This window comes from Enterobacter sp. SENG-6 (assembly GCF_001605945.1).
Lineage (GTDB): Bacteria > Pseudomonadota > Gammaproteobacteria > Enterobacterales > Enterobacteriaceae > Enterobacter > Enterobacter cloacae.
The window spans coordinates 173,015-229,232 of record NZ_LOMM01000022.1 but is presented as its reverse complement, the minus strand read 5'-3'; the positions used below and the strand labels follow the sequence as shown (position 1 = coordinate 229,232).

Annotated in this window: 55 protein-coding genes, 5 tRNA genes and 1 riboswitch (2 of these 61 cut by a window edge); of the genes, 25 read left to right on the top strand and 35 right to left on the bottom strand. The window is 57.0% G+C overall.

The window, feature by feature from the left end:
* Positions 1–781, top strand: partial view of a fimbrial protein gene (locus AX755_RS12685; RefSeq protein ID WP_028027902.1) — the 3' portion only. It extends 209 nt beyond the left edge of the window; 781 of the gene's 990 nt are visible here — the last part of the coding sequence; its start codon lies off the left edge, out of view; the stop codon is at positions 779–781.
* A gap of 10 nt (positions 782–791) precedes the next feature.
* On the top strand, positions 792–1,292 hold the full coding sequence (locus AX755_RS12680) for a fimbrial protein (protein WP_029882480.1): 501 nt from the start codon (positions 792–794) through the stop codon (positions 1,290–1,292).
* On the opposite strand, the gene dinG is transcribed toward AX755_RS12680, so the two are convergent.
* Both dinG and rhlE read right to left on the bottom strand, forming a co-directional pair.
* Positions 1,279–3,456, bottom strand: coding sequence for an ATP-dependent DNA helicase DinG (gene dinG / locus AX755_RS12675; protein ID WP_062856858.1), 2,178 nt, complete (start codon positions 3,454–3,456; stop codon positions 1,279–1,281). The genes AX755_RS12680 and dinG overlap by 14 nt on opposite strands.
* Before the next feature lie 97 nt (positions 3,457–3,553).
* The gene (gene rhlE, locus AX755_RS12670; RefSeq protein ID WP_038418948.1) at positions 3,554–4,906 is read right to left on the bottom strand and encodes an ATP-dependent RNA helicase RhlE; all 1,353 of its coding nucleotides are present in this window, start codon (positions 4,904–4,906) and stop codon (positions 3,554–3,556) included.
* 205 nt (positions 4,907–5,111) lie between these two features.
* Between rhlE and cecR the strand changes: the two genes are divergently transcribed.
* Genes cecR through AX755_RS12645 form a run of 5 tightly spaced genes read left to right on the top strand, consistent with a single transcriptional unit; the run spans position 5,112 to position 10,752 of the window.
* Positions 5,112–5,789 (top strand): transcriptional regulator CecR, encoded by a 678-nt coding sequence (gene cecR / locus AX755_RS12665; RefSeq protein ID WP_013097480.1) that lies wholly within the window; start codon positions 5,112–5,114, stop codon positions 5,787–5,789.
* On the top strand, positions 5,786–6,781 hold the full coding sequence (gene hlyD / locus AX755_RS12660) for a secretion protein HlyD (RefSeq protein WP_013097481.1): 996 nt from the start codon (positions 5,786–5,788) through the stop codon (positions 6,779–6,781). The genes cecR and hlyD overlap by 4 nt, the downstream gene beginning before the upstream one ends.
* Positions 6,774–8,513: an ATP-binding cassette domain-containing protein gene (locus AX755_RS12655; protein WP_062856857.1), complete on the top strand. Its 1,740-nt coding sequence runs from the start codon at positions 6,774–6,776 to the stop codon at positions 8,511–8,513. The genes hlyD and AX755_RS12655 overlap by 8 nt, the downstream gene beginning before the upstream one ends.
* The gene (locus tag AX755_RS12650; protein ID WP_062856856.1) at positions 8,503–9,636 is read left to right on the top strand and encodes an ABC transporter permease; all 1,134 of its coding nucleotides are present in this window, start codon (positions 8,503–8,505) and stop codon (positions 9,634–9,636) included. The genes AX755_RS12655 and AX755_RS12650 overlap by 11 nt, the downstream gene beginning before the upstream one ends.
* A gap of 9 nt (positions 9,637–9,645) precedes the next feature.
* Complete coding sequence (locus AX755_RS12645; protein WP_014831156.1) at positions 9,646–10,752, top strand: ABC transporter permease; 1,107 nt, start codon at positions 9,646–9,648, stop codon at positions 10,750–10,752.
* Here the strand turns inward: AX755_RS12645 and AX755_RS12640 are convergent.
* On the bottom strand, positions 10,714–11,124 hold the full coding sequence (locus AX755_RS12640) for a YbhQ family protein (RefSeq protein ID WP_014831155.1): 411 nt from the start codon (positions 11,122–11,124) through the stop codon (positions 10,714–10,716). The genes AX755_RS12645 and AX755_RS12640 overlap by 39 nt on opposite strands.
* 133 nt (positions 11,125–11,257) lie before the next feature.
* Between AX755_RS12640 and AX755_RS12635 the strand changes: the two genes are divergently transcribed.
* The 3 genes from AX755_RS12635 to AX755_RS12625 are packed head-to-tail and all read left to right on the top strand — an operon-like array spanning position 11,258 to position 14,216.
* A complete protein-coding gene (locus tag AX755_RS12635; protein WP_013097486.1) occupies positions 11,258–12,019 on the top strand; it encodes an endonuclease/exonuclease/phosphatase family protein in 762 nt (253 codons plus the stop codon).
* The gene (gene clsB / locus AX755_RS12630) at positions 12,016–13,254 is read left to right on the top strand and encodes a cardiolipin synthase ClsB (protein ID WP_038418944.1); all 1,239 of its coding nucleotides are present in this window, start codon (positions 12,016–12,018) and stop codon (positions 13,252–13,254) included. The genes AX755_RS12635 and clsB overlap by 4 nt, the downstream gene beginning before the upstream one ends.
* The gene (locus AX755_RS12625) at positions 13,254–14,216 is read left to right on the top strand and encodes a lysylphosphatidylglycerol synthase transmembrane domain-containing protein (protein WP_062856855.1); all 963 of its coding nucleotides are present in this window, start codon (positions 13,254–13,256) and stop codon (positions 14,214–14,216) included. The genes clsB and AX755_RS12625 overlap by 1 nt, the downstream gene beginning before the upstream one ends.
* Positions 14,217–14,299: 83 nt before the next feature.
* On the opposite strand, the gene AX755_RS12620 is transcribed toward AX755_RS12625, so the two are convergent.
* From AX755_RS12620 to moaA, 6 genes are all read right to left on the bottom strand, one after another.
* A complete protein-coding gene (locus AX755_RS12620; protein ID WP_014831151.1) occupies positions 14,300–15,007 on the bottom strand; it encodes a Bax inhibitor-1/YccA family protein in 708 nt (235 codons plus the stop codon).
* A gap of 58 nt (positions 15,008–15,065) precedes the next feature.
* The gene (gene moaE / locus AX755_RS12615) at positions 15,066–15,518 is read right to left on the bottom strand and encodes a molybdopterin synthase catalytic subunit MoaE (protein WP_062856854.1); all 453 of its coding nucleotides are present in this window, start codon (positions 15,516–15,518) and stop codon (positions 15,066–15,068) included.
* Between the two features lies 1 nt (position 15,519).
* Positions 15,520–15,765 (bottom strand): molybdopterin synthase sulfur carrier subunit, encoded by a 246-nt coding sequence (gene moaD / locus AX755_RS12610; protein ID WP_013097491.1) that lies wholly within the window; start codon positions 15,763–15,765, stop codon positions 15,520–15,522.
* Positions 15,758–16,243, bottom strand: coding sequence for a cyclic pyranopterin monophosphate synthase MoaC (moaC, locus tag AX755_RS12605; RefSeq protein ID WP_020684982.1), 486 nt, complete (start codon positions 16,241–16,243; stop codon positions 15,758–15,760). The genes moaD and moaC overlap by 8 nt, the downstream gene beginning before the upstream one ends.
* Positions 16,244–16,246: 3 nt before the next feature.
* On the bottom strand, positions 16,247–16,759 hold the full coding sequence (moaB, locus tag AX755_RS12600) for a molybdenum cofactor biosynthesis protein B (protein ID WP_062856853.1): 513 nt from the start codon (positions 16,757–16,759) through the stop codon (positions 16,247–16,249).
* Positions 16,760–16,783: 24 nt separating this feature from the next.
* The gene (gene moaA / locus AX755_RS12595) at positions 16,784–17,773 is read right to left on the bottom strand and encodes a GTP 3',8-cyclase MoaA (protein WP_058680904.1); all 990 of its coding nucleotides are present in this window, start codon (positions 17,771–17,773) and stop codon (positions 16,784–16,786) included.
* Positions 17,761–17,895: riboswitch (molybdenum cofactor riboswitch) on the bottom strand. Its footprint overlaps the gene before it by 13 nt.
* A 226-nt stretch (positions 17,896–18,121) precedes the next feature.
* Here moaA and yvcK point away from each other — a divergent pair.
* Positions 18,122–19,030 (top strand): uridine diphosphate-N-acetylglucosamine-binding protein YvcK, encoded by a 909-nt coding sequence (gene yvcK / locus AX755_RS12590; RefSeq protein ID WP_062856852.1) that lies wholly within the window; start codon positions 18,122–18,124, stop codon positions 19,028–19,030.
* A 74-nt stretch (positions 19,031–19,104) separates the two neighbouring features.
* Here the strand turns inward: yvcK and uvrB are convergent, their stop codons facing one another.
* The gene (uvrB, locus tag AX755_RS12585) at positions 19,105–21,120 is read right to left on the bottom strand and encodes an excinuclease ABC subunit UvrB (RefSeq protein WP_013097496.1); all 2,016 of its coding nucleotides are present in this window, start codon (positions 21,118–21,120) and stop codon (positions 19,105–19,107) included.
* Between the two features lie 751 nt (positions 21,121–21,871).
* On the opposite strand from uvrB, the gene AX755_RS12580 reads away from it, so the two are divergent.
* Positions 21,872–22,594: an ABC transporter ATP-binding protein gene (locus tag AX755_RS12580; RefSeq protein WP_013097498.1), complete on the top strand. Its 723-nt coding sequence runs from the start codon at positions 21,872–21,874 to the stop codon at positions 22,592–22,594.
* Here AX755_RS12580 and bioD read toward each other — a convergent pair.
* From bioD to bioB, 4 genes are read right to left on the bottom strand one after another with little or no spacing between them, the layout of a single operon-like run.
* Entirely contained in the window at positions 22,557–23,258 is a 702-nt protein-coding gene (gene bioD, locus AX755_RS12575; protein ID WP_020685271.1) for a dethiobiotin synthase, read from the bottom strand. The two genes, AX755_RS12580 and bioD, sit on opposite strands and share 38 nt — an antisense overlap.
* The gene (bioC, locus tag AX755_RS12570) at positions 23,251–24,006 is read right to left on the bottom strand and encodes a malonyl-ACP O-methyltransferase BioC (protein WP_062856851.1); all 756 of its coding nucleotides are present in this window, start codon (positions 24,004–24,006) and stop codon (positions 23,251–23,253) included. The genes bioD and bioC overlap by 8 nt, the downstream gene beginning before the upstream one ends.
* Positions 23,990–25,147, bottom strand: coding sequence for an 8-amino-7-oxononanoate synthase (gene bioF, locus AX755_RS12565; protein WP_062856850.1), 1,158 nt, complete (start codon positions 25,145–25,147; stop codon positions 23,990–23,992). The genes bioC and bioF overlap by 17 nt, the downstream gene beginning before the upstream one ends.
* Positions 25,144–26,184, bottom strand: a complete 1,041-nt coding sequence (gene bioB, locus AX755_RS12560) for a biotin synthase BioB (protein WP_014831141.1) — start codon at positions 26,182–26,184, stop codon at positions 25,144–25,146. Before bioB ends, bioF begins: the two co-directional genes overlap by 4 nt.
* Before the next feature lie 68 nt (positions 26,185–26,252).
* On the opposite strand from bioB, the gene bioA reads away from it, so the two are divergent.
* Together bioA and AX755_RS12550 are read left to right on the top strand one after the other, a co-directional pair.
* Positions 26,253–27,560, top strand: coding sequence for an adenosylmethionine--8-amino-7-oxononanoate transaminase (bioA, locus tag AX755_RS12555; RefSeq protein WP_058683713.1), 1,308 nt, complete (start codon positions 26,253–26,255; stop codon positions 27,558–27,560).
* A gap of 48 nt (positions 27,561–27,608) precedes the next feature.
* Complete coding sequence (locus AX755_RS12550) at positions 27,609–28,085, top strand: kinase inhibitor (RefSeq protein ID WP_013097504.1); 477 nt, start codon at positions 27,609–27,611, stop codon at positions 28,083–28,085.
* An 86-nt stretch (positions 28,086–28,171) separates the two neighbouring features.
* Here the strand turns inward: AX755_RS12550 and hutH are convergent, their stop codons facing one another.
* From hutH to hutI, 5 genes are all read right to left on the bottom strand, one after another.
* Positions 28,172–29,692: a histidine ammonia-lyase gene (gene hutH, locus AX755_RS12545; RefSeq protein ID WP_062856849.1), complete on the bottom strand. Its 1,521-nt coding sequence runs from the start codon at positions 29,690–29,692 to the stop codon at positions 28,172–28,174.
* On the bottom strand, positions 29,689–31,377 hold the full coding sequence (hutU, locus tag AX755_RS12540; RefSeq protein ID WP_013097506.1) for a urocanate hydratase: 1,689 nt from the start codon (positions 31,375–31,377) through the stop codon (positions 29,689–29,691). The genes hutH and hutU overlap by 4 nt, the downstream gene beginning before the upstream one ends.
* A gap of 127 nt (positions 31,378–31,504) precedes the next feature.
* Positions 31,505–32,239, bottom strand: a complete 735-nt coding sequence (locus tag AX755_RS12535; protein ID WP_013097507.1) for a histidine utilization repressor — start codon at positions 32,237–32,239, stop codon at positions 31,505–31,507.
* Positions 32,240–32,258: 19 nt separating this feature from the next.
* Complete coding sequence (gene hutG, locus AX755_RS12530) at positions 32,259–33,194, bottom strand: formimidoylglutamase (protein ID WP_047024381.1); 936 nt, start codon at positions 33,192–33,194, stop codon at positions 32,259–32,261.
* Positions 33,191–34,411, bottom strand: coding sequence for an imidazolonepropionase (gene hutI, locus AX755_RS12525; protein WP_038418928.1), 1,221 nt, complete (start codon positions 34,409–34,411; stop codon positions 33,191–33,193). The genes hutG and hutI overlap by 4 nt, the downstream gene beginning before the upstream one ends.
* Positions 34,412–34,635: 224 nt before the next feature.
* Here hutI and AX755_RS12520 point away from each other — a divergent pair, with 224 nt between their 5' ends.
* Positions 34,636–35,919: a putative acyl-CoA thioester hydrolase gene (locus AX755_RS12520; RefSeq protein WP_038418926.1), complete on the top strand. Its 1,284-nt coding sequence runs from the start codon at positions 34,636–34,638 to the stop codon at positions 35,917–35,919.
* A 106-nt stretch (positions 35,920–36,025) separates the two neighbouring features.
* On the opposite strand, the gene pgl is transcribed toward AX755_RS12520, so the two are convergent.
* The gene (gene pgl, locus AX755_RS12515; protein WP_013097511.1) at positions 36,026–37,021 is read right to left on the bottom strand and encodes a 6-phosphogluconolactonase; all 996 of its coding nucleotides are present in this window, start codon (positions 37,019–37,021) and stop codon (positions 36,026–36,028) included.
* Between the two features lie 140 nt (positions 37,022–37,161).
* On the opposite strand from pgl, the gene AX755_RS12510 reads away from it, so the two are divergent.
* Entirely contained in the window at positions 37,162–37,980 is an 819-nt protein-coding gene (locus tag AX755_RS12510) for a pyridoxal phosphatase (protein ID WP_062856848.1), read from the top strand.
* Here AX755_RS12510 and modC read toward each other — a convergent pair whose 3' ends face one another.
* The 4 genes from modC to AX755_RS12490 form a co-directional block, all read right to left on the bottom strand.
* Entirely contained in the window at positions 37,981–39,039 is a 1,059-nt protein-coding gene (modC, locus tag AX755_RS12505; RefSeq protein ID WP_029882496.1) for a molybdenum ABC transporter ATP-binding protein ModC, read from the bottom strand.
* A gap of 2 nt (positions 39,040–39,041) precedes the next feature.
* Positions 39,042–39,731, bottom strand: a complete 690-nt coding sequence (gene modB / locus AX755_RS12500; RefSeq protein WP_013097514.1) for a molybdate ABC transporter permease subunit — start codon at positions 39,729–39,731, stop codon at positions 39,042–39,044.
* On the bottom strand, positions 39,728–40,504 hold the full coding sequence (modA, locus tag AX755_RS12495; protein ID WP_013097515.1) for a molybdate ABC transporter substrate-binding protein: 777 nt from the start codon (positions 40,502–40,504) through the stop codon (positions 39,728–39,730). Before modA ends, modB begins: the two co-directional genes overlap by 4 nt.
* Before the next feature lie 178 nt (positions 40,505–40,682).
* Positions 40,683–40,832 carry an AcrZ family multidrug efflux pump-associated protein gene (locus tag AX755_RS12490; protein WP_013097516.1) on the bottom strand — a complete coding sequence of 50 codons (150 nt, stop codon included), beginning with the start codon at positions 40,830–40,832 and terminating at the stop codon, positions 40,683–40,685.
* Between the two features lie 129 nt (positions 40,833–40,961).
* On the opposite strand from AX755_RS12490, the gene modE reads away from it, so the two are divergent.
* The 7 genes from modE to gpmA all read left to right on the top strand — a co-directional run bounded on the left by modE (position 40,962) and on the right by gpmA (position 48,726).
* A complete protein-coding gene (gene modE, locus AX755_RS12485) occupies positions 40,962–41,750 on the top strand; it encodes a molybdenum-dependent transcriptional regulator (RefSeq protein ID WP_013097517.1) in 789 nt (262 codons plus the stop codon).
* Positions 41,751–41,817: 67 nt separating this feature from the next.
* Complete coding sequence (gene modF, locus AX755_RS12480; RefSeq protein ID WP_062856847.1) at positions 41,818–43,290, top strand: molybdate ABC transporter ATP-binding protein ModF; 1,473 nt, start codon at positions 41,818–41,820, stop codon at positions 43,288–43,290.
* Positions 43,291–43,491: 201 nt separating this feature from the next.
* Positions 43,492–44,508, top strand: coding sequence for a UDP-glucose 4-epimerase GalE (galE, locus tag AX755_RS12475; protein ID WP_023622345.1), 1,017 nt, complete (start codon positions 43,492–43,494; stop codon positions 44,506–44,508).
* Between the two features lie 9 nt (positions 44,509–44,517).
* Positions 44,518–45,564: a galactose-1-phosphate uridylyltransferase gene (gene galT / locus AX755_RS12470; RefSeq protein ID WP_013097520.1), complete on the top strand. Its 1,047-nt coding sequence runs from the start codon at positions 44,518–44,520 to the stop codon at positions 45,562–45,564.
* A 3-nt stretch (positions 45,565–45,567) separates the two neighbouring features.
* Positions 45,568–46,716 (top strand): galactokinase, encoded by a 1,149-nt coding sequence (gene galK / locus AX755_RS12465; protein ID WP_013097521.1) that lies wholly within the window; start codon positions 45,568–45,570, stop codon positions 46,714–46,716.
* On the top strand, positions 46,710–47,753 hold the full coding sequence (galM, locus tag AX755_RS12460; protein ID WP_013097522.1) for a galactose-1-epimerase: 1,044 nt from the start codon (positions 46,710–46,712) through the stop codon (positions 47,751–47,753). The genes galK and galM overlap by 7 nt, the downstream gene beginning before the upstream one ends.
* A gap of 220 nt (positions 47,754–47,973) precedes the next feature.
* Positions 47,974–48,726, top strand: a complete 753-nt coding sequence (gene gpmA, locus AX755_RS12455; RefSeq protein ID WP_008501111.1) for a 2,3-diphosphoglycerate-dependent phosphoglycerate mutase — start codon at positions 47,974–47,976, stop codon at positions 48,724–48,726.
* Between the two features lie 61 nt (positions 48,727–48,787).
* Here the strand turns inward: gpmA and aroG are convergent, their stop codons facing one another.
* A complete protein-coding gene (gene aroG, locus AX755_RS12450; protein ID WP_013097523.1) occupies positions 48,788–49,840 on the bottom strand; it encodes a 3-deoxy-7-phosphoheptulonate synthase AroG in 1,053 nt (350 codons plus the stop codon).
* 304 nt (positions 49,841–50,144) lie between these two features.
* Between aroG and AX755_RS12445 the strand changes: the two genes are divergently transcribed.
* Both AX755_RS12445 and zitB read left to right on the top strand, forming a co-directional pair.
* A complete protein-coding gene (locus tag AX755_RS12445) occupies positions 50,145–50,522 on the top strand; it encodes a YbgS-like family protein (protein ID WP_062856846.1) in 378 nt (125 codons plus the stop codon).
* A 106-nt stretch (positions 50,523–50,628) separates the two neighbouring features.
* A complete protein-coding gene (zitB, locus tag AX755_RS12440) occupies positions 50,629–51,561 on the top strand; it encodes a CDF family zinc transporter ZitB (RefSeq protein ID WP_047024389.1) in 933 nt (310 codons plus the stop codon).
* On the opposite strand, the gene pnuC is transcribed toward zitB, so the two are convergent.
* From pnuC to tolB, 10 genes are all read right to left on the bottom strand, one after another.
* Positions 51,558–52,277: a nicotinamide riboside transporter PnuC gene (pnuC, locus tag AX755_RS12435; protein ID WP_062856845.1), complete on the bottom strand. Its 720-nt coding sequence runs from the start codon at positions 52,275–52,277 to the stop codon at positions 51,558–51,560. The two genes, zitB and pnuC, sit on opposite strands and share 4 nt — an antisense overlap.
* Positions 52,278–52,299: 22 nt before the next feature.
* Positions 52,300–53,343: a quinolinate synthase NadA gene (gene nadA, locus AX755_RS12430; RefSeq protein WP_062856844.1), complete on the bottom strand. Its 1,044-nt coding sequence runs from the start codon at positions 53,341–53,343 to the stop codon at positions 52,300–52,302.
* A gap of 191 nt (positions 53,344–53,534) precedes the next feature.
* A tRNA-Lys gene (locus AX755_RS12425) sits at positions 53,535–53,610 on the bottom strand.
* Positions 53,611–53,632: 22 nt separating this feature from the next.
* A tRNA-Lys gene (locus tag AX755_RS12420) sits at positions 53,633–53,708 on the bottom strand.
* Positions 53,709–53,754: 46 nt separating this feature from the next.
* Positions 53,755–53,830, bottom strand: a tRNA-Lys gene (locus AX755_RS12415).
* A gap of 3 nt (positions 53,831–53,833) precedes the next feature.
* Positions 53,834–53,909, bottom strand: a tRNA-Val gene (locus AX755_RS12410).
* 27 nt (positions 53,910–53,936) lie between these two features.
* Positions 53,937–54,012: transfer RNA gene (locus tag AX755_RS12405), tRNA-Lys, on the bottom strand.
* Between the two features lie 161 nt (positions 54,013–54,173).
* Positions 54,174–54,965, bottom strand: coding sequence for a cell division protein CpoB (gene cpoB / locus AX755_RS12400; RefSeq protein WP_062856843.1), 792 nt, complete (start codon positions 54,963–54,965; stop codon positions 54,174–54,176).
* A gap of 9 nt (positions 54,966–54,974) precedes the next feature.
* The gene (gene pal / locus AX755_RS12395; protein WP_006177214.1) at positions 54,975–55,496 is read right to left on the bottom strand and encodes a peptidoglycan-associated lipoprotein Pal; all 522 of its coding nucleotides are present in this window, start codon (positions 55,494–55,496) and stop codon (positions 54,975–54,977) included.
* Between the two features lie 35 nt (positions 55,497–55,531).
* Positions 55,532–56,218, bottom strand: partial view of a Tol-Pal system beta propeller repeat protein TolB gene (gene tolB / locus AX755_RS12390; RefSeq protein ID WP_013097529.1) — the 3' portion only. 606 nt of this gene lie beyond the right edge of the window; the window shows 687 of its 1,293 coding nt (coding positions 607–1,293); the start codon falls outside the window, past its right edge; its stop codon occupies positions 55,532–55,534.

Below are 56,218 nucleotides of genomic sequence, written 5' to 3'. Positions count from 1 at the left end.
CACGATGACGAATCACACCCTTATTTCCTGCTATTACGGAACGGGAACGGAAGTGCCTGGCATGCCGGGCGTGTATACCACCAATGTTGACGGCATCGGCATTGAGCTTCTGAACAGCAGCGGGCAGATCGTTCGCGGCAAAGGGTACTCATGCGATACAACCGCCACGCCCATTGGGACGGTCAGCAGCGACAGCGGACAAACATTTTCTTTCAGCTACACCCAGCGGTTAATCAAAACGGCATCACATATCGGCAGCGGTACCCTTTCGCTCGCGCAGGATCCCTATGGATTCGGGGTTTTTAACTCTGTGGGGATTTCTGGTGCACGTAATACCAGCCACTATTCCGCCACGGTCAGCGAAAGAACGGCGACCTGTTCTATTGATCCGCTAAATCTGACGGTGACCCTCGGCAATTTCCCGGTGTCGCAATTTACCCACGTGGGCAGCTATACGGCCTGGAAGTATTTCAACATCACCGCTACCTGTACCGAAGAGGTCAATCTTACGGCCTCGGTAACCAGCGCAAATGGCATCAACAGCCAGTATGCAGATGTCCTGAACCTGACGCCCGGCAGCGACAGCGCCACGGGCGTGGGGGTGAGAATGCTGCTTGACGGTGTCGATCTTAAATACGACTACCCAATCCCGGTGGGTGGAAGAGCCGAACCAGGCGTTCCGGATGTGATCCCCTTCGCGGTGCAGTATTACCAGACGGATGCCAGCGTCACGGCGGGGAAAGCCAATACGATTGCCACCATCGATCTTGAATACCAGTAACGGAGCGAAGATGAAAACGTTATCCCTTTTGCTCGCTCTGACGAGCCTCTCTGTGGGCGCGACCGACGTGACGCTCAATATCGAAGGGAATATTTACGACACCACCTGCCAGGTAGACAGCGCCAGCCAGAACATGGTGGTGGATCTGGGACAGGCCGTCGCCAGTGATTTTAAGGATATCGGCGACACCGGCCCGTGGAAAAACTTCGATTTAAAGCTCACCAATTGTCCGCCCACCCTGACGGTTGCCACCATTAACGTTGATGGGCCGCGCGATACGGACCACCCCTTTAAATTCGCCAATAGTGGCACCGCCAAAGGGGTGGCATTAGAGCTGGCCGACCGTCTGGATTACATCGTGCTTGCCCCCGAAGCCCGCTTTAGCGTGGTGATTGACGCTGGTACCCACACCGCCGATTTTCCCATGGCGGCACGCTATTACGCTACCGCCCTGCCTGTGACGGCGGGTACCTTCAACAGCGTTGTTCAGGCCACCTTTACTTACCAGTAGGACCGCGCCCCTTAGCACGGATGCTTTTCCGACGCCCGGCAGTCTGTTTTGCCGGGCGTTTTTTTATTTCAGGCACCTCCGGCTGTTCTATCGGGAACACCGGCAGGGCATTCAGCAGGCGCTGACCATAGTTTTTGGTGAGCAGACGCTTGTCATAGATCACCACTTCGCCCCAGCAGCCGTGGCTACGAATCAGACGACCCACCTGCTGAATCAGGTTAAACGACGCCCCCGGAAGACTTTGTACCTCAAACGGATAGCGGTTGAGGCTTTTCAGCCATTCTCCTTCGGTGATCACCACCGGGCTGTCGATGGGCGGGAAGGCAATTTTGTGAATATGCACCTGGGTCAGATAGTCGCCCTTCAGATCCAGACCTTCCGCAAAAGACTGTAACCCCACCAGCACGCTGCGCTCGCCGTTATCGATGCGCTGGCGGTGGAGCTCTACCAGCCGGTAGCGCGGCTGATCGCCCTGCACCAGCAGCAGTAAACGCAGATCGGTAACATGTTCCAGAAAGCGCTGCATGGCGCGTCCGCTGGCAAACAGCACCAGCATGCCAGGGTATTTTTTACTCTCCAGCTGTTCGCGGAAATAGGCGGCCATTTCGGCAATATGCTGCTCTTCGTTATCGATAAGCGGCTCGTAGCGCATGCGCGGGATCACCAGCTTGCCCTGTTCGCAGTGGTTAAACGGCGAGTCCAGCGCCACGAAACGGTCCCCCGCTTTTTCCTTCAGGCCGCTCATCTCCTGCAGCCGCGAGAAGCTGTTCAGGGAACGCAAGGTGGCTGACGTTACCACCACGTGCGGCACGCTGCGCCAGATCAGCTTTTCCAGCTGATCGGCCACGCGGATGCCCACGCAGTGGAAAAAGAGGTGCACCTGCCCGTCTCTCACTTCGCGGGTGGCCCATTTGGTGACCGGCGCGCCGGACGCCTGCGCCATTGAGGCCAGCCGCCAGAGTTTGCTTTGCGCTTCAAACATGCCCAGCGCACGGTTCATTTGCAGCAGAATACGGTGCAAACGCACCACGTCATGGGTGCCGGTCTTTTCACTGAGATCGTTTAAGAACATCTCTGCCAGGCCGCGCAGCTTTTCCAGATGCTTCGCCAGCTGCTGGCAAATCTCCATCACCTCGTCCGGCAGCTCCCCCATGGCAAAACGGTGCTCTGCCTCCTGAGTCGCCGGGAGATACAGATTCAGAATGTTGTTCAGGGATGCGATAAGGCCGTAGACCTCTTCACAGTGTTCACTCAGACGCTCGGGCACCGCCAGCGGCGGCGTGGTTTTAGGACGGAACTGCTCCATGCAGGTGGCCACCAGCTTGCAGAACAGATCGAGCTGCAGGCGGAACCACGGGGCCGTGATTTCAGCACTCATCTCCAGCGCATCCCGGGCTACGTCAGGCAAATGGTGGCCTTCATCAAGCACCAGCAGCAGGTTTTTCGGCTCCGGCAGCACCGCCTCGCTCTCCAGCGCCGCCATCACCAGCGCATGATTGGCGACCACCACTTCCGCTTCCTGGATCTCCCGCCGGGCGACAAAAAACGGGCACTCGCGGTAGTAGTGACAGTTACGGTTGAGGCAACTGGCTTTATCGGTGCTGAGCCTGCGCCATAAATCATCGCCGATGGCCTGGCTGGTGTGATCGCGCAAACCGTCCCACCTGTAGCTGTCGAGATCGGCTTTCAGCTTCGCGCACTGTTCCTGCTCCGCCTTGTTGTTTGGCGTCAGTTCGTCATCAAGAAACGCCAGCAGATCCTGCTGGGTGGGCTCACTGCTGGCGAGCGCCGCCAGGTTACGCGGGCAGACATAACGTCCGCGGCCAAAGGCGGCGGTAAAACGCAGCTCGGGGATAATTTTGCGCAGCAGCGGCAGGTCTTTGCTGAAGATTTGATCCTGTAGCGCCACGTTAGCGGTGCTGACCACCAGCGTCTTTTGTTCTTCCCGCGCAATAGCGATGCCCGGGATTAAATAAGAGAGGGTTTTACCGACCCCGGTTGGCGCTTCAATCGCCAGATGTCGCCCGTCGTCACCGGCGAGCGTTTTTGCCACATCGGCAATCATCTGCCGCTGTGGTGCCCTGGGGATAAAGTCGGGGATCTGCTGCTGGAGTGCCTTATACCAGGCACCAATCTGCGCTTTCAGCGCCGCGGTTAAAGCCATCGGAAAACCTGAAATACTGTATAAACAGCCACTATTGTGGCACTTTATTTTCGTCGCCGCAAAAAGAAAAGCCCGGCTTTACGGCCGGGCTTCCAGATTACTGTGGGTTAGCCGGTTTACGCGGACGGCGACGGCGCTGCCCTTCTCCTGCCGGTTTCCCTTCGCCGTCGCGGCGAGGCGGTTTATTGCCCGACTTCGGCGCGCCGCCTTCGGCACGGCGTGGCTGCTGCTGACCACGGCCGCCGCCCTGACCGCGTCCACCGCCGCCACGCTGCTGGCGACCATTCTGAATTGGCTCCGCTTTAATGGACGGATCCACTTCGTACCCCGGCGTTTCAATACGCGGGATCTCTTTCTTCAGCAGACGTTCGATATCGCGCAGCAGTTTGTGTTCATCCACGCAGACCAGCGAGAGCGCTTCGCCAGTGGCCGCCGCACGACCGGTACGGCCGATACGGTGAACATAATCTTCCGGCACGTTTGGCAGCTCGTAGTTCACCACGTGCGGCAGCTCTTCAATGTCCAGACCACGGGCAGCGATGTCGGTTGCTACCAGCACGCGGATATCACCGGATTTAAAGTCCGCCAGCGCACGGGTACGCGCCCCCTGGCTCTTGTTACCGTGGATAGCCGCACTGCGAATACCGTCTTTGTTCAGCTGTTCCGCCAGGTGGTTTGCACCGTGCTTGGTACGGGTAAAGACCAGCACCTGCTGCCAGTTACCCTGACCAATCATCTGGGAGAGCAGTTCCCGCTTACGCTTTTTATCAACGAAGTGCACGTGCTGGGTCACCTGCTCAGAGGCGGTGTTGCGACGCGCCACTTCAACTTCCAGCGGGTTATGCAGCAGCTTTTCAGCCAGCGCTTTGATCTCGTCGGAGAAGGTCGCGGAGAACAGCAGGTTCTGACGGCGCGGCGGTAGCTTAGCCAGCACGCGGCGAATATCGTGGATAAAGCCCATGTCCAGCATGCGGTCGGCTTCGTCCAGCACCAGAATTTCGACGTTATCTAGCTTCACGGCGTTCTGATGTTCCAGATCCAGCAGACGGCCCGGCGTTGCCACCAGCACGTCCACGCCGCCGCGCAGTTTCATCATCTGTGGGTTAATGCTCACACCGCCGAAAACCACCAGCGAACGAATGTTGAGATAGCGGCTGTAATCACGCACGTTCTCGCCAATCTGCGCCGCCAGCTCGCGGGTTGGGGTGAGGATCAGCGCACGAACCGGGCGACGCCCCTTCGCGTGCGGCTGATTTTTTACCAGCAGCTCTAACAGTGGCAGGGTAAAGCCTGCGGTTTTACCGGTCCCGGTCTGGGCACTGGCCATCAGGTCACGGCCCTGCAGAACGGCAGGGATCGCCTGCTGCTGGATTGGGGTTGGCTCAACGTAGCCCTGCTCTGCGATCGCGCGCAGAATTTCCGGGTTCAGGCCAAGGGAATCAAAAGACATAAAAACTCCGAACCGCCCCGACCATCACAGGTGTAGTTTTCAGGGAGATATAACAATTAGGAGGACAAAAACCACAATGTCGCGAAGGGGCGGAGTGTAGCAGCTTTTGTGACGTGGCGCATAAAATATCCCTCCCCCTTCCCTCGACGATTTCGCTAATCAGGCATAATCTTAATCAATCGATTGATTAATTTTTAATGCCGCTATGAATACAACCCCGACAACTTCTAAAGGCGAACAGGCCAAAAGTCAGCTTATTGCTGCCGCGCTGGCGCAGTTTGGTGAGTATGGCTTACACGCCACCACCCGGGATATCGCGGCGCAGGCCGGGCAAAACATTGCGGCTATCCCCTACTATTTTGGCTCAAAAGAGGATTTATACCTCGCCTGTGCCCAGTGGATCGCCGATTTTATTGGCACGCAGTTTCACCCGCACGTGGAGGAAGCCACCGCGCTGCTCAGCCAGCCGTCGCCCGATCGTGACGCTATCCGCCAGCTGATCCTCAACGCCTGCCACAACATGATCCGCCTGCTGACGCACGACGACACGCTGAACCTGAGTCGATTTATCTCCCGTGAACAGCTCTTCCCCACTGCCGCCTACCAGCTGGTGCATGACCAGGTGATTGCCCCGATGCACACGCACCTGACCCGGCTGATCGCGGCCTATACCGGGCAAGACGCCAACGATACCGCTACGATTTTGCATACCCACGCCCTGCTGGGTGAGATTCTGGCCTTCCGTCTGGGGCGAGAAACGATTCTGTTACGCACCGGCTGGACACAATTTGATGAGGATAAAGCCGCGCAGATTAGCCAGGTTATCACCTGTCATCTGGATCTGATCCTGCAAGGCTTAACGCAAAGGAGCCTGAAGTCATGAAAAAACCTGTCGCCATCATTCTGGTGGTTGTTGTTTTGCTTGCCGCAGGCGTCGGTGGCTGGCTGTGGTATCAAAGCCATCAGGATCGCGGCCTGACGCTGTACGGTAACGTTGATATTCGCACCGTGAATATGAGCTTCCGCGTCGGGGGGCGGCTGGCGTCGCTTAACGTGGATGAGGGCGACACCATCAAAACCGGGCAGACGCTGGGGATGCTTGATAAAGCGCCCTACGAGAACGCGTTAATGCAGGCAAAAGCCGGGGTTTCCGTCGCCCAGGCGCAATATGATCTGATGCTGGCCGGTTATCGTGACGAAGAGATTGCCCAGGCTGCTGCCGCAGTCAAACAGGCGCAGGCAGCCTATGACTATGCGCAGAATTTCTATGCCCGCCAGCAGGGGCTGTGGAAAAGCCGCACTATTTCGGCCAACGATCTGGAAAACGCCCGTTCATCACGCGATCAGGCTCAGGCAACGCTGAAATCCGCGCAGGACAAGCTGAGTCAGTACCACACCGGTAACCGCCCGCAGGATATCGCCCAGGCCAAAGCCAGCCTTGAACAGGCGCAGGCCCAGCTGGCCCAGGCGGAACTCGATCTGCACGACACCACGCTGGTGGCACCGTCTGATGGCACGCTGATGACCCGCGCCGTGGAGCCCGGCAGCATGCTCAACGCCGGAAGCACCGTTTTAACCCTGTCGCTCACCCGTCCGGTATGGGTGCGCGCCTACATTGATGAGCCAAACCTCGGCCAGATGCAGCCGGGTCGCGAACTGTTGCTCTATACCGACGGTCGTCCCGATAAGCCGTATCACGGCAAAGTGGGCTTTGTTTCGCCCACCGCTGAATTCACGCCAAAAACGGTGGAAACGCCGGATCTGCGTACCGACCTGGTGTATCGCCTGCGCATCATCGTCACCGATGCGGACGACGCGCTGCGCCAGGGCATGCCAGTCACCGTAAAAGTGAACAGCGGGGAACGACATGAATGACGCGGTTATCCGGCTCGACAATCTGGTCAAACGCTTCGCGGGCATGGAAAAACCGGCCGTCGCGCCGCTGAACTGTACCATCCAGAAAGGCTATGTGACCGGGCTGGTTGGCCCGGACGGCGCAGGCAAAACCACGTTGATGCGGATGCTGGCAGGCCTGCTTAAGCCCGATGAAGGGGCGGCCAGCGTGCTCGGGCTCGATCCGATTAAGGATGACGGTGCACTCCACGCCATGCTCGGCTATATGCCGCAGAAGTTTGGTCTCTATGAAGACCTGACGGTGATGGAAAACCTTAATCTGTACGCCGATCTGCGTAGCGTGACCGGTGAAACCCGTCAGCAGACTTTCGCCCGTCTGCTGTCCTTCACCTCCCTCGGTCCCTTCACCGATCGTCTGGCGGGCAAGCTCTCCGGCGGGATGAAGCAAAAGCTGGGGCTGGCCTGTACGCTGGTCGGCGAGCCGAAAGTGCTGCTGCTGGATGAGCCCGGCGTGGGCGTGGACCCCATTTCACGCCGCGAGCTGTGGCAGATGGTGCACGAGCTGGCCGGTGACGGAATGCTGATCCTCTGGAGCACCTCCTATCTGGATGAAGCCGAGCAGTGTCGCGATGTGCTGCTGATGAACGAAGGCGAGCTGCTATATCAGGGAGAACCGACGAAGCTGACCCAAAGCATGGCCGGACGCAGTTTCCTGATGCACAGCCCGCAGGAGTCGAACCGCAAACTGCTGCAACGGGTGCTGAAGCTGCCCCAGGTCAGCGACGGGATGATTCAGGGCCGTTCGGTGCGCGTGATCCTGACCAAAGAGGCGACCAAAGCGGATATTCGTCACGCGCCGGGCATGCCTGACATTGAGATGGAAGAGACGGCTCCCCGCTTTGAGGACGCGTTTATCGATCTGCTGGGCGGAGCGGGTACTTCGGAATCGCCGCTCGGGGCGATCCTGCACACGGTGGAAGGTACGCCGGGTGAGACGGTGATCGAAGCCAAATCCCTGACCAAAAAATTCGGTGATTTCGCCGCCACCGATAACGTCAATTTCGTGGTGAAGCGCGGTGAAATTTTTGGCCTGCTCGGGCCAAACGGCGCGGGGAAATCCACCACCTTTAAGATGATGTGTGGCCTGCTGGTGCCTACGTCCGGCAAAGCGCTGGTACTGGATATGGATTTGAAAGTCAGCTCCGGCAAGGCGCGCCAGCATCTGGGGTATATGGCGCAGAAGTTCTCGCTGTACGGCAACCTGACGGTCGAGCAAAACCTGCGCTTTTTCTCCGGCGTTTACGGCCTGCGAGGGCGCGCCCAGGACGAGAAAATCCACCGGATGAGCGAGGCGTTTGGCCTGACAGCTATCGCTTCCCACGCCACGGATGAATTGCCCCTGGGCTTCAAACAGCGGCTGGCGCTGGCCTGCTCGCTGATGCACGAGCCCGATATTCTGTTTCTGGATGAACCCACGTCAGGTGTTGATCCCCTCACCCGCCGCGAGTTCTGGCTGCACATCAACAGTATGGTGGAGAAAGGGGTAACGGTGATGGTAACCACCCACTTTATGGACGAGGCGGAGTATTGCGATCGCATCGGGCTGGTCTATCGCGGCAAGCTGATTGCCCACGGCACGCCGGATGACCTGAAAGCCCAGGCCGCAGACGACGAGGTGCCGGACCCGACCATGGAGCAGGCGTTTATCACCCTCATCCACGACTGGGATAAGGAGAATGCCGATGCGCAATAAGGCGATTTCCTGGCGCCGGGTGCGCGCGCTGTGCATCAAAGAGACGCGTCAGATCGTGCGTGACCCCAGCAGTTGGCTGATTGCGGTGGTTATCCCGCTTCTGCTGCTGTTTATCTTCGGCTATGGGATCAACCTCGACTCCAGCAAGCTGCGGGTCGGGATATTACTGGAGCAGCAGAGCGAAGAGGCGCTGGATTTCACGCACGCCATGACCGGCTCGCCCTACATTGACGCCACCATCAGCGACAACCGGCAAGTGCTTATTCAGAAGATGCAGGCCGGGAAAATCCGCGGTCTGGTGGTGATCCCGGTCGATTTTGCCGCCAACATGGCGCGGGCAGATACCGCTGCGCCGATCCAGGTGATCACTGACGGCAGCGAGCCGAATACCGCCAACTTTGTCCAGGGCTACGTAGAGGGGATCTGGCAGCTCTGGCAGATGCAGCGCGCCGAAGACCGGGGCGAAACGTTCGAACCGCTGATCGACGTACAGATGCGCTACTGGTTTAACCCTGCCGCCATCAGCCAGCATTTTATTATCCCGGGTGCGGTCACCATCATTATGACGGTCATTGGCGCAATCCTGACCTCGCTGGTGATTGCCCGCGAGTGGGAGCGCGGCACCATGGAAGCGCTGCTTTCAACCGAAGTGACGCGCCTTGAGCTGCTGCTGTGTAAGCTTATCCCCTACTACTTCCTCGGCATGCTGGCGATGCTGCTCTGTATGCTGGTCTCGGTGTTTATCCTCGGGGTGCCGTACCGCGGCTCGCTGGTGCTGCTCTTTTTCATTACCAGCCTGTTTCTGCTGAGCACGCTGGGCATGGGGCTGCTCATCTCCACCGTCACCCGCAACCAGTTTAACGCCGCGCAGGTGGCGCTGAACGCCGCCTTTTTACCGTCGATTATGCTGTCCGGGTTTATCTTCCAGATAGACAGCATGCCCGCGGTGATCCGTGCCGTGACCTACATAATTCCGGCGCGCTATTTCGTCAGCACGCTGCAAAGCCTGTTCCTGGCGGGGAATATTCCGGTAGTGCTGATTATCAATACCCTGTTTTTGCTGGCGTCGGCGGCGATGTTTATTGGGCTGACGTGGATGAAAACCAAACGGCGTCTGGATTAAGGAGCGAACATGTTTCACCGTTTATGGACGTTAATACGCAAAGAGCTGCAATCGCTGCTGCGCGAGCCGCAAACCCGCGCCATTCTGGTGTTGCCGGTGCTCATCCAGGTGTTTCTGTTCCCTTTTGCCGCCACGCTTGAGGTGACCAACGCCACCATCGCGATTTACAACGAAGACAACGGTAAACATTCCGTCGAGCTGACCCAGCGCTTTGCCCGGGCGAAGGCTTTTACCCATATCCTGCTGCTGAAAAGCCCACAGGCGATCCAGCCCACCATCGATACCCAGAAAGCGCTGCTGCTGGTGCGTTTTCCGGCTGATTTTTCCCGCAATCTGGATACCTTCCAGCCCGCGCCCATGCAGTTGATCCTCGACGGGCGTAACTCCAACAGCGCGCAGATTGCCGCGAACTATCTGCAACAGGTGGTGAAGGATTATCAGCAGGAGTTGATGGAGGGGAAACCGAAGCCCAACAACAGCGAGCTGGTGGTACGTAACTGGTACAACCCAAACCTGGACTACAAATGGTTTGTGGTGCCGTCGCTGATCGCCATGATCACCACCATTGGGGTGATGATCGTCACCTCCCTGTCCGTCGCCCGCGAACGCGAGCAAGGTACGCTCGATCAGCTGCTGGTCTCCCCGCTGGCGACCTGGCAAATCTTCGTCGGTAAAGCGGTTCCCGCCCTGATAGTTGCCACGTTCCAGGCCACCATCGTGCTGGGCGTGGGGATCTGGGCCTACCAGATCCCGTTCGCCGGGTCACTGGCGCTGTTCTACTTCACGATGGTGATCTACGGGCTGTCGCTGGTCGGGTTTGGCCTGCTGATTTCCGCGCTCTGCTCCACGCAGCAGCAGGCGTTTATTGGCGTGTTTGTCTTTATGATGCCGGCCATCCTGCTCTCCGGGTATGTTTCGCCGGTTGAGAATATGCCGGTGTGGTTACAGGATCTGACGTGGATAAACCCGATTCGTCACTTTACGGATATCACCAAGCAAATTTATCTGAAGGATGCGAGTCTGGATATTATCTGGGGAAGTTTGTGGCCGCTACTGGTCATAGCGGCCACGACGGGGTCAGTGGCGTACGCGATGTTTAGACGCAACATTGCGTAGCTTTTTCTCTTTGGCCAGCAAAGAGACCACCGCAGGCCCTGCAAGGATGGCCAGACCGGCCAGCGCCAGCAGCAGGTTGTTTTGCAGCACGCGGGACAGCAGCCACAGCACAATCATTGCGGCACCAAAGTACCAGGTGGTGGTGAGCTCTTCGAGCACATCACCCACCTCGCGCCAGCGCGCTTCATGATGGCGCTGCAGGAACAACATCGACAGCACGGTGACGCCATAGAGGACGCATAGTCCTAAGCCAACACGCACCAGCGTGCCGCTCATCCAGCCCATCACCAGTACGGCCACGACCAGTAAATGCAACATTATCTGCCAGCAACTTAGACCCGTTGCGACACGAACACGTTGTTGCCACTTCATGGCTTCTCTCCTGAAGGATTTTTCTCTGCTTAATCAGACTACCGCACTTTACGGAAAATTCCGTAACACCGCATCTTTTTGTGACGACGACTACACTTTATTTTCATTGGGATAGTCACTCAGGAAGGAGCTTATGACCAAAAAAATGCAGCATTTCTCGCTTAAAGTGCTGACGATAAACATTCATAAAGGCTTCACAGCATTTAATCGCCGCTTCATTTTACCGGAGCTGCGCGACGCGGTTCGCACCGTCAGCGCGGACATTGTCTGCCTGCAGGAAGTGATGGGCGCGCACGAGGTCCATCCGATGCACTTCGAAAACTGGCCCGACACGCCCCACTATGAATTTCTGGCCGACACCATGTGGAGTGATTACGCTTACGGCCGCAATGCGGTCTATCCTGAAGGGCATCACGGAAATGCGGTGCTGTCGCGTTATCCCATTGAACATTACGAGAACCGGGACGTCTCCGTCGGCGAAAGTGAAAAGCGTGGGCTGCTGTATTGCCGTATCGCCCCGCCGGATCTCGATTTTCCGGTGCACGTTGGCTGTGTGCATCTCGGTCTACGGGAAGCGCATCGCCAGGCACAGCTGCAGATGCTGGCCGAGTGGACTAACGCCCTGCCCGAAGGAGAGCCAGTGGTCATTGCCGGGGATTTCAACGACTGGCGGCAGCGGGCTAACCACCCTCTGAAGGTGGAGGCCGGGCTGGAAGAAATTTTCACCCGCGCGCACGGCAGACCTGCGCGCACGTTTCCGGTGCGCTTCCCGTTGCTGAGGCTTGACCGCATTTATGTGAAAAACGCCCATGCCAGCAGCCCGACCGCGCTGGCGTTGCTTAACTGGCGCCACCTTTCCGACCATGCCCCGCTGAGCGCGGAGATCCACTTATGAAATGTACCTGGCAGGAAGGCAACCGGATCACGCTGCTGGTCAACGGGGACGAATATTACCCCGCCGTTTTTGATGCGATAGACCGCGCGCAGCATAAAGTGATCCTCGAGACCTTTATCTGGTTTGAAGATGATGTGGGCAAACAGTTGCACAGCGTGCTGCTGCGCGCCGCCCAGCGCGGCGTCAAAATTGAAGCGCTGCTGGATGGCTATGGCTCGCCCGATCTTAGCGATGCGTTCGTGAATGAGCTCACTGCCGCAGGCGTTGTGTTCCGCTACTACGATCCCGGCCCTCGCCTGTTCGGCATGCGTACCAATCTCTTTCGACGGATGCACCGCAAAATCGTCGTCATTGATGAGACGGTGGCGTTTGTCGGTGGCATTAACTACTCCGCCGAGCATATGTCTGACTACGGCCCGGAGGCCAAGCAGGATTACGCCATCCGCATCGAAGGGCCTGTGGTTCAGGACATTTTGCTGTTTGAACTGGAAAACTTACCCGGCAAAGAGGCCGCCCGACGCTGGTGGAAGCGCCGCCATCGTCCGGAAGAGAACCGGAAGCCCGGCGAAGCGCAGGCGCTGTTCGTCTGGCGGGATAACGGCGAGCACCGGGACGATATTGAGCGCCACTACCTGAAAATGCTGGCGAATGCCAAACGCGAAGTGATCATCGCCAACGCCTACTTCTTCCCGGGCTACCGGCTGCTGCACGCCATGCGCAGTGCCGCCCGACGCGGCGTCCGCGTGAAGCTGATTGTGCAGGGCGAGCCGGATATGCCCATCGTCAAAGTCGGCGCGCGGCTGCTCTATAACTACCTGCTCAAAGGCGGAGTGCAGATCTACGAATACCGTCGCCGACCGCTGCACGGCAAAGTCGCGCTGATGGACGATCACTGGGCGACCGTCGGCTCCAGTAACCTCGATCCGCTGAGCCTGTCGCTCAACCTGGAAGCGAACCTGATCATTCACGATCGTCAGTTTAACCAGACCCTGCGGGATAACCTGCAGGGTCTGATCGTCAACGACTGCGTGCGCGTGGACGAGTCCATGGTGCCAAAACGCACCTGGTGGAATCTGGGGATCAGCGTAGTGGTGTTCCACTTCCTGCGCCATTTCCCGGCGATGGTGGGCTGGCTGCCGGCGCATACCCCAAAACTTGCGCTGGTGGATCCGCCTGTTCAACCCGAGATGGAAACCCAGGACCGCATTGAGGCGGAAGATGGAGGGAAAACCTGATGTCTAAATCGCATCCACGCTGGCGAATGGCGAAAAAGATCCTGACCTGGCTGTTTTTTATTGCCGTTGCGGTGCTGCTGGTGGTTTACGCGCAAAAGGTGGACTGGGAAGAGGTGTGGAAAGTCATCCGCAACTACAACCGGATGGTGCTGCTGGGAGCGGTTGGGCTGGTGATTGTCAGCTATCTGATGTACGGCTGCTATGACCTGCTGGGCCGCGCCTACTGCGGCCACAAGCTGGCAAAACGCCAGGTTATGCTGGTGTCGTTTATCTGCTACGCCTTTAACCTGACGCTCAGCACCTGGGTCGGGGGGATTGGCATGCGCTATCGCCTGTACTCGCGCCTGGGACTGCCCGGTGGGACCATCACGCGTATATTTTCGCTGAGCATTACCACCAACTGGCTGGGTTATATTCTGCTGGGTGGGGTGATCTTTACCATCGGCGTGGTGCAGTTGCCCGCACACTGGTATATCGATGAAGTCACGCTGCGGATTTTGGGTTTCGCGCTCCTGCTCATTATCGCCCTGTATCTCTGGGCCTGCGCCTTTGCCAGACGCCGCCATATGACCATCAAAGGGCAAAAGCTGGTTTTACCCTCATGGAAATTTGCCGTGCTGCAGATGGCGGTCTCCAGCGCCAACTGGATGGCGATGGGGGCAATTATCTGGCTGCTCATTGGCGAAGATGTGAATTATTTCTTCGTGCTGGGGGTGCTGCTGGTGAGCAGTATTGCCGGGGTGATCGTACATATTCCGGCCGGGATTGGGGTGCTGGAAGCGGTATTTATCGCCCTGCTTGCCGGAGAACATGTTTCTCATGGGACGATTATCGCCGCCCTGCTCGCCTACCGCATGCTCTATTACTTCCTGCCGCTGGCGCTGGCCACGGTCTGTTATCTGATGCTTGAGAGCCGGGCGAAGAAGCTGAGAGCGAAGAACGAGAAGGCGATGGCAAAATAGGCGCAGCGGTCTGATGCCCTCACCCCGGCCCTCTCCCACAGGGAGAGGGAGAAAAACCGCACCGTTAGGGTGAGGGGCAGTATTTAACGACGGTTGCCGAAAATACGCAGCAGCATCAGGAACAGGTTGATGAAGTCCAGATACAGCGTCAGGGCGCCCAGAATTGAGTATTTACGCAGGTTGGAACTGTCACGCACGTCAATCTGCTCGCCGATATTTTTCAGCTTCTGGGTGTCGTAGGCGGTTAAGCCAACGAAAATCACCACCCCGATATAGGTCACCGCCCACATCAGCGCGTCGCTCTTCAGCCACAGGTTCACCAGCGACGCCAGCACAATCCCGATCAGCCCCATGAACAGCATGTTGCCAAGACCGCTGAGGTCACGTTTGGTGGTGTAACCGTACAGGCTCATCACACCAAACATCCCGCCGGTGACCACAAAGGTGCTGGCAATAGAGGAGTAGGTATAGACGATGAAAATGCTGGAAAGCGTCAGCCCCGTCAGTGCCGAATAGAGCATAAACAGGGTGGTCGCCATCCCGGCACTCAGCTTTTGTACCAGACCGGAGAGCACAAACACCAGTGCCAGTTGCGCAATGATCAGCCCAAAGAAGGTGATTTTGCTGGAAAAGATAAACATCATCAGTTCAGGGGTATTGGCCGCATACCACGCGATAAATGCGGTAAGCAGTAAGCCTACCGTCATCCAGCCATAAACCTGAGCCATATACGTCTGCAGGCCACTACGGGTCTGCTGTACTATCGAATCGGAACGCGGAAATCGGTCCATGATTCACTCCTGATTAAGTAGACACACACGTTAAGACTAACACATCCACATAAACCTGTTACCAACGGCTGGCGGCCTGTTTGTCGCTGTCGCGCGATTCAACCCACCGCTCCCCCTCTGGCGTCGCTTCACGTTTCCAGAACGGGGCTTTGGTTTTCAGGTAATCCATGATGAACTCCCCGGCGGCAAACGCGCTGCCGCGATGGACGCTGGTCACCCCCACGAAAACGATCTCCTCGCCCGGCCACATCTCACCGATGCGGTGGATAACCGTCACACGCCCGAGCGACCAGCGGCCTCGCGCCTCTTCGACGATCGCAGCCAGAGATTTCTCGGTCATGCCCGGATAGTGTTCCAGCGTCAGCGCTTTTACGCTGTCGCCAAGGTTGTGGTTACGCACTTTACCGGTGAAGGTCACAACAGCACCGTCTTCATCGCGCTCTGCCAGCCAGTGATATTCCGTACCGACATTAAAGCGCTCAGGGCTAACCAGAATTCGCGTATCAACCATCTTAACCCCCCGTCACCGGTGGGAAGAAGGCCACTTCATCACCTGCCGCCAGCGGATGGGTAAACTCCACCAGCGTCTGGTTGACGGCGGCCAGCAGCTTCCCTTCATCCAGAGCCAGCGCCCAACGGTCGCTTTGCGCCGCCAGATGCGCACGCAGTGCGGCAACGTCTTTAAACGTCGCTTCCAGCGTCAGGCTGTCGGTATTCACCAGTTCACGCACCTGGGCAAAAAAGAGCACCTTAATCATGGCTGTCCACCTTAAAATCACCGGATTTGCCGCCGCTTTTCGCCAGCAGACGAACCGGGCCAATCACCATATCTTTCTGCACCGCTTTGCACATATCGTAGATAGTCAGCGCGGCAACGGACGCCGCCGTCAGCGCTTCCATCTCCACGCCCGTTTTACCGGTTAAACGACACAGCGATTCGATGCGCACGCGGTTGTGCTCTGGCTGGGCCTGAAGATTGACCTCCACCTTGCTGAGCATCAGCGGGTGGCAGAGCGGAATTAAGTCCCAGGTGCGTTTCGCCGCCTGGATCCCGGCGATGCGGGCAGTGGCAAAGACATCACCCTTATGGTGGCTGCCGTCGATAATCATCGCCAGGGTGCCTGGCAGCATGGTAACGAACGCTTCGGCACGCGCCTCACGGACCGTTTCGGCCTTGGCAGAAACGTCCACCATATGCGCTTCGCCAGCGGCGTTAATGTGGGTCAGTTGCGACATAGCTTATTTCTTTAAATGGGGATGAAAATTACACGGACGGGTACGGGCATCCAGCTGCGGGGCGATAATGTTGTCCCACGCGGTGCGGCAGGCTTTGGTCGAGCCCGGCATGGCGAATATCAGTGTGTTGTTCGCCATGCCCGCCACCGCTCGTGACTGCAGCGTCGAGGTACCTATCTCTTCAAACGACAGCATGCGGAACACTTCGCCGAAGCCTTCTACCTCGCGGTCAAACAGCGGGATAAGCGCCTCTGGCGCCTGGTCGCCTGCGGTAAAACCGGTGCCGCCGGTGATCAACACCACCTGCACTTCATCGCTGGCAATCCACTGGGAGACCTGCGCGCGTATGGCATAGCGGTTCTCTTTGACGATCGCTTTATTGACGATCTTATGCCCGGCGTCATGGGCGGCTTCGCGCAGCCAGTGGCCGGAGGTGTCATCCTCTTCGCCACGACGGTCGGAAACGGTAAGGATGGCAATACGTGTCGGGATAAATTCCGCGCTGACCTGACTCATCTTCTGGTTCCTTCTTAAGCCTGATTACCCGCCAATGTATGACAGGTTCTGAGTAATGCCGGTGTTGCCCTGATGCAGGAAGTGGGTCTGTTTTTTATGCGTCAGCGCCTCAGAAATACGCGCTTCCAGCGCGGCCTGTTGCGCATCGTCTTCCAGCAGATCGCGAAGGTTAACGCCGCCATCCCCGAACAGACACAGATGCAGTTTGCCCACCGAGGAGACGCGCAGGCGGTTACAGCTGGCGCAGAAATCTTTCTCGTAAGGCATGATAAGTCCAATCTCCCCTTCGTAATCCGGGTGACAAAAGACCTGCGCCGGGCCGTCGCTGCGCTGGCGGATCTGGTGGATCCAGCCGCGTTTAAGCAGCTCATCGCGCAACACCATGCCGGAGATATGGTGGCGGCGGAACAGCTCGCTGCCCTCGCCCGTCTCCATGAGTTCAATAAACCGCAGTTGAATGGGGCGGGATTTGATCCACGCCAGGAAGGTGTCCAGCTGATGATGGTTTACATCACGCATCAGTACGGTGTTGACTTTGACCTTATCGAACCCGGCGGTAAACGCAGCATCAATACCGTCCATCACCTGCTGGAATTTATCCTGGCCGGTAATGGCATGAAACTGACGGGCATCCAGGCTGTCCACGCTGACGTTAATGGCCGTTAAGCCCGCATCACGCCAGGTTGCGACATCGCGCGCCATGCGGTAGCCATTGGTGGTCACCGCAATCTGACGGATGCGTTCGTTTTCACGCACGGCGGCAATAATGTCGGGGAAGTCACGGCGCAGCGAAGGTTCTCCGCCGGTCAGACGCACTTTTTCCGTGCCGAGTGCCGAGAACGCGCGCGTAACGCGGCGAACTTCATCCACGGAGAGAAAGCCGTTATTGGTGACGCTGCCCGGTTTGTAGCCGTCGGGCAGACAGTAGGTGCAACGGAAGTTGCACACATCGGTAATCGACAGACGTAAGTAGTAAAACTTACGCGCGAAAGCATCAGTAAGTTGTGAAGCCATGTACACCTTTCCAGATACGGGAGGCACAGTCATTTCTTTCTGTACCCTGGTGGCATAGTTGCCACGGCCAGGGCGCCATATCTTTCGACACAGGCACCAGGGCTAGAGTGTATGTTTTCAAATTTGAAAACGTGGTTATGGCGATAGTAGCGCGTAAATCACCCTTTCGCCATTACCGCTTAACGCTATATAAACATGTATATAGCGACCTGATTGTGCATTTTCGTTACAGAATACGCCAAAACAGCAGATTCGCATTGATATACGTCATTTTGCCCTGGCTGAGGCATCGTCTTTTAGGGGTAGTTAGGTTACTGTTACGCAGATCGAACGTGATAAGGAATAGGTATGCGCAATCGCACTTTTGCGGATCTTGACCGGGTGGTGGCACTGGGTGGAGGCCATGGTCTGGGCCGGATGATGTCCTCTTTGTCATCCCTTGGCTCAAGACTGACAGGGATAGTAACAACAACGGATAACGGCGGATCGACGGGGCGGATCCGACGCGCAGAAGGCGGCATTGCCTGGGGCGATATGCGTAACTGCCTGAACCAGTTAATTACCGAACCGAGCGTCGCCTCGGCGATGTTTGAGTACCGTTTTGGCGGTAACGGGGAACTTTCCGGGCATAACCTTGGAAATTTGATGCTTAAAGCGCTGGATCACCTGAGCGTGCGCCCGCTGGAAGCGATCAATCTCATCCGCAATCTGCTCAAAGTGGATGCGTTCCTGATCCCGATGTCTGAACAACCGGTCGATTTGATGGCCATCGACGTGGAAGGCCATGAAGTGTACGGCGAAGTGAATATTGATCAGCTTACGCTGCCGCCGAAAGAGCTGATGACTTACCCGGCCGTTCCCGCCACGCGCGAAGCAGTTGAGGCCATCGCCGAGGCGGATTTGATCCTGATTGGCCCGGGCAGTTTTTACACCAGCCTGATGCCGATTTTACTGGTGAAAGAGCTGGCGCAGGCCCTGCGCAGAACGCCCGCCCCGATGGTGTACATCGGTAATTTAGGCCGCGAATTGAGTCCGGCAGCGGCCAGCCTGTCCCTGGCGGATAAACTGGAGCTGATGGAGCAGTACGTCGGTAAAAAAATCATCGACGGTGTTGTGGTCGGGCCGAAAGTGGATGTGTCGGGTATTGGCGATCGCGTGGTGGTGCAGGAGCCGCTGGAGGCCAGCGATATCAAATACCGTCATGACCGTCACTTGTTGCGTGACGCGCTGGAGAAGGCGATTCAGGAGTTGGGTTAGGCTCGTTTTGTGCGGCCTGATGCCCTCATCCTGGCCCTCTCCCACAGGGAGAGGGCGAAAACACGCTGCTTTACCTAAGATGCGGCGATGAAAAGATCCCGCAGCTGATGCAGCTGGTCGCGAATTTGCGCTGCCTCTTCGAACTCCAGGTTCTGGGCATGCTGCATCATCTGCGCTTCCAGCTCGTGGATTTTCTGCTGCAGCGCTTTCGGAGTCAGCGCGACGGTATCTTCCTCCACCACGGAACGCGCCTTGCCGCGTCCTTTCGCTTTGGTCTTCGCAATGTTCTGACCCAGGGCCAGAATATCCACCACCTTCTTGTTCAGACCCTGCGGCGTAATGCCATGCTCTTCGTTGTAGCGCTGCTGTTTCTCGCGACGGCGTTCCGTTTCGCCAATCGCTTTCGCCATCGACGGGGTGATTTTATCGCCGTAGAGAATCGCTTTACCGTTGACGTTACGCGCGGCGCGGCCAATGGTCTGGATCAGCGAGCGCTCTGAACGCAGGAAGCCCTCTTTGTCGGCGTCGAGGATTGCCACCAGCGAGACTTCCGGCATATCCAGACCTTCTCGCAACAGGTTGATCCCCACCAGCACGTCAAACTCGCCCAGGCGCAGGTCGCGGATAATTTCCATACGCTCCACGGTATCGATATCCGAGTGCAGATAACGCACCTTCTCGCCGTGTTCTTCCAGATATTCGGTCAGGTCTTCCGCCATACGTTTGGTCAACGTGGTGACCAGCACGCGCTCGTTGATTGCCGAACGGGCGCGGATCTCGGAGAGCAGATCGTCCACCTGAGTCGCAACCGGACGGACTTCGATCACCGGATCCAGCAGCCCTGTCGGACGAACCACCTGGTCAACCACCTCATCGCCCGATTTCTCCAGCTCGTAGTTGCCCGGCGTCGCCGAAACGTAAATGGTTTGCGGTGCCAGCGCTTCAAACTCTTCAAACTTCATCGGACGGTTGTCCAGCGCCGACGGCAGACGGAAGCCGTACTCAACCAGCGTCTCTTTACGCGCGCGGTCACCGCGATACATCCCGCCGATCTGCGGGATCGTGACGTGGGATTCGTCGATCACCAGTAACCCGTCCGCCGGAAGGTAGTCAAACAACGTCGGCGGCGGCTCGCCCGGCCCACGGCCAGAGAGGAAACGGGAGTAGTTTTCGATGCCGGAGCAGTAGCCTAGCTCGTTCATCATCTCCAGATCGAACTGGGTACGCTGGCTCAGGCGTTGCTCTTCCAGCAGCTTATTGTTCGCCAGCAGCACCTTACGGCGTTCCGCCAGCTCCTCTTTGATCTCTTCCATCGCCTGCACAATACGCTCGCGTGGCGTTACGTAGTGCGTTTTCGGGTAGATGGTGTAACGCTGAATAACGGACTCGACGTGGCCGGTGAGCGGGTCGAACAGCGACAGGCGTTCCACCTCTTCGTCAAACAGCTCAACGCGCAGGGCAATGTCGTCCGATTCCGCCGGGAAGATGTCGATAACCTCGCCGCGCACGCGGAACGTACCGCGCTGGAACGCCTGGTCGTTACGGGTGTACTGCAGCTCCGCCAGTCGGCGCAAAATCGCACGCTGATCGATGATCATCCCCTGCGTCAGGTGCAGCATCATCTTGAGGTAGAGATCCGGGTCGCCCAGACCGTAGATGGCAGACACCGACGCGACCACCACCACATCACGACGTTCCAGCAGCGCCTTCGTCGCCGAGAGACGCATCTGCTCAATGTGTTCGTTCACCGAGGCATCTTTCTCGATGAAGGTGTCAGAGCTCGGCACATAGGCTTCTGGCTGGTAGTAATCGTAATACGAGACGAAATACTCGACGGCATTCTCCGGGAAGAACTCTTTCATCTCGCCATACAGCTGCGCCGCCAGCGTTTTGTTGGGCGCCAGCACCATGGTGGGGCGTTGCAGATCCGCAATGACGTTGGCGATGGTGAAGGTTTTACCCGAACCGGTCACCCCCAGCAGCGTCTGGTGTGCCAGCCCATCTTCCAGCCCCTCTTCAAGACGACGGATCGCCTCAGGCTGGTCGCCAGAAGGACGGAAAGCAGAATTCAGTTTGAACGGTTTACTCATGGGCGACAACCTGGTGATGTAAAAAGCGGCAGGTGAGTAATTTTACTCGTTGTGGCCAGGAATGCCAGTAAAAAACACTGGATGTAAAAACAGTAGCGTGTCACGATATTTAGCATAGCACCCGAAGGATTAGCGTATTCCCGGTCAAAATTTCGACTGAGACGACATAAAACACCAGCCCTACCCGGTTATCCCCAGAACATTTTCATTTTTAACATTTGTCAAGCCAGGTAATGGTAGTTTTATGGCAACCGGTGACACTTTTATGACGGCAATTGATTTTATCTAACCAGTTAAATCTTAAAGGATATTTTCCAGAGCCGCGTTTCGCGTCAATTTGGGCGTAACCCGCGTCTTCTCTCGCTTATCGCGTGTTTTCTAACTCTAATGCACATGGTTATCCACAGGAATAGTGGATAACTGCGTCCAGCCCATACAGACTGCCGCTCAGCAAATTCCCGGTTTTTCCCACGAGGCGGTGACAAAAAATTTTTATCGCTAATTTTTGCCAATCAACCGTTGCGTTATTCATAACCAACCAATGAGATCTTGCTCACAATTCAGCCATTTCAGTCCCTGCACCACCGCTAACAGTTCTGGCACTGAGACAGTGCAATCCGCTTATCGATCCGTCGTTTTGCGACGGCATTATCCTAAAAAAGCCTCTTTTTTAATCAGTTCAACGGTTCTGGCAGGAGATTTGCAGATTCATTAACGAGCCTCACCCACATACATTTTTAAGGAGAGAAAGATGTTGAGTCTGCGTGCAGTCAATCAGTTTTACGGAAACCAACATACGCTATGGAATGTCGATTTGGATTTACCGCAGGGCTTATGCACAGGGGTGATTGGCCTGCCCGGCATGGGAAAAACCACCCTCATCAACTGCATCACCGGCGCGTTACCGGTGCAGAGCGGAACCATCGTCTGGCACGAAGCCGGTGCCCCGCCCTGTGATTTACTGCGTCAGGCACCGGATCAACGCGCGCTGCCGGGGATTGGCTACGTGCCACAGGACCGACGGATTTTTTCGCAACTGACTATTGAGGAAAACTTGCACATCGCCATGCGGGCGACAGGGGCAACGGACACGCGCGCAAAAAGCGATGTTTATGACCTGTTCCCGCAGCTATGGGCGCTGCGACAGATTCGGGCGAACGGGCTCTCCCCGGACGATCAGTATCAGCTGGCGCTGGCTAACGCGCTGGTCAACCGACCGCGGGTATTGATTCTGGATGAGCCGCTGCAGGGCGCAGGGTACAGCTTTGCTCAGAAGCTGGGCCATCTGCTGGCGAGGCTTAATCGTGAGCTGGGGATGACGGTGTTATTAGCCGAGCAGCAGCTGTCGTTTATCCGCCGGGTAGTGGATCGCTTCTGTATGCTGTATCGCGGGCGTAACGTGGCCCAGGGCCACGTTACCGAGCTGGATGACGAGCTTATTGCCCACTGGATGTCGCGGGAAGCAAGGCACTGAGGTCGAGGTAATGTCCGGTGTCGGCGTGCTCAGCACCGTCCGCAAGCCATGGGATCTCCCCAAGGAACGGCGCGGGAAGCACTCGCCTGAGCGTGGCCAGATACTCCTGATGACGCTTACCGGGTGCGACCACGTCGTTGGCTATCCAGCCCGCCAGACGCAGCCCGGCCTGCTGAACGGCCTGTGCCGTTAACATGGCGTGGTTGATACAGCCGAGCTTCACCCCGACCACGAGGATCACCGGAAGCTGCTCGCGCTGGACCCAGTCCGCAAACGTCAGTTCGTCCGACAGCGGCGTAAACCAGCCCCCTGCGCCTTCCACCAGTACCCAGTCAGCCTGGCGTTCCAGTGCGCGCAGGCCGTCCGAGAGCACGGAAAACGCGATGGGGCGGCCTTCGTCGGCGCTGATAATGTGCGGCGACGTCGGCTCGGCAAAGGTATAGGGATTCACCGCCGCATAGTCCAGCGGCAGCGTGCTGTTACGCTGCAGCGCCAGCGCGTCGGTGTTGCGTAACCCCTGTGCCGTCATCTCACTTCCGGAGGCGACGGGCTTGTACCCGGCGGTGGTTTTGCCCTGCAGACGAGCCGCCTGCAACAGCGCGGAACTGGCCACCGTTTTACCCACTTCGGTATCCGTCCCGGTGACAAAATAACGTTCAGTCACGTTCGATAATCCCATGAAAGAGTTGATAAGAGAGCGGGAAAGTGCCCCGCCGCTGCGGCCAGGCCAGCTCCAGGCGCTGCAACTGCCCGCGCGTGAGCGGTTTTCTCTCGCGCCCGGCATGCAGATGCGTAGCGCCAATGCCCTTCAGCGAGCGCATGGCGCTGAACGCATCGCTAAAGTTCAGCGTGATGGTCTGCACCTGGCTGCGAAAGCGCCAGCCCGTCAGCGCGTCCGTCACCTGGTCATACGCTAAAAAGCGGTTGGCGTGCGGCTGTTCGTCTACCGCTTTCCATGCCTGATTCAGCTCGGGCAGCGAGCTTTCCAGCAGGGTGGTAAAGGCCACCTTTCCGCCCGGACGCGCCACGCGATACAGCTCGTTTAACGCCTGCGAAAGGCTACTGCACCACTGTACCGCCAGGTGACTCCACACCAGATCGAACTGCGCATCCGGCAGCGGAAGCGACTCAATATCGCCAGTCAGATAGCGGTCAGCCGCCTGTTGCTGTCGCGCCTCGTCCAGCATCTGCTCAGAGAGATCGAGTGCGGTGACGTGGCTTCCGGCGTCGCGCCAGTAGCGGCTGTTACCGCCGGGGCCGCATCCGGCATCCAGTACGTACCGGAAACGACGCGCACCGAGTAGCTCAAGCAGCCCCTGAGCGCTCTGACGCTGAAGCTCATCATGCTGCGAATAACTGCGTGCAGCCCGGCCAAACGCCGCCGCAATGGCCTGTTTATTGACTGGCGACATGGAGAGCCTCCAGCAGCGCATCGATATCTTCTGCTTTGTGCGCCGCCGTCATCGTCAAACGCAGACGCGCCGTACCCGGCGGCACGGTGGGCGGACGGATGGCCGTGACCCACATTCCCCGTTCGCGCAGCGTCTGTGCCAGCGCGAGCGCGCGGTTGTTTTCCCCCACGATAACGGGCTGGATGGCGCTCTGCGAATCGGTGCTTTGGAAAGGAAGCCGATCCAGACCCTGACGGTAACGCTGAATATGTTCTGCCAGACGCGCGCGCCGTTCAGCCCCCTCTTCACCGCGGATCACCTCCAGCGAGGCAGAGAGCGCCACCGCCTGCGCAGGCGGCATACTGGTGCTGTAAATCAGATGTCGGGCGAACTGCAGCAGATAATCGGCGACGGACTCGCTGCACAGCACGGCGGCCCCGCTCACGCCAACGCCTTTGCCAAAGGTGACGATCAGCAGTTCCGGCTTCACGCCCTGCTGACTGGCGCTACCGCGACCGTCTTCACCCATCACGCCAATACCGTGGGCATCATCCACCAGCAGCCAGGCGTTTTGCTGTTTCGCAACGTCAGACAGCGCACGAAGCGGCGCGCTGTCGCCATCCATGCTAAACACCCCTTCCGTCACCACCAGCTGTTGTCCGGCACAGGGTTTATCCAGCAGCGTGGCGAGCGAAAGCGCATCGTTGTGGGCAAAGCGCCGCAGCTGTGCCGGGCTGAGACTCGCCGCCTCCAGCAAAGAGGCGTGGCTTAAGCGGTCCGCGGCGATACGATCGTCCTTGCCCATCAGCGCGGCAATCACCGCCTGATTGGCGGCAAAGCCGGAGATGAACAGCAGCGCGCGCGGATAGCCCAGCCAGTCGGCAAGCGTCTCTTCCAGCCCCTGATGCGCTGTTGTATAGCCGCTGACGTGCCCCGACCCCCCGCTGCCCACGCCGTAGTGTTCCGCCCCCTGCTGCCAGGCGCGGACAATCGCCGGATGGTGGCTCAGGCCGAGATAATCATTGCTGGAAAAATTACAGTACTGCCGCCGGGCGTGGGTCAGAAAACGGCCTGCACCGTTTTCCACTACCCTGCGAACGCGAAAAGCATCCCGCGCCCGGCGCTCTTCCAGCGCGGATTGAATACGAGCCTGCCAGGTCATACGGATGCCGCGTTGTAGAACTGTTCGGTATCGGCGTTGAAAATCTGCTGCTCCAGCTGCTGCTGTTGCTCGTTATCTCCCGCCAGCACCTCGGTCTGATGCGGGTTCAGCCCCAGCTTGCGGAACAGCTGGACGTCTTTGTCCTCTTCCGGGTTCGGCGTGGTCAGCAGCTTGCAGCCGTAGAAGATGGAGTTAGCGCCAGCCATAAAGCACATCGCCTGCGTCTGCTCGTTCATCTGTTCGCGACCGGCAGAAAGGCGGACGTATGAGGTTGGCATCATGATGCGCGCGACCGCGATGGTGCGGATAAAATCAAACGCATCGACATCCTCGTTATCCGCCAGCGGCGTGCCTTTGACCTTCACCAGCATGTTGATTGGCACGCTTTCCGGCGGGGTCGGCAGGTTCGCCAGTTGCAGCAGCAGACCGGCGCGATCTTTCACCGTTTCACCCAGCCCCACAATCCCGCCCGAGCACACTTTGATGCCCGCTTCGCGCACTTTGTCCAGCGTATCCAGACGCTCCTGATAGGTACGGGTGGTGATGATGTTGCCGTAAAACTCTGGCGAGGTGTCGAGGTTGTGGTTGTAATAATCCAGCCCTGCAGCAGACAGGCGCTGCGCCTGCTCTTCGTTCAGCGTGCCGAGGGTCATGCAGGCTTCCAGCCCCATCTCTTTGACCCCTTTCACCATCTGCTCCAGATACGGCATGTCACGATCGTGTGGGTTTTTCCATGCCGCCCCCATGCAGAAACGGGTAGAGCCCGCGTTTTTCGCCTTACGCGCGGAGTCGAGCACCTGCTCCACTTCCATCAGACGTTCGGATTCCAGCCCGGTTTTATAGCGCGCGCTCTGCGGGCAATATTTGCAATCTTCCGGGCAGGCACCGGTCTTGATCGACAGCAGCGTACTGACCTGAACATGGCGCGGATCGAAGTGCTGACGATGCACCTGTTGGGCTTCGAACATCAGCTCCAGGAAAGGTTTATTGAATAATTCAGTGACTTGCGACATCGTCCAGCGTGCGTGGTGAGCCATGGGGCTTCTCCAAAGGGTTTTGTTAATTTTCGGTTCGGTTTATACTCGTAAACCTAAAACTTTTCAAAATGGTTTACAAGTCGATTATGACCCAGGACGATCTCGCCTTCGACCAGCAGCATATCTGGCACCCTTACACCTCCATGACCCGCCCGCTTCCGGTCTACCCGGTGGCCTCGGCCCACGGCTGCGAACTGCACCTTGCCAGCGGCGAGCCGCTTGTTGACGGTATGTCATCCTGGTGGGCGGCCATTCACGGGTACAACCACCCGCGTCTGAATGCCGCGATGAAAGCGCAGATTGAGCAGATGTCGCACGTGATGTTTGGCGGCATTACCCATCAACCGGCGGTTGATCTCTGCCGTCGTCTGGTGGCAATGACGCCCGATGCGCTGGAGTGCGTGTTCCTTGCCGACTCCGGCTCGGTGGCGGTGGAAGTGGCGATGAAAATGGCGCTGCAGTACTGGCATGCCAGGGGGGAATCCCGTCAGCGATTCCTGACCTTCCGCAACGGCTACCACGGCGATACCTTTGGCGCGATGTCGGTGTGCGATCCGGATAACTCCATGCACAGCCTGTGGAAGGGGTACCTGCCGGAAAACCTGTTTGCCCCGGCCCCGCAGAGCCGTTTTGACGGCGAGTGGAATGAAATGGACATGGTCGGCTTTGCGCGGCTGATGGCTGCCCACCGCCATGAGATTGCCGCCGTGATCCTCGAACCGATTGTTCAGGGTGCTGGTGGGATGCGCATGTACCATCCCGAGTGGTTAAAACGCATTCGTAAAATGTGTGACCGCGAGGGCATCCTGCTGATTGCCGATGAGATCGCCACCGGATTTGGCCGCACGGGTAAGCTGTTTGCCTGCGAACATGCGGATATCACACCGGATATCCTGTGCCTGGGGAAAGCGCTGACCGGCGGCACCATGACGCTCTCCGCCACCCTCACTACCCGTCAGGTGGCCGACACCATCAGCGACGGCGAAGCGGGCTGCTTTATGCATGGCCCGACCTTTATGGGCAATCCGCTGGCCTGCGCGGTGGCAAACGAAAGTCTCGCGATCCTGCAAAACGGCGAGTGGCAAACGCAGGTTGCGGCGATTGAGGCGCAACTGAAAGAAGAGCTCAGTGCCGCCTCGGGGGCGAATTTCGTGGCGGACGTGCGCGTGCTGGGTGCCATCGGCGTGATTGAGACCACCCATCCGGTGAATATGGCGGCATTGCAGCGCTTCTTTGTAGAGCGGGGGGTCTGGGTGCGGCCTTTCGGCAAACTTATCTACCTGATGCCACCGTATATCATCACGGCTGAACAGCTACGCTCGTTAACCGCCGCGGTAGTAGAAGCCGTTAACATTCCGGCGCATTTCACGATTTGACCCTATGCGTTACACTTCCTGAACGAGTGAATAACGAGGGCAAACCGTATGAAAATCATCAGTAAAGATCTGCGCGACGGCGAAAAACTGCCTGAACGCCACGTCTTCAACGGGATGGGGTATCAGGGAGATAATATCTCTCCGCACCTGGCATGGGACGATGTGCCGGCGGGCACCAAAAGCTTTGTGGTCACCTGCTACGACCCGGATGCGCCAACCGGCTCCGGCTGGTGGCACTGGGTTGTGGCCAACCTGCCCGCCGATACGCGCGTTCTGCCGCAGGGTTCCGGCTCCGACCTGGTCGCCCTGCCGGAAGGCGCCATTCAGACGCGCACCGATTTTGGGAAAGCCGGTTACGGTGGCGCGGCGCCGCCAAAAGGGGAAACGCACCGCTATATCTTCACGGTGCACGCGCTGGATGTAGAGAAGATTGAGGTCGACGAAGGGGCGAGCGGCGCGATGGTAGGGTTTAATGTGCATTTCCATTCGCTGGAGAGCGCGTCGATTACGGCGATGTATTCGTAAAAAAAAGCCGGGTGGCGGCTACGCCTTACCCGGCCTACATTTCGGATTCGTAGGCCCGGTAAGCGCAGCGCCACCGGGCAAAAAAATCACAGCACCGAAGGCAGCAACCCCACCAGACGCCCCTCTTCCAGAAGCTGCATCGCCTTATCAATATCCGGCGCAAAGAAGCGGTCATCATCGTAATGCGATACGTGCTCACGCAGCGCATGACGTGCCTGCTCCAGCAGCGGGCTGGACTTCAGCCCTTCACGCAGATCGATCCCCTGACACGCCGCCAGCCATTCCACTGCCAGCACGCCACGGGTATTGGCGGCCATCTCCCACAGACGACGTCCGGCTGCCGGAGCCATTGAGACGTGGTCTTCCTGGTTGGCAGAGGTTGGCAGGCTGTCCACGCTGTGCGGATGCGACAGCGCTTTGTTTTCGCTCGCCAGCGCTGCGGCCGTCACCTGGGCAATCATAAAGCCTGAATTCACCCCGCCGTTGCGCACCAGGAACGGTGGCAGCTGGGACATATGCTTATCCATCATCAGCGCAATTCGCCGCTCGGACAAGGCGCCCACTTCGGCAATCGCCAGCGCGATGTTATCCGCCGCCATCGCCACGGGCTCGGCGTGGAAGTTACCGCCGGAGACCACCTCGTTTTCCTGGGCGAACACCAGCGGGTTATCGGACACCGCGTTGGCTTCCACCAGCAGCACTTCTGCGGCCTGGCGCAGCTGCGTCAGACACGCGCCCATCACCTGCGGCTGACAGCGCAGCGAGTACGGATCCTGTACCTTGTCACAGTTATGGTGCGAATCAGCAATCTCACTGGTCTCCGTCAGCAGATGGCGATACATTGCGGCAGCGTCAATTTGCCCGCGCTGGCCACGTACGTCATGAATACGCGCGTCAAACGGACGACGCGAGCCCAGCACCGCCTCCGTGGTCAGCGCACCGCACACCACGGCCGAGGCGAACAGATCTTCGGCTTCAAACAGACCGCGCAGCGCAAAGGCCGTGGAGGCCTGCGTGCCGTTAAGCAGCGCCAGCCCCTCTTTTGCCGCAAGGGTGATTGGCGCTAATCCGGCCTTTTTCAGCGCCTCTTGTGCCGGGAGCCACTCTCCCTGCCAGCGCGCCTGACCTTCCCCCAACAACAGCAGCGACATATGCGCCAGCGGGGCGAGATCGCCGGAGGCGCCAACGGAGCCTTTGGCGGGGATCCACGGATAGACTTCCGCGTTCACCAGCGCTATCAGGGCCTGGATCACGCTCAGACGAATGCCGGAAAAGCCGCGCGCCAGACTGTTAATTTTGAGCACCATCATCAGACGGACAATCTCGTCGTCCAGTGGCTGGCCAACGCCTGCGGCATGGGAAAGCACCAGCGAACGCTGGAGATTTTCCAGATCGTGCGTGGCAATGCGCGTCTGCGCCAGCAGACCAAAACCGGTGTTGATACCGTAGGCGGTACGCCCTTCGGCAATAATGGCTTCAACGCAGGCCACGCTGTCGTTAATGGCGGCATGGGCGCTTTCATCCAGCGAAAGCGTGACCGGCTGACGCCAGACGTGACGCAGCTGTTTGAGCGTGAGCGAGCCGGGAGTGAGTGTTAACGCGTTCATTCATGCTTTCCTTGTGTGGCAGGGATCATCGGCAGGTTAAGTCCCTGCTCTGTGGCACATTCAATAGCAATCTCGTAACCCGCATCTGCGTGACGCATCACGCCGGTTGCCGGGTCGTTGTGCAGCACGCGTGCGATACGCGCGGCGGCTTCATCCGTTCCGTCACAGACGATAACCATCCCGGAATGCTGGGAGAAGCCCATCCCCACGCCGCCACCGTGGTGCAGCGATACCCAGGTCGCGCCGCTGGCGGTGTTGAGTAAGGCATTCAGCAGCGGCCAGTCGGAGACCGCGTCTGAGCCGTCGCGCATGGCTTCGGTTTCACGGTTCGGGCTGGCGACGGAGCCAGAATCCAGATGGTCGCGACCAATCACAATCGGGGCAGACACTTCGCCGCTGCGCACCATTTCGTTAAAAGCCAGACCCAGCTTTTGCCGCCACGCCAGCCCAACCCAGCAGATACGCGCCGGCAAGCCCTGGAAGTTAATGCGCTCGCGGGCCATATCCAGCCAGTGGTGCAGGTGTTCATCGTCCGCGACAATTTCCTTCACTTTGGCATCGGTTTTGTAGATATCTTCCGGGTCGCCGGACAGGGCCACCCAGCGGAACGGACCGATACCGCGACAGAACAGCGGACGAATATAGGCTGGGACAAATCCCGGGAAATCAAAGGCGTTGCTGACGCCCATCTCTTTTGCCATCTGGCGGATGTTGTTGCCGTAATCGAAGGTCGGAATGCCCATCTCGCTGAACGCCAGCATGGCGGAGACGTGTTCTGCCATCGAACGCTTAGCGGCCAGTACCGTGCCTTCAGGATCGGTTTCTGCTTTTTGCTGGTAGGCTTCCCACGTCCAGCCTTTTGGCAGATAACCGTGCAGCGGATCGTGGGCGCTGGTCTGGTCGGTAACGAGGTCAGGGCGAACGCCACGGGCCACGAGTTCCGGCAGGATCTCTGCCGCGTTGCCGCACAACGCTATCGATACCGCTTTGCCTTCCGCGGTGTATTTTTTGATACGCGCCAGCGCGTCATCGAGGCTGTCGGCCTGTTCGTCAACATAGCGGGTACGCAGACGGAAATCGATGCGGCTCTGCTGGCACTCAATGTTCAGCGAGCAGGCGCCAGCCAGCGTCGCGGCCAGCGGCTGTGCACCGCCCATGCCACCCAGACCCGCGGTCAGTACCCAGCGGCCTTTCAGCGAGCCGTTGTAGTGTTGACGACCGGCTTCGACGAAGGTTTCATAGGTGCCCTGCACAATCCCCTGGCTGCCAATGTAGATCCAGCTACCCGCGGTCATCTGGCCATACATCGCCAGCCCTTTGGCATCCAGTTCGTTAAAGTGTTCCCAGGTCGCCCAGTGCGGGACCAGGTTAGAGTTGGCAATCAAAACGCGCGGCGCGTTTTTGTGGGTTTTAAACACGCCGACCGGCTTGCCGGATTGCACCAGCAGGGTTTCGTCGTGTTCCAGTTCGGTCAGGGCCTTAACAATGGCGTCATAGCATTCCCAGTTGCGCGCGGCGCGGCCAATGCCGCCGTACACCACCAGCTCGTGGGGGTTTTCCGCAACCTCAGGATCAAGGTTGTTCATCAACATGCGCAGTGGTGCTTCGGTGAGCCAGCTTTTGGCGGTAAGGGTGGTGCCGCGCGCGGCGCGGACATCCTGCTGACGGTATTTACCTGACGACATTGTGTGCTCCTCATACGGGACAGATGATGCATTTAGATATACTTGTATAGACAAGCACACACAAGGTCAGATTTAACAAAAAAGATACAATTTTGTTATATTGCGTTAGCTATCACGCTTTTAAAACTTATGACATAAAGTGGCCCTGCAACCGATAGCGGCTACCGGGGAACAGCAGTCTTGCATGCGACACAATCTGCGCGGATGACCAGGTGCGGCGGCGGATCAGCAGGCAGGGATCGTGCTCTTTGATACGCAGCAACTCGCACTCCTGCGGCGTCGCGCGCACCGCTTCCACAATGTGCTCCCCTTCCGTCAGCGGTGCGACAAGCGAGAGAAAGGCATGCGGCGTGGTTTGAGTGTAATCCTGGTCCAGATAGTCCGGTATCCGTTCGGCGTTTACGCAGCGATCCTCAATCTGCACCGGCACGTCATTTTCGAAATGCACCATTACGGAATGGAAGATCCGGGTTCCCTCCTTGACGTTCAGTACCGCAGCCTGCTCGGCGCTGGCCTGCGTCTCTTCAAGCACCAGCACTTCGCAGTGGTGCTGATGGTTTCGCGACGCTATCTCGTCCGCAATGCTGCGGATTTCAAACAGCGCCGATTGTCCTTTTGGCTCCGCCACAAACGTCCCGACCCCCTGCAGGCGCACCAGCAGGCCTTCGTCGGTTAGCTCGCGTAACGCCCGGTTGATGGTCATCCGGCTAAAACCAAACTGCGCCACCAGATCGGCTTCAGAGGGAATGCGGTCATGCGGCCGCCAGACGCCGGTGGCGATTTTTTCGCTGATCGTCTGCTTCACCTTTTCGTAGAAAGGCGCGGGAGAGCCGGACGGCGGCTGAGGTGAGCGTGAGAACATCGTGACTCCTTAAATGTTGTTATGCCCACCAGTGAGCAATTTGCCAGGCCAGACGGGCGGCAAGCTTCGCCCCTTGTCCGTCCCGATCGTAGTGAGGGTTAAATTCTACCAGATCGGCGGCCTGCAGTTTTCCGCTACGGCAAATGCGCTCGATCGCGGGCAGGAGATCCCGCGCAGGCACGCCTAACGCCGCGGGGGCTGACACGGCGGGCATCTCGGCTGCAGGCAGAACGTCCAGATCAATGGTGAGGTAAACACGATCGGCCTGCGCCAGCACCTGTTCCAGCGCTGGTAGCGCATCCCGGTGGAAATGCAGATCGTCCACCAGCGTGGCGTTAAGCCGTTCAGCCTCGTCAAACAGCGCCTGGGTGTTCGCCGCGCGGCTGACGCCAAAACAGGCGTACTGAAATTCCCGCGCGTGGTCAGCACAGTAGTTCGCCAGCTGACGAAACGGGGTGCCGGAGGTGGCCCGTTCGGCCTTGCGCAAATCAAGATGCGCATCCAGGTTGATGACCGCCACGCGCTCATTCGGGAACGCCTCAAGGATACCACGGCCGTGGGCCCAGGCGGTCTCGTGTCCGCCGCCCAACACCAGCGTACGCATGCCAGCCTGCTGACAGGTGACCACGGCATCGCTCAGTGCCTGTTGTCCCTCTTCAAGTTGGTCATCCTCAACGTAAACCGACCCCATGTCCACCAGCCGTTCGTGGCCGGAATGCGTTGCCATGTTCGCCAGCGCCTTACGCAGCACGTCGGGAGCCTGCGCCGCCCCCTGCCTGCCCTGATTACGCCTTACTCCTTCATCACAGGCAAAGCCTATCAGCGCAATCGCGGATGAAACCGGGGTAAATTGCGACGGCTGGCGTATGGTCTGAAAAATACGTTTTGCGTTGCTGGCCTCGGCGCTGTCGTCGCGCCCCTGCCAGACGGTCTTAGCAACGGGCTGCCAACTCATACTGCCTCCCCCCGGAAAATGCGTTGATACAGCGGATTGCGTCCCGGCTCGTAAACCATTTCTACCGGATGGTCTGCATCCCAGACGATAAAATCAGCCATGAAACCGGCCTTTAACTGCCCGTGCGTTGTTCCACGCCCCAGCGCCTGCGCGGCGTGCCGCGTGACGCCAGCCCAGGCCTCTTCAGGCGTCAGGCCAAACTGTACGCAGGCCATGTTCATGGCCAGATGAATGCTCGCGAACGGGCTGGTGCCGGGGTTGTAATCCGTGGCGACCGCCATCGGTACGCCCTGCGCCCGGAGCTGTTCAACCGGTGGACGCTGACGCTCCTGAAGAAAATAGAACGCGCCGGGCAGCAGTACCGCAACCGTGCCGCTTTGCGCCATGGCCTGAACACCCTTCTCATCCAGGTATTCGATATGATCGGCAGATAACCCTTTAAATCGGCTGACCAGCGCCGCACCGCCCAGGTTAGAAAGTTGCTCCACGTGCCCTTTCACCGGAATACCCCGTGCGCGGGCGGCCAGGAAAAGCCGCTCGGTTTGTGCTGGCGTGAAGCCGACGTTTTCACAAAAAACATCCACCGCTTCGAACAGCCCTTTTTGCCACAGTTCGGGCATGATCTGCTCGCACACCAGTGTGAGGTACGCGTCTGGATCGTGGCGGTATTCCGCCGGAACCGCATGTGCCGCCAGCAGGGTTGGGCTGATCTCAACCGGATTACTCAGGCTGAGCTGGCGTGCGACCTGCAGCATTTTTTCTTCAGCCGCGGCGTTAAGACCGTAGCCGGATTTGATTTCCAGGGTGGTCACCCCTTCATTCATTAACCGCTCCAGCCGCTGCTGCGCCAGTGTAAGCAAATTTTCCGGCGAACTGTCGCGGGTTGCCGAGACGGTGGCGTTAATTCCGCCCCCCTGTGCGCTGATGGACTGATAGGAGACACCGTTGAGACGCTGCTCCCACTCCGCCGCGCGATTGCCGCCAAACACCAGGTGGGTATGGCAGTCGATAAGACCCGGCGTGACCAGGCGTCCACCGAGATCGACGCATTTATCATGCCCGGAAGGGAGGTCTGCTTCAGGAATGACGGCCAGAAGGGTTTGACCACGCACCACAAGGGCATGATGCGCTTGCAGGCCATAAGATTCTTCACCAGGCACCATTGTCGCCAGTCGCGCATTTCGCCATATCACATCGTCGGGATGAAGTTGCAGCATAAGCCTTTCACTTGTCATGGGTTGTATAGACATTTATTTTCATCTGCTGGCTGCTGTCAACCGCCTTTATGAAAATGTTATTTATTTGTGACGACTTTCCCGCCCCCTGCGGGCGAAAAATGCAACTTTTCCCCTTTTTATCTTCCCGTTTCGCTCAACTTAGTATAAAAAAGCAGGCTATTTCGTCTATCTCGTTTAAGACTTGCATACCCAGGAGCTTCACCTTGAACATTTCCAGGATTTCCCGTCTGGCGTTGGCACTCGCCTTTGGCGTGACATTATCCGCATGCAGTTCAACGCCACCGGATCAGCGACCTTCTGAGCAGGTCGCGCCAGGCACCGCGTCCCGTCCGATTTTGTCCGCTGATGAAGCGAAAAACTTCGATCGCGCGCACTACTTCTCCGCGATGGATCCAAACGCTGCGCCGTGGACGCCGTCTTCTATTAACCTGCCGAAGCAGCCAAACTTTGTTGTGGGTCCGGCAGGGGCGCAGGGCGTGACGCATACCTCTATTCAGGCTGCGGTTGACGCTGCCATCACCAAACACAGCGCATCTCGCCAGTACATCGCGATCATGCCAGGTGAATATGAAGGTACCGTTTACATTCCGGCAGCACCGGGCAGCATCACCCTTTACGGTCTGGGCGAAAAAGCCATCGACGTTAAAATTGGTCTGGCGATTGATTCCGAAATGGACAGCACCACCTGGCGTCACCTGGTCAACCCGGCGGGTAAATACATGCCGGGCAAACCGGCCTGGTATATGTTTGATAACTGCCAGAGCAAGCGTGCCGCTACCATTGGCGTGATGTGTTCTGCGGTCGTCTGGTCTCAGAACAACGGTCTGCAGCTGCAGAACCTGACCATTCAGAACACCCTGGGCGACAGCGTTGATGCGGGTAACCACCAGGCCGTGGCGCTGCGTAGCGATGGCGACAAAGTGCAGATCAACAACGTGAACATTCTGGGTCGTCAGAACACCTTCTTCGTGACCAACAGCGGCGTACAGAACACCCTGCAGAATAACCGTCTGACCCGTACGCTGGTGACCAACAGCTACATCGAAGGTGATGTGGATATGGTCTCCGGTCGTGGCGCGGTGGTATTTGATAACACCGATTTCCGCGTCGTGAACTCACGTACCCAGCAGGAAGGTTATGTCTTTGCGCCAGCGACACAGTCTAATCTGTTCTACGGTTTCCTCGCCGTCAACAGCCGCTTCAACGCCTCCGGTGACGGCGTGGCGCAGCTGGGTCGCTCCCTGGACGTGGACTCTGCAACCAACGGTCAGGTTGTGATCCGCGACAGCGTTATCAACGAAGGTTTCAACGTGGCAAAACCATGGGCTGACGCCGCCATCTCCAAACGTCCATTCTCCGGCAATACCGGTTCCGTGGACGATAAAGGAAACGTGCAGCGCAACCTGAACGACGCTAACTTCAACCGCATGTGGGAATACAACAACCGCGGTCTGGGTAGCAAAGTGGTTGCTGAGCCGAAGCAGTAATCTGTTTTGCCGGGTGGCGGCTTCGCCTTACCCGGCCTGTCCGTTACTGCAGTACCACCGGGCATAAAAAAACCTCGCGTTCGCGAGGTTTTTTGTTTTAAGCCGCTTAGTGAGCGTTCACCACTACCCACATTGGCCCCTGGCCTACCGCATAGCGCCCTTTCTCTTCCAGCAGGCCCTGCTCGCCTTTGATTTCGTACAGGGCGATGTGGTGAGACTTCTGCCCCGCTGCAATCAGGTATTTACCGCTGTGATCGATATTAAAGCCACGCGGCTGCGTTTCCGTCGGCTGGAAGCCTTCTACTGCCAGCACGCTGCCGTCTTCCGAAACGCTAAAGATGGTGATCAGGCTGGAAGTACGGTCACAAGCGTAGAGATGGCGACCATCCGGCGTAATGTGAATATCCGCCGCCCAGCGGGTATCCGAGAAGTCAGACGGCATCATATCCAGCGTCTGCACGCACTCAATCTGCCCGTTAGGATCTTTCAGTTCCCAGACGTCCACTGAGCTGTTCAGTTCATTGACCACGTAGGCGTACTGCTGGTTTGGATGGAAGACCATATGACGCGGGCCTGCCCCCTCTACGGTGGTCACTTCAGCCGGATTCTGCGCCACCAGGTGACCATCGTCGCTCAGGGTAAACAGGCAGATACGATCCTGCTTCAGCGCCGGTACCCACAGCGTGCGGTTGTCCGGGGAGATATTCGCCGAGTGGCAGCCTTCCAGCCCTTCCACCACATCCACGGTTTCGACCGGAATGCCCTCTTCCAGACGCGTCACGCTGACACAGCCCGCGTTATAGGAGCCGCTGAAAACAAAGTTGCCCTGGCGATCGGTTGAGATGTGGGTTGGGCTACCCGGCAATGGCGCTTCCGCAGTGTAAGTCAGCGCGCCGTCATCCGGAGAGATGCGGTAGGCCAGCACGCGAAACTCCGGGCGCACACCCACGTACAAGAAACGTTTATCCGGGCTGATCGCCATTGGTTGTACCTGACCAGGCACATCAACAACCTGCACCAGCGTGAGGGTCCCCTCGGCATTTAAACGCCAGACGTGGATCTGCTGGCTTTCAGGACTGGCGGTATAAACGGTTTGTTTCATGAATATTCACTCCTCACTGCGCATGAAAGTAGTTAACTTTTGACGGTGAATGCTGAATTGTCGACGGGAATTTTGACGCGTTCGCCTCTCGGTGTACCATCCCATCAGATCGTAAATTCAATATTAACCCGGAAAAACAAATGACCTCGCGTGTGATTGCTCTGGATTTAGACGGTACCTTACTGACGCCGCAAAAAACCCTTCTCCCCTCCTCCCTTCAAGCGCTTAAACGCGCGCAGGAAGTGGGATATCAACTCCTTATCGTAACGGGTCGACATCACGTTGCCATTCACCCTTTTTATCAGGCACTGGCGTTAGATACACCTGCAATTTGTTGTAATGGCACTTATTTGTATGATTATCAAGCAAAAAAGGTTTTAGAATCCGACCCGCTGCCGGTTCCCCAGGCATTGCAGTTAATAGATCTGCTGGATGAACATGCGATCCACGGCCTGATGTATGTCGATAATGCGATGGTCTATGAGCGCCCGACCGGCCACGTAATCCGCACCACCAACTGGGCTCAGTCTCTGCCAGAAGCGCAGCGTCCGGTCTTTACCCAGGTCTCTTCCCTGCGCCAGGCGGCTCAGGATGTTGAGGCTATCTGGAAATTCGCGTTGACCGATGAAGATACCACCAAACTGAATACCTTCGCGAAACACGTTGAACAGGCGCTGGGTCTGGAGTGCGAATGGTCCTGGCATGACCAGGTGGATATTGCCCGTAAAGGCAACAGCAAAGGTAAACGCCTGACGCAGTTCGTGGAGTCTCAGGGGTGGTCAATGCAGGATGTGATCGCCTTTGGCGATAACTACAACGACATCAGCATGCTGGAAGCCGCCGGAACGGGCGTGGCAATGGGCAATGCCGATGACGCGGTGAAAGCGCGCGCTAACGTGGTGATTGGCGATAACACCACCGACAGCATCGCGCATTATATTTATACCCACCTACTGTAATCAGGTGGTAATGGAGACGCTCTTGATTTGCGCGTAAAGCCACAGGCCAGGTTTGATCCCTAACTCATCCCTGGCCCACGGACTGATCCGTGCCCAGAGCGTCCTGCTCCCCACCTCAAGCTGCACCTCTACCTGACCGTTATCATCAAAACACTCGGCGACCTTCGCGCGCAGGATATTTCGGATACTGGTCTGCAGCGGAGGCTGTAAAACCAGAGAGACATCCGACGCCTGAATACGAATACGCAGCGCCGACTGCAGGGGCTTGTCGATTTTATTCACCCACAGGTGCTGGTCGCCCAACGCCAGGGCGGTCATCGCGTAATGCGGGTGGTGCTCCAGCACGCTCACCTTCAGGATACTGCTCTGCTGCTCCCGGGGCAGCCACGGGTGCATGACGCTACTGCCCCAGACCTCTTCAAGATTGCCAAACGCCTTTACGCTGCCGTTTTCCAGCACCAGTACGTTATCCGCCAGATGCAGAATTTCATCCAGGGAGTGGCTGACGTACAGCATCGGGATCTTGATTTCACGCGCCAGGCGCTGGAGATACGGCAGGAGTTCACGTTTACGCGGAATATCCAGCGAGGCCAGCGGCTCATCAAGCAGCAGGAGTTCGGGGGCGGTGAGCAACGCGCGCCCTATCGCCACTCGCTGTTTCTCACCGCCGGAGAGCGAGGAAGGCAACCGGTCAAGCAGTGGCTCAATGCCCAGCAGCGCCACCAGCTTGTCAAACTGCGCGGCCATGCTTTTGGCCATGCCGTAACGCAGATTCCCGCGCACGCTGTAGTGCGGGAATAACCGCGCATCCTGAAACACATAGCCAATGCGCCGTTTATCCGGCGTCAGGTAAATCTTGTTTTCAACGTCATTCAGGACGCGATTATTCAGCACAATGCGCCCTGCCTGAGGACGTGTCAGGCCACCGATCGCATTAATGAGCGAGGTTTTCCCGGCGCCGGAGACCCCAAAGATGGCGGTGATGCCGGTGGCAGGCAGCGTCTCGTCCAGTGTAAGGGTGTGGTTTCCCAGCGTCTGGGTGAAATGGAGTTCCAACATAACTATTTCCCCATCCGCTCGCGGCTGAGTCGCGCCAGCCATTCAGAGACCAGCAGCGATATCAGCGCCAGCACAATTGAGATAACACACAGACGCGCCGCAGCACCTTCGCCACCCGGCGTCTGTATCAGCGTATACATGGCCGAAGGGATCGTCCGCGTTTCACCGGGGATGTTCGAAACAAAGGTAATGGTGGCACCGAATTCACCCAGCGAACGGGCAAAGGCCAGTACCGTACCGACAATAATGCCCGGCAGCGTGAGCGGTAGCGTAATGGTGAAAAAGACGCGCCAGCGCCCGGCACCCAGCGTGCGGGCGGCCTGTTCCAGTTTGATATCCACCCCTTCCAGCGCCAGGCGGATAGCCCTCACCATCAGCGGAAATGACATCACCGCCGCGGCCAGCACCGCACCGCGCCAGCTAAAGGCAAAGGTCAGCCCGAACCAGTCGTACAGCCATTGGCCGATAAACCCGCGTCGGCCCATGGACACAAGCAGCAGATATCCCACCACGACGGGCGGCAACACCAGCGGAAGATGGAGAACGCTGTCAAGCAGCGCTTTGCCGGGAAACTTACAGCGCACCAGCAACCAGGCAAAGAAGATCCCAAAGGGCAAACTTAGCGCAACCGCCAGGGAAGAGACTTTCAGGCTCAGCAGTACAGCCTGCCATTCAGGATCGGTCAATATCATTCGTGAGTCGTAAATCCATAACGTTTAAAGATTGCGGACGCTTCCGGCCCCTTCAGGTACGCCTGGAAGGCCGTCACGGTCGCATTTTTATGTCCATCAACAATCGCAACAGGATATTCCACTTTCTTGTGGGCGTCTTCCGGGAACGTGCCAACCACTTTGACCCCCTTGCTGGCAACGGCATCCGAGCCGTAGACAATACCCAGCGGAGCCTCATTGCGTTCCACCAGCGCCAGTGCACCACGTACGTCTTCTGCCGGCGCCAGATCTGATGACAGTGTCTGCCACGCGCCCAGTTTCTGCAGGGCCTCTTTCGCGTAAATCCCAGCCGGTACATGGTCCGGATCGCCCACTGCCAGCCGGCCACCGTTCAGAAGACGCGTCCAGTGAGTCTCTTTGTTGATGGTGATGTCACCCTGCGGACTGGCTTTTGGCGCGACCACGACAAGGCTATTCCCCAGCAGCGTTTCGCGGGTTGTCGTATCCACGGCTTTCTTCTCAACGGCGTAATCCATCCATTTCTGATCGGCAGAGATGAACAGATCGGCCGGTGCCCCCGCTTCAATCTGGCGCGCCAGTGTAGAAGAAGACGCAAAAGAGGAGACGACGTCGACGTTCTTCTCTTTTTTATACGCAGCAGCAATATCCTGCATCGCATTCGTCAGCGACGCCGCCGCAAAAACCGTAATTTTACCTTCGTCGGCCAGCGCGTGTCCGGTCAGCGAAAGTGCCAGCGTTGCCCCTGCGAAAAAGCGTAACCCTGTACGTGCCATCTGTAGCTCCTGTGAGTTTCGTTATATACGCAATAATATAACGACAACGCCGGAGATATCCCAGCGTTAAATCGTACCGATCAAGAGGTACAATTACCGGATGCTTTAAATCATATCGGCGATGACGAAAAATACTTGAGAGCAAAACGCCCGGGCAAGCCGGGCGTTTTGTGGGGAATCAGTGCTGCTTTTTAGCGCGGTCTCTGTGACCAATGTTCGAAAAGACGTTGAACACTTCACCCAGGCCGTAGATGGCACCGAGGATGATGGCCATCACTACTGGTACCATGATCACGGCGAATACCAGACTTTTCAACAACTCTAACATGGTTTTCTCCAGATATTGTGGACGGCTTATTCTACCCTGAAAAGTAAGAAAAACATCCCCTTTTGTGCGGTCCCCTTTGCGCCCTGTGCCATTTGGTTCACAATAGCCCTTTTGTCAGGACACTCCGTTATGCAGGCTGAAATTCTCCTTACCCTACGACTTCAGCAGAAGCTTTTCGCCGATCCGCGACGTATCGCCCTGCTTAAACAAATAGAACAAACGGGTTCAATAAGCCAGGGGGCAAAGAACGCGGGCATTAGTTATAAAAGCGCCTGGGACGCGATCAACGACATGAATACCCTGAGCGAGCAGATGCTGGTTGAGCGAGCCACGGGCGGCAAAGGGGGCGGTGGCGCCGTGCTGACCCGCTACGGCCAGCGTCTGATTCAGCTTTATGACCTGCTGGCCCAGATCCAGCAGAAAGCATTCGATGTGCTAAGTGACGATGATAACCTCCCGCTGGACAGCCTGTTAGCCGCCATTTCTCGCTTCTCACTCCAGACCAGCGCCCGCAACCAGTGGTTTGGCACGGTCACCGCGCGCGATAACGGGCAGGTCCAGCAACATATCGAGATCCTGCTTGCCGACGGCACCACTCGCCTGAAAGCCGCGATTACCGCCCAAAGCGGAGAGCGTCTGGGGCTGGATGAAGGCAAGGAGGTGCTGGTGTTGCTGAAAGCGCCGTGGGTCGCAGTGACGCGCGATGCCGAACGCGCCAAAGCGGCAGACAACCAGCTGCAGGGCACCATCCAGCGCATTGAACGTGGTGAAGCGCAGTGTGAGGTCCTGATGACCCTGCCGGACGGCCAGGTGCTGTGCGCGACGGTTGCCCTGAGCGAGGCGCACGAATTAGAAGAAGGTGCTGTAGTCACCGCATATTTCAACGCAGACCGGGTAATTATCGCCACATTGTGCTGAGCGGATTGACAAGCGTGTCGACAGTGAGTATCCCTGACATCTGATGCTGCAAAAAATGGGATAAATCATGTCATCATTGCATATTTCGCAAGGTACGTTTCGTCTTGGCGATACCCGAACGCTGACGCTGCCAGATTTAACACTCCATGCGGGTGAAAGCTGGGCATTTGTGGGCACCAACGGAAGCGGCAAGTCCGCGCTGGCCCGGGCGCTGGCCGGAGAGCTCACCCTGCTTAAAGGCGAACGCCAGAGCCATTTTACGCGTACGACGCGCCTGTCGTTTGAACAGTTGCAGAAGCTGGTGAGCGATGAATGGCAGCGTAACAACACGGACCTCCTCAGCCCGGGCGAAGAAGACACGGGCCGCACAACGGCAGAAATTATTCAGGATGAAGTCAACAATCCTGCCCGTTGTCAGCAGCTGGCGGAGCAGTTTGGCATCACCGCCCTTCTCAACCGCCGCTTCAAATACCTTTCTACCGGCGAGACGCGTAAAACGCTGCTCTGCCAGGCGCTGATGAGCGAACCTGAGCTGTTAATCCTGGATGAGCCGTTCGACGGTCTGGACGTGCAGTTCCGCGCCCAGCTGGCGGACCTGCTGGCCTCGCTTAACCAGCAGGGCTACACCCTTGTGCTGGTGCTTAACCGTTTTGATGAAATCCCGGATTTTGTGCAGAACGCCGGGGTGCTGGCGGACTGCAGCCTTACCGAAACCGGCGAAAAATCGGTACTGCTGAAGCAGGCGTTGATTGCCCAACTGGCGCACAGCGAAAAGCTCGACGGCATTACCCTGCCCGAACCCGACGCCCCTTCGGTACGTCTCGCTTTAGATCCCAATCAGCCGCGGATTGTGCTGCGTGACGGGGTGGTCTCTTATGACGATCGTCCGATCCTGAATCATCTCAGCTGGACGGTTAATCCGGGCGAACACTGGCAGATTGTCGGCCCCAACGGCGCGGGGAAATCGACGCTGCTGAGTCTGATCACCGGCGATCACCCGCAGGGCTACAGCAACGATCTGACCCTGTTTGGCCGCCGTCGCGGAAGCGGTGAAACCATCTGGGATATCAAAAAGCATATCGGCTATGTCAGCAGCAGCCTGCATCTGGATTACCGGGTCAGCACCACCGTACGCAATGTGATCCTCTCCGGGTACTTTGATTCCATCGGTATTTATCAGGCGGTATCGGACAAACAGAACAAGCTGGCCCAGCAGTGGCTGGATATTCTGGGGATGGACAACCGGGTCGCTGATGCGCCGTTTCACAGTCTGTCCTGGGGGCAGCAGCGTCTGGCATTGATCGTCCGGGCGCTGGTGAAACACCCGACCCTGCTGATCCTCGATGAGCCGCTTCAGGGGCTGGATCCGCTGAACCGCCAGCTGATCCGTCGCTTTGTGGATGTGCTGATTGGCGAAGGTGAGACCCAGTTACTGTTTGTCTCACATCATGCTGAAGACGCACCGGCCTGCATCACGCACCGTCTGGAGTTTATCCCGGACGGTGAGCACTATCGTTACCTGCTGAGCAAAATCGATTAACTTCCGGAGGGCACCGCCCTCCGCTTTTCAGATAACCTGCAGTGATACTTCTTTATCTCTTTGATCTACAATGCGACTGGATCAAAAAAAAGCGGGTTTGAAAAACAGTGTAAACGATTCCACTAATTTATCCCATGTCACACTTTTCACGTCTCTGTTATGCTATGGTTATTACATACCATAAGCCTAATGGAGCGAAATATGCGAGTTCTGGTAACAGGTGGTAGCGGTTACATAGGAAGTCATACCTGTGTGCAACTGCTGCAAAACGGTCATGATGTCATCATCCTCGACAACCTGTGCAATAGTAAGCGCAGCGTGCTGCCTGTGATTGAACGTCTTGGCGGAAAACAGCCGACTTTCGTCGAAGGTGACATCCGCAATGAAGCGTTGATGACCGAGATCCTCCACGACCACGCCATTGAAACGGTGATCCACTTCGCTGGCCTGAAAGCGGTCGGTGAGTCGGTCGCGAAGCCGCTTGAGTATTACGACAACAACGTCAACGGTACCCTGCGTCTTATCTCCGCCATGCGCGCGGCGAACGTCAAAAACTTCATCTTTAGCTCATCCGCCACCGTCTACGGCGATCAGCCCAAAATTCCTTACGTTGAAAGCTTCCCCACCGGTACGCCACAAAGCCCGTATGGCAAAAGCAAACTGATGGTGGAACAGATCCTGACCGACCTGCAAAAAGCACAGCCGGAGTGGAGCATCGCCCTGCTGCGCTACTTCAACCCGGTCGGTGCCCATCCGTCAGGCGATATGGGTGAAGATCCGCAGGGCATTCCGAATAACCTGATGCCGTATATCGCACAGGTGGCGGTGGGCCGCCGCGAGTCGCTGGCGGTGTTCGGCAATGACTACCCAACCGAAGATGGCACCGGCGTACGTGATTACATCCACGTTATGGATCTGGCCGACGGCCACGTGGCGGCAATGCAGCAGCTGGCCGACAAACCGGGCGTGCATATTTACAACCTCGGCGCCGGTATTGGCAGCAGCGTGCTGGATGTGGTTAACGCCTTCAGCAAAGCCTGCGGTAAGCCGGTCAACTATCACTTCGCCCCCCGCCGCGAAGGAGACCTCCCGGCATACTGGGCTGATGCAACCAAAGCCGATAAAGAGCTTAACTGGCGTGTTACCCGCACGCTGGATGAAATGGCACAGGATACCTGGCACTGGCAGTCTCGCCACCCACAAGGTTATCCGGACTAAGGATCCGTCATGACTTCATTCAATCCCGTCGATCATCCGCATCGTCGTTTTAACCCGCTTAGCGGGCAATGGATTTTGGTGTCTCCGCATCGCGCCAAGCGCCCCTGGCAGGGGGCGCAAGAGACGCCTGCAAAACAGACGCTGCCACAGCACGACCCGGACTGCTTCCTGTGTCCGGGCAACACCCGCGTAACGGGAGATAAAAACCCGGACTACAAAGGCACCTTCGTTTTCACCAACGATTTTGCCGCGCTCATGACCGACACGCCGGACGCGCCGCAGAGCGATGATCCGCTGATGCGTTGTGAAAGCGCCCGGGGAACCAGCCGCGTGATCTGCTTCTCGCCCGATCACAGCAAAACGCTACCGGAGCTTAGCGTTGATGCGCTGAAAGAGGTGGTGAGCACCTGGCAGGCACAAACTGCGGAGCTGGGCCAGACTTATCCGTGGGTGCAGGTATTCGAAAATAAAGGCGCCGCGATGGGCTGCTCTAACCCGCATCCACACGGGCAGATCTGGGCGAACAGTTTCCTGCCCAACGAAGCCGAACGAGAAGATCGCCTGCAAAAAGCCTATTACGCGGAAAACGGCTCCCCGATGCTGGTGGACTACACCCGGCGTGAACTGGCCGACGGTAGCCGTACTGTGGTCGAAACGGAACACTGGCTGGCCGTTGTGCCGTACTGGGCGGCGTGGCCCTTTGAAACGCTGCTGCTGCCTAAAGCACATGTTCAGCGCATTACGGATCTCAGCGACGCACAGCGTGACGATCTTGCGCTGGCGCTGAAAAAGCTGACCAGCCGTTACGACAATCTGTTCCAGTGCTCCTTCCCGTACTCAATGGGCTGGCACGGCGCACCGTTTAACGGCGAAGAGAATCAACACTGGCAGTTGCATGCCCATTTCTATCCGCCGCTGCTGCGTTCTGCGACGGTGCGTAAATTTATGGTGGGCTATGAAATGCTGGCGGAAACCCAGCGTGACCTGACGGCAGAACAGGCCGCAGAACGCCTGCGTGCCGTTAGCGATGTCCATTATCGCGAATCAGGAGTCTAATAAATGAGTCTGAAAGATAAAACACAATCCCTGTTTGCTGAAAAATTTGGCTACCCTGCCACCCACGTTATCCAGGCACCTGGCCGCGTAAACCTGATTGGTGAACACACCGACTACAACGACGGTTTTGTTCTGCCCTGTGCCATTGATTACCAGACGGTGATCGCCTGCGCAAAGCGCGATGACCACAAAGTGCGCGTGATTGCGGCGGATTACGGTAATGAGATGGACGAGTTTTCCCTCGATGCCCCGATTGTTATCCACGACAGCCAGCAGTGGTCCAACTATGTGCGCGGCGTGGTGAAACATCTGCAAAAGCGTAATAAGAATTTTGGCGGTGCGGATCTCGTCATCAGCGGCAACGTGCCACAAGGGGCCGGTTTAAGCTCGTCGGCATCCCTGGAAGTGGCGGTGGGAACCGTCTTCCAGCAGCTGTACCATCTGCCGCTGGACGGTGCGCAAATTGCACTGAACGGCCAGGAAGCGGAGAATCAGTTTGTGGGCTGCAACTGCGGCATCATGGACCAGCTTATCTCCGCGCTGGGCAAAAAAGAGCATGCGTTACTGATTGACTGCCGAACGCTTGGAACCAAAGCCGTTCCCCTGCCAAAGGGTGCCGCGGTCGTGATTATCAACAGCAACTTTAAACGTACGCTGGTGGGCAGCGAGTACAACACCCGCCGCGAGCAGTGCGAAACCGGCGCACGCTTCTTCCAGCAGCCGGCCCTGCGCGACGTGACGCTTGATGAATTCAACAAAGTGGCGCACGAGCTGGATCCGGTAGTAGCAAAACGCGTTCGTCATGTGCTGACCGAAAACGCCCGAACCGTTGAAGCCGCTTCCGCGCTGGCCAAAGGAGATCTGAAACGTATGGGGGAACTGATGGCAGAGTCCCACGCCTCCATGCGCGATGACTTCGAAATCACCGTTCCGCAAATCGATACCCTGGTGGAGATTGTCAAAGCGGTCATCGGCGATAAAGGCGGTGTACGCATGACGGGCGGTGGTTTTGGTGGCTGCATCGTCGCTCTGGTGCCGGAAGATCTCGTCCCGGCCGTCCAGTCGGCGGTGGAGAAACAGTACGAAGCCAAAACGGGCATTAAAGAAACGTTCTATGTTTGTAAAGCATCACAAGGAGCCGGACAGTGCTAAACGAAACGCCAACCCTCGCACCGGATGGTCTGCCGTATCGCCTGTTAACCCTGCGCAACAGCGCGGGGATGGTTGTTACGCTCATGGACTGGGGTGCCACCCTACTTTCCGCCCGCGTACCAATGCCAGACGGCAGCGTGCGCGAAACTCTTCTCGGCTGCGCCTCGCCTGAGCAGTATATCAACCAGGCCGCCTATCTTGGCGCGTCCGTCGGGCGCTATGCGAACCGCATTGCGAAAAGCCGTTTTGAGCTTGACGGTGTTCGCTACACGTTGCTGCCAAGCCAGGGTGAGAACCAGCTGCATGGTGGACCGGAAGGATTTGACAAACGCCGCTGGAAAATTGTCCAGCAAAACGACCGGGAAGTGCTGTTTTCACTTGACTCGCTGGATGGCGACCAGGGATTCCCGGGTAACCTTACCGCGTTTGCACGCTTTACGCTGACCGACGACAACCGTATCGCCATTGAATACCGTGCGACGGTCGATAAGCCGTGTCCGGTCAACCTGACCAACCACGCCTACTTCAATCTGGACGGTAATCAGTGCGATGTGCGTAACCATAAGCTGCAGATCCTTGCGGATGCCTATTTGCCGGTGGACGAGATGGGCATTCCGTATCAGGGGCTGAAGCCCGTGGAAGGTACCAGCTTTGACTTCCGCAACGCAAAATCCATCGCCCAGGATTTCCTGAGCGATGACGATCAGCGCAAGGTGAAAGGTTACGACCACGCGTTCCTGCTGCAGGCACAAGGCGATGTGAAACAGCCTGCTGCACAGGTCTGGTCTGCGGATGAAAAACTGCAGATGACGGTCTACACCAGCGCCCCTGCCCTGCAATTCTACTCCGGTAACTATCTTGGCGGGACAACCGCACGAGAGCACGGCGAGTACAGCGACTGGCAAGGTCTGGCGCTGGAAAGCGAGTTCCTGCCGGACAGCCCGAACCATCCCGAATGGCCACAGCCGGACTGTGTCCTGCGCCCGGGTGAAGAGTACGTCAGCGTCACCGAGTATCATTTTACTCCGCACGCTTAACCTCCGGCCGCAACATCGTCAGCCCTCCCCTGGAGGGCTTTTTTCTGCACGCCTTGCTGAAAATAGCGCCAATCGCAGACAAAATCATAACCCTGGATTCACAAGCACCTTACACTCAGAGACTATTTTCGCTATGGTTAGGGTTAAGCGTTGCTGCTGGCACGGCCACGGCAATATAATGAGAATTGTTATCATTCTAAAAATGTTTGAGGAGTAAGAGATGGCTATTACTAAGCTGGTTCTGGTGCGCCACGGCGAAAGCCAGTGGAACAACGAAAACCGCTTCACCGGTTGGTACGACGTTGATCTGTCAGAGAAAGGCGTAAGCGAAGCAAAAGCAGCAGGTAAACTGCTGAAAGAAGAAGGCTTCAGCTTTGATTTTGCTTACACCTCTGTGCTGAAACGTGCCATCCACACCCTGTGGAACGTGCTGGACGAGCTGGATCAGGCCTGGCTGCCGGTTGAGAAATCCTGGAAACTGAACGAGCGTCACTATGGTGCGCTGCAGGGTCTGAACAAAGCCGAAACCGCTGAGAAGTACGGTGACGAGCAGGTTAAACAGTGGCGTCGCGGCTTCGCGGTCACCCCACCAGAGCTGACCAAAGATGACGAGCGCTATCCGGGCCACGACCCGCGTTACGCGAAACTGACCGACGCTGAGCTGCCAACCACCGAGAGCCTGGCGCTGACCATTGACCGCGTTGTTCCTTACTGGAACGAAACCATTCTGCCACGCCTGAAAAGCGGTGAGCGCGTGATCATCGCCGCTCACGGTAACTCCCTGCGCGCGCTGGTGAAATACCTGGACAACATGGGTGAAGACGAGATCCTCGAACTGAACATCCCGACTGGCGTACCGCTGGTGTATGAGTTCGACGAAAACTTCAAGCCAATCAAACACTACTATCTGGGTAACGCGGATGAGATCGCAGCGAAAGCCGCGGCTGTTGCGAACCAGGGTAAAGCGAAGTAATTTTCGCCGGACATAAAAAAAGCGCGGAGCCTTCCGCGCTTTTTTATTTGTGCCGGAAGAATCAACCGCGACGGGCTTTTACCGCATTCGCCAGCTGACGCAGGATGGCGTCGGTATCTTCCCAGCCAATGCAGGCATCCGTCACGCTCTTGCCATAGACCAGCGGCTCGCTGCCTTCGAGGTTCTGGTTACCCTCAACCAGATGGCTTTCAATCATCACCCCTATCACCGCTTTCTCGCCGCCAGCAATCTGCTGACAAACATCTGCGCCGACTTCCATCTGCTTTTTAAACTGCTTGCTGGAGTTGGCGTGGCTGAAGTCGATCATCACCTGAGGCGGCAGCCCGGCTTTTTCCAGCCCGACCTTCACTTCCGCGACATGTTTTGCGCTGTAGTTAGGCTCTTTACCGCCGCGCAGAATGATATGGCAGTCACCGTTACCGCTGGTGTTAACAATGGCAGAGTGACCCCATTTGGTCACGGACAGGAAGCAATGTGGTGCCCCTGCCGCATTGATGGCGTCAATAGCGACTTTGATGGTGCCATCGGTACCGTTTTTAAAACCCACCGGGCAAGAGAGGCCGGACGCCAGTTCACGGTGAACCTGAGATTCAGTGGTACGCGCGCCAATGGCGCCCCAGCTCATCAGGTCTGCCAGATATTGTGGCGTAATCATATCCAGGAACTCACCGGCGGCAGGCAGGCCACTGTCGTTAATCTCCAGCAAAAGCTTGCGCGCAATACGCAGGCCGTCGTTAATCTGGAAGCTGTTGTCCATATGCGGATCGTTAATCAGCCCTTTCCAGCCAACGGTGGTGCGCGGCTTTTCAAAGTACACGCGCATCACAATTTCCAGCTCATCTTTAAGCTCTTCGCGCAGCTTAAGCAGTCTCGCGGCATACTCTTTTGCCGCGGCAGGATCGTGGATAGAGCACGGGCCAATCACCACCAGAAGACGATCGTCATTACCTTTCAGGATCTTGTGGATCGCTTTACGAGCATGAGAAACCGTGTTTGCGGCATTTTCAGTGGCGGGGAATTTCTCAAGGAGTGCTACAGGAGGTAATAACTCATTGATCTCTTTAATGCGTAAATCGTCGTTCTGATAATTCATCTTCTTTCCAGCTCTGCCATATCTTTAGTAATGAAAGCAATCCTTTCAATCTATCTTGTCGACCAGGAAGTGTAAACACGGTTTTACACTTCACGCAGATAATTCCTGGAATTCGCCTAAAAATCGCCACAAAATAGCGAAAAACGAGATCTAACCTAAGCTTTTTAACTGTAACAACCATTTTTGCTTTATTAAACGCGATTCCCTACTGACGTAAGTCCGTCTGGCGGGATCTTTCGCCTCTGAAAAAGATGCACTGTTGGAGAATGTTATCCAGCGTAACGACAAGAACAGGAGCACCATGATGAAAATGACGAAACTGGCAACTCTCTTCCTGACGGCAACCCTCACCCTGGCAAGCGGCAGCATTCTTGCGGCTGAAACGAGCTCATCGGGTAACGGCGATGCTAACGCGGCTGCGTCAGCAGGCCAGGTCGCCCCTGATGCCAAACAGAATGTCGCCCCGAACAATGTCGATAACAGCCAAATTAATAACGGGAACACGAACACCGGCGGCACGATGCTGCACCCTGATGGTACCGACTCCGGCACCATGAATCATGACAATATGAGCAAGGATGAGGTTCACAAAAACACGATGTGTAAAGACGGACGTTGCCCGGACGCGAATGACAAAGTGGGCGATGATGCCAATACCAAAACGGATGGTACAACCCAGTAACCGGTTAGGGATTTAACTGCGAAAGGAGAGCTCAGGCTCTCCTTTCTTTTTGAGTAACTTATTAAAAACGCTACACTAATAACAATAACGAATCAGGAAAGATAACATGGCACACACGCATTCCCACGCCTCCGGCGACGACAACGCTAAACGCCTGCTGCTGGCCTTCGGCGTTACCGCCACCTTCATGATTATTGAGGTGATCGGTGGTTTGATCTCCGGCTCCCTGGCGCTGCTGGCTGACGCCGGACATATGCTTACCGATGCAGCAGCGCTGCTTTTTGCCCTCCTGGCCGTACAGTTTGCCCGTCGTCCTCCTAATGCACGCCATACATTCGGCTGGCTGAGGCTGACGACGCTTGCCGCGTTTGTTAATGCGATTGCGCTGGTGGTCATTACCCTTCTTATCGTCTGGGAGGCCGTTCAGCGCTTCAGACACCCTCAGCCGGTCGCCGGGATGACAATGATGGCGATCGCCGTGGCGGGGCTGCTTGCCAATCTTCTGGCCTTCTGGATTTTGCATCGCGGCAGTGGTGAAAAGAACCTTAACGTACGCGCCGCGGCTCTGCATGTGATGGGAGATTTACTGGGCTCGGTGGGAGCCATTGTTGCCGCACTGGTGATCCTCTACACCGGCTGGACGCCTGTCGACCCTATTCTTTCTGTACTGGTCTCGTGTCTGGTGTTACGCAGCGCCTGGCGGCTATTGAAGGAGAGCGTCAATGAGTTGCTGGAGGGGGCGCCCGCCTCTGTGGATATCGCCGAGTTAAAGCGTAATCTGCATCGTTCAGTTCCTGAAGTACGTAACGTCCACCACGTACACGTCTGGCTGGTGGGCGAAAAACCGGTTATGACGTTGCACGTCCAGGTCATCCCGCCGCACGACCACGATGCGCTGCTCGAACGCATCCAGCACTTTCTTGAACATCACTATGAAATTGGTCACGCGACCATCCAGATGGAGTACCAGCCCTGTAACGGGCCGGATTGCCACCTGAATGAGGCGCAGTCCGACCATTCACATCATCACCACCATTAACTGGAGAGCGCGTGAGAGCCTCGCTCATGCGCGCTGTTAATCCACATCCGGCTTCCGTTCAGGGCAATGAAGGTCAACAGCAGATATTCCAGAGACATCGCATAGACGCCCTGCAGGGCGAAAATCACCACGCTGATGACATTGATGATGACCCACAGCAGCCAGTTCTCAACGTATTTACGGGTCATCAGGATCATCGCCGCAATGGACAACACCATCATGCAGGAATCCCAGAACGGGAAAGCATCCGGCTGAAGCACAGGCATTGTCACCTGTAACCCGATGCCGGACATGGCCGCCACAGCAATGCGGGTCAGGAAAGCAAATACCGGGTTGATGTAGACCGTCATTAAACCAATGGCGACCACACACGCGACAAACCAGGCGATGGCTTTCGGCAAGGGTAACCAGCGGATCTGCAGCTCGGCCTCCTGCTGGCTGTTCTGCCGAGACCACGCGTACCACCCGTAGATATTGGCCGCAAAAAAGAACAGCTGCAAAAGCAAGCTTGCGTAGAGCTGGATCTGGAAGAAGATAATCGCAAACAGCGTAACGTTAATGAGCCCGAACGCGTAATTGCTGATCTTCTCCAGGCTTGCGAGCCAGATACAGAGTAATCCCGCCAGCGTGCCAACGGCCTCAATCCATGACAGGTCATAGCCACCTGCACCAATCGGTATATGAACCAGAATGTTTTGTGTGCTAAAAAAATCCATCTTTTCCCCGGAACGTAGTGAATTAAGTACGTAGTGTAGCCGCAAAATCCAGCATGCGGTTAAGTGGAACTAACGCGCCTTCACGCAGAGCGGCATCCACATGGATCTCATGCGCCGCACCGCCGGTTTCTAACCCTTCGGCAATCGCTTTCAGGCCGTTCATCGCCATCCACGGACAGTGCGCACAGCTGCGGCACGTGGCTCCCTCGCCTGCGGTTGGCGCTTCGAGGAGCTCTTTCTCCGGCACGGCCTGCTGCATCTTGTAGAAGATACCGCGATCGGTCGCCACGATAAGCTGCTTATGCGGCAACGTTCTGGCAGCATTAATAAGCTGGCTGGTTGAACCCACGGCATCGGCCATGTCGACAATCGACTGCGGTGATTCAGGATGAACAAGAATAGCGGCGTCAGGGTAAAGCGCCTTCATGCGGGACAGTGCCTGCGTCTTGAACTCGTCATGAACGATGCAGGCGCCCCGCCAGCAGAGCACATCTGCCCCGGTCTGCTTCTGGACGTAGCTTCCCAGATGGCGGTCGGGTGCCCAGATAATCTTCTCACCCAGGCTGTCCAGGTGCTCAATCAGTTCAACGGCGATGCTCGACGTAACAACCCAGTCTGCGCGCGCTTTCACTGCTGCCGACGTATTGGCGTAAACCACCACGGTCCGGTCAGGATGGGCATCGCAGAAGGCCGAGAATTCGTCAATCGGACAGCCGAGATCCAGTGAACACTCCGCGTTCAGGGTTGGCATCAGGATGGTTTTTTCAGGGCTAAGGATTTTTGCCGTTTCCCCCATAAAACGCACCCCCGCAACCAGTAGCGTGGAAGCAGGATGTTTTGCACCAAAGCGCGCCATCTCCAGAGAGTCAGAAATACAGCCTCCGGTCTCTTCCGCCAGCTGCTGGATTTCCGGATCGGTGTAGTAATGTGCCACCATCACGGCATCTCGCTCTTTGAGAAGACGCTTGATTTTCTCACGGTAGAACTGCTTTTCATCCATGCTCAGCGGAACAGGCTTCGGCGGGAAGGGATAGATTGCGGCTTCAGGATCAAACATCACGCTCATTATGGCTTCTCGTTTTACTGGCTTAACAATATTGCCTTTCTTTTGCCTGACATAGCAAAACGCAGGGCAATTGTGTTTTGTATACTAAACAAGATAGCGAATCTGGAGTGAAAAGTCACCGGGAATAGATGTGCGGAGCATTTGTTGTATCGCAGATAGCAAAAAAGCGCCTTTAGGGCGCTTTTTAACATTGGTGGGTCGTGCAGGATTCGAACCTGCGACCAATTGATTAAAAGTCAACTGCTCTACCAACTGAGCTAACGACCCCTTGCGGGATTTTTCTTCGAAGTGGTGGGTCGTGCAGGATTCGAACCTGCGACCAATTGATTAAAAGTCAACTGCTCTACCAACTGAGCTAACGACCCATTCGGGTGCTGACTTCGAAGATTTTACTCGGTTCCACGTTTGAAGTGGTGGGTCGTGCAGGATTCGAACCTGCGACCAATTGATTAAAAGTCAACTGCTCTACCAACTGAGCTAACGACCCGAGTGGTGGGTGATGACGGGCTCGAACCGCCGACCCCCTCCGTGTAAAGGAGATGCTCTACCAACTGAGCTAATCACCCACTCTGTACTGCCGGAACTGCTTTAAGTGGTGGGTCGTGCAGGATTCGAACCTGCGACCAATTGATTAAAAGTCAACTGCTCTACCAACTGAGCTAACGACCCACTTTTACGCTGCTTTCACGTTGTTTGATATCCCGTGGCAACGGCGGCATATATTACTGATTTAAGAATTCTGCGCAACAAAAATTTCGATGAAGATCACTTAACTGCTTAGTAATCATGCTGCACGACCAGAAATAACGCGATTTCTGGTCATGCGATAATCATCCCATCGAACTCAGACGTTTTTGCGCCTGTTTGGCCCCTTCCGTGCCCGGGAATTTTGCAACCACCTGCTGATAAACCGCTTTGGCTTTCGCAGTGTCACCTTTGTCCTGCATGATCACGCCGACCTTAAACATCGCATCAGGCGCTTTTGGCGATTTCGGGTAATTTTTCACCACAGAAGCGAAATAAAACGCCGCATCGTCCTTTTTACCCTTGTTGTAATTCAACTGACCCAGCCAGTAATTTGCGTTTGGCTGGTAAGTGGAATCCGGGTACTTCTTAACGAAGTTCTGAAACGCAACGATAGCATCATCCTGGCGCGATTTATCCTGTACCAGTGCAATGGCCGCGTTGTAATCCGTGTTCGCGTCACCGCTCTGCACAGGCGCCCCTGTCGCAGCAGAGGCATCGGCTGAAGGCGCTGGCGCGTCTGCGGCCGCTCCGCTTTGATCGCCCGCGGCAGGTTGCGCTGCGCCACCGCTGCTCAGGCTATCAATCTGCAGCAAGATCTGCTTTTGACGTTCCACAACCTGGTTAAGCTGATACTGGCTCTCCTGAATCTGACCACGGAGGGAGTCGATATCAGTTTGGTTATCGGAAAGTTGTTGCTGGAGTTGGGTTAAAAGCTGACTGTGAGCGTTAGAGATACGCTCGAGTTGAGTGACCCGGTCTTCCACCGAGCCTGAGCCGACACTACTGATTGGTGCCTGAGCAAAAGCGGCCCAGGGGGCCGCTATTCCAACCAGTAACGACAGACTCAAAAGATGATGTCTGAAGTTACTGCTCATGCAATTCTCTTAGTAAACCAGTACGGCACGACGGTTTTTGGCGTAAGCCGCTTCGTCATGACCCAGTACTGCAGGTTTTTCTTTACCGTAAGAAACGATGGAGATCTGGTCAGCAGAAACGCCTTTACCCTGCAGGTACATTTTAACAGCGTTAGCACGACGTTCACCCAGGGAGATGTTGTACTCTGGAGTACCACGTTCGTCCGCGTGACCTTCTACGGTGACTTTGTAAGACGGGTTGCTACGCAGGAAGTTAGCGTGAGCATCCAGCATCGCAGCGAAGTCAGAACGGATGTCGTATTTATCCAGATCGAAGTAAACGATGTTGTTCTGCTGCAGCTGCTGCATCTGAAGACGCGCTTGCTCTTCAGAGGACATGTTGCCATTGCCGTTCGCGTCCATACCGGTGCCGGCACCCATCATGCCTTCGCCGCTCTGGTCATTGCTGGCGTTCTTGTTAGAAGAACACGCTGCGATTGCCATTACAGGCAGAGCGATCATCAGCCCCTTCAGCACTTTGTTCAGTTGCATTTCTATGATTCCTTTAGTAATCAATTAATTATTATTTACAGATACGGCGACCAGGCAGGGGATTTTACCTGTCCATCAGTTGCCGGAATACGCGCTTTGAAACGCCCATCTGTAGAAACCAGATTCAGCACAGATCCCATCCCCTGAGAAGAGCTGTAGATTACCATAGTGCCGTTAGGTGCCAGACTTGGCGTTTCATCCAGGAACGTTGACGACAGAACTTGGACGCCACCCGCTACCAGATCTTGTTTGGCAATGTGCTGCTGCCCACCGTTGGAGCTGACCATTACCATAAATTTACCGTCGCTGCTCACATCTGCGTTCTGGTTCTGAGAGCCTTCCCAGGTGATACGCTGCGGAGCACCGCCGTTGATGTTCACTTTATAGATTTGTGGACGGCCTGCCTGGTCAGAGGTAAACGCCAGGTTCTGGCTGTCCGGGAACCATGATGGTTCCGTATTGTTGCTGCGACCATCCGTCACCTGACGGATCTGACCAGAACCAATGTCCATCACGTACAGGTTCAGGCTACCGGTTTTGGACAGCGCAAAGGCCAGCTTAGAGCCGTCCGGCGAGAACGAAGGCGCACCGTTGTGACGTGGGAACGACGCCACCTGACGAACAGCACCGTTAGCCAGCGTCTGGATAACCAGCGCAGAACGACCGCTTTCGAAGGTCACGTAGGCCAGTTTAGAACCGTCCGGAGACCAGGCTGGAGACAT

Excerpts from the sequence above, each read along its gene's own strand:
- AX755_RS12680 (WP_029882480.1), top strand. The coding sequence starts at position 792 with ATGAAAACGTTATCCCTTTTGCTCGCTCTGACGAGCCTCTCTGTGGGC.
- dinG (WP_062856858.1), bottom strand. The coding sequence starts at position 3,456 with ATGGCTTTAACCGCGGCGCTGAAAGCGCAGATTGGTGCCTGGTATAAG.
- rhlE (WP_038418948.1), bottom strand. The coding sequence starts at position 4,906 with ATGTCTTTTGATTCCCTTGGCCTGAACCCGGAAATTCTGCGCGCGATC.
- cecR (WP_013097480.1), top strand. The coding sequence starts at position 5,112 with ATGAATACAACCCCGACAACTTCTAAAGGCGAACAGGCCAAAAGTCAG.
- hlyD (WP_013097481.1), top strand. The coding sequence starts at position 5,786 with ATGAAAAAACCTGTCGCCATCATTCTGGTGGTTGTTGTTTTGCTTGCC.
- AX755_RS12655 (WP_062856857.1), top strand. The coding sequence starts at position 6,774 with ATGAATGACGCGGTTATCCGGCTCGACAATCTGGTCAAACGCTTCGCG.
- AX755_RS12650 (WP_062856856.1), top strand. The coding sequence starts at position 8,503 with ATGCGCAATAAGGCGATTTCCTGGCGCCGGGTGCGCGCGCTGTGCATC.
- AX755_RS12645 (WP_014831156.1), top strand. The coding sequence starts at position 9,646 with ATGTTTCACCGTTTATGGACGTTAATACGCAAAGAGCTGCAATCGCTG.
- AX755_RS12640 (WP_014831155.1), bottom strand. The coding sequence starts at position 11,124 with ATGAAGTGGCAACAACGTGTTCGTGTCGCAACGGGTCTAAGTTGCTGG.
- AX755_RS12635 (WP_013097486.1), top strand. The coding sequence starts at position 11,258 with ATGACCAAAAAAATGCAGCATTTCTCGCTTAAAGTGCTGACGATAAAC.
- clsB (WP_038418944.1), top strand. The coding sequence starts at position 12,016 with ATGAAATGTACCTGGCAGGAAGGCAACCGGATCACGCTGCTGGTCAAC.
- AX755_RS12625 (WP_062856855.1), top strand. The coding sequence starts at position 13,254 with ATGTCTAAATCGCATCCACGCTGGCGAATGGCGAAAAAGATCCTGACC.
- AX755_RS12620 (WP_014831151.1), bottom strand. The coding sequence starts at position 15,007 with ATGGACCGATTTCCGCGTTCCGATTCGATAGTACAGCAGACCCGTAGT.
- moaE (WP_062856854.1), bottom strand. The coding sequence starts at position 15,518 with ATGGTTGATACGCGAATTCTGGTTAGCCCTGAGCGCTTTAATGTCGGT.
- moaD (WP_013097491.1), bottom strand. The coding sequence starts at position 15,765 with ATGATTAAGGTGCTCTTTTTTGCCCAGGTGCGTGAACTGGTGAATACC.
- moaC (WP_020684982.1), bottom strand. The coding sequence starts at position 16,243 with ATGTCGCAACTGACCCACATTAACGCCGCTGGCGAAGCGCATATGGTG.
- moaB (WP_062856853.1), bottom strand. The coding sequence starts at position 16,759 with ATGAGTCAGGTCAGCGCGGAATTTATCCCGACACGTATTGCCATCCTT.
- moaA (WP_058680904.1), bottom strand. The coding sequence starts at position 17,773 with ATGGCTTCACAACTTACTGATGCTTTCGCGCGTAAGTTTTACTACTTA.
- yvcK (WP_062856852.1), top strand. The coding sequence starts at position 18,122 with ATGCGCAATCGCACTTTTGCGGATCTTGACCGGGTGGTGGCACTGGGT.
- uvrB (WP_013097496.1), bottom strand. The coding sequence starts at position 21,120 with ATGAGTAAACCGTTCAAACTGAATTCTGCTTTCCGTCCTTCTGGCGAC.
- AX755_RS12580 (WP_013097498.1), top strand. The coding sequence starts at position 21,872 with ATGTTGAGTCTGCGTGCAGTCAATCAGTTTTACGGAAACCAACATACG.
- bioC (WP_062856851.1), bottom strand. The coding sequence starts at position 24,006 with ATGTCGCCAGTCAATAAACAGGCCATTGCGGCGGCGTTTGGCCGGGCT.
- bioF (WP_062856850.1), bottom strand. The coding sequence starts at position 25,147 with ATGACCTGGCAGGCTCGTATTCAATCCGCGCTGGAAGAGCGCCGGGCG.
- bioB (WP_014831141.1), bottom strand. The coding sequence starts at position 26,184 with ATGGCTCACCACGCACGCTGGACGATGTCGCAAGTCACTGAATTATTC.
- bioA (WP_058683713.1), top strand. The coding sequence starts at position 26,253 with ATGGTTTACAAGTCGATTATGACCCAGGACGATCTCGCCTTCGACCAG.
- AX755_RS12550 (WP_013097504.1), top strand. The coding sequence starts at position 27,609 with ATGAAAATCATCAGTAAAGATCTGCGCGACGGCGAAAAACTGCCTGAA.
- hutH (WP_062856849.1), bottom strand. The coding sequence starts at position 29,692 with ATGAACGCGTTAACACTCACTCCCGGCTCGCTCACGCTCAAACAGCTG.
- hutU (WP_013097506.1), bottom strand. The coding sequence starts at position 31,377 with ATGTCGTCAGGTAAATACCGTCAGCAGGATGTCCGCGCCGCGCGCGGC.
- AX755_RS12535 (WP_013097507.1), bottom strand. The coding sequence starts at position 32,239 with ATGTTCTCACGCTCACCTCAGCCGCCGTCCGGCTCTCCCGCGCCTTTC.
- hutG (WP_047024381.1), bottom strand. The coding sequence starts at position 33,194 with ATGAGTTGGCAGCCCGTTGCTAAGACCGTCTGGCAGGGGCGCGACGAC.
- hutI (WP_038418928.1), bottom strand. The coding sequence starts at position 34,411 with ATGCTGCAACTTCATCCCGACGATGTGATATGGCGAAATGCGCGACTG.
- pgl (WP_013097511.1), bottom strand. The coding sequence starts at position 37,021 with ATGAAACAAACCGTTTATACCGCCAGTCCTGAAAGCCAGCAGATCCAC.
- AX755_RS12510 (WP_062856848.1), top strand. The coding sequence starts at position 37,162 with ATGACCTCGCGTGTGATTGCTCTGGATTTAGACGGTACCTTACTGACG.
- modC (WP_029882496.1), bottom strand. The coding sequence starts at position 39,039 with ATGTTGGAACTCCATTTCACCCAGACGCTGGGAAACCACACCCTTACA.
- modB (WP_013097514.1), bottom strand. The coding sequence starts at position 39,731 with ATGATATTGACCGATCCTGAATGGCAGGCTGTACTGCTGAGCCTGAAA.
- modA (WP_013097515.1), bottom strand. The coding sequence starts at position 40,504 with ATGGCACGTACAGGGTTACGCTTTTTCGCAGGGGCAACGCTGGCACTT.
- AX755_RS12490 (WP_013097516.1), bottom strand. The coding sequence starts at position 40,832 with ATGTTAGAGTTGTTGAAAAGTCTGGTATTCGCCGTGATCATGGTACCA.
- modE (WP_013097517.1), top strand. The coding sequence starts at position 40,962 with ATGCAGGCTGAAATTCTCCTTACCCTACGACTTCAGCAGAAGCTTTTC.
- modF (WP_062856847.1), top strand. The coding sequence starts at position 41,818 with ATGTCATCATTGCATATTTCGCAAGGTACGTTTCGTCTTGGCGATACC.
- galE (WP_023622345.1), top strand. The coding sequence starts at position 43,492 with ATGCGAGTTCTGGTAACAGGTGGTAGCGGTTACATAGGAAGTCATACC.
- galT (WP_013097520.1), top strand. The coding sequence starts at position 44,518 with ATGACTTCATTCAATCCCGTCGATCATCCGCATCGTCGTTTTAACCCG.
- galK (WP_013097521.1), top strand. The coding sequence starts at position 45,568 with ATGAGTCTGAAAGATAAAACACAATCCCTGTTTGCTGAAAAATTTGGC.
- gpmA (WP_008501111.1), top strand. The coding sequence starts at position 47,974 with ATGGCTATTACTAAGCTGGTTCTGGTGCGCCACGGCGAAAGCCAGTGG.
- aroG (WP_013097523.1), bottom strand. The coding sequence starts at position 49,840 with ATGAATTATCAGAACGACGATTTACGCATTAAAGAGATCAATGAGTTA.
- AX755_RS12445 (WP_062856846.1), top strand. The coding sequence starts at position 50,145 with ATGAAAATGACGAAACTGGCAACTCTCTTCCTGACGGCAACCCTCACC.
- zitB (WP_047024389.1), top strand. The coding sequence starts at position 50,629 with ATGGCACACACGCATTCCCACGCCTCCGGCGACGACAACGCTAAACGC.
- pnuC (WP_062856845.1), bottom strand. The coding sequence starts at position 52,277 with ATGGATTTTTTTAGCACACAAAACATTCTGGTTCATATACCGATTGGT.
- nadA (WP_062856844.1), bottom strand. The coding sequence starts at position 53,343 with ATGAGCGTGATGTTTGATCCTGAAGCCGCAATCTATCCCTTCCCGCCG.
- cpoB (WP_062856843.1), bottom strand. The coding sequence starts at position 54,965 with ATGAGCAGTAACTTCAGACATCATCTTTTGAGTCTGTCGTTACTGGTT.
- pal (WP_006177214.1), bottom strand. The coding sequence starts at position 55,496 with ATGCAACTGAACAAAGTGCTGAAGGGGCTGATGATCGCTCTGCCTGTA.